53 protein-coding genes, 1 tRNA gene and 1 riboswitch (2 of these 55 running past the window's edge) are annotated in these 56,404 nt (G+C 64.9%); of the genes, 22 read left to right on the top strand and 32 right to left on the bottom strand.

Annotated features, from left to right (window positions below; genetic code table 11):
* Positions 1–594: the 5' portion of a uroporphyrinogen-III C-methyltransferase gene (gene cobA, locus K1X15_RS02785; RefSeq protein ID WP_220305974.1), read on the bottom strand. The gene continues 225 nt to the left of window position 1, outside the view; the window shows 594 of its 819 coding nt (coding positions 1–594); its start codon is at positions 592–594; its stop codon lies off the left edge, out of view.
* Between the two features lie 64 nt (positions 595–658).
* On the opposite strand from cobA, the gene K1X15_RS02780 reads away from it, so the two are divergent.
* Positions 659–1,402 (top strand): cobalt-precorrin-6A reductase, encoded by a 744-nt coding sequence (locus K1X15_RS02780; protein ID WP_220305973.1) that lies wholly within the window; start codon positions 659–661, stop codon positions 1,400–1,402.
* On the opposite strand, the gene K1X15_RS02775 is transcribed toward K1X15_RS02780, so the two are convergent.
* The gene (locus K1X15_RS02775; protein ID WP_220305972.1) at positions 1,321–1,803 is read right to left on the bottom strand and encodes a cobalamin biosynthesis protein; all 483 of its coding nucleotides are present in this window, start codon (positions 1,801–1,803) and stop codon (positions 1,321–1,323) included. The genes K1X15_RS02780 and K1X15_RS02775 overlap by 82 nt on opposite strands.
* Positions 1,804–2,096: 293 nt before the next feature.
* Here K1X15_RS02775 and K1X15_RS02770 point away from each other — a divergent pair, with 293 nt between their 5' ends.
* Both K1X15_RS02770 and K1X15_RS02765 read left to right on the top strand, forming a co-directional pair.
* Complete coding sequence (locus K1X15_RS02770) at positions 2,097–2,993, top strand: cation diffusion facilitator family transporter (protein WP_220305971.1); 897 nt, start codon at positions 2,097–2,099, stop codon at positions 2,991–2,993.
* Positions 2,994–3,033: 40 nt separating this feature from the next.
* Complete coding sequence (locus tag K1X15_RS02765; protein ID WP_220305970.1) at positions 3,034–3,504, top strand: hypothetical protein; 471 nt, start codon at positions 3,034–3,036, stop codon at positions 3,502–3,504.
* Here the strand turns inward: K1X15_RS02765 and cobO are convergent.
* From cobO to K1X15_RS02740, 5 genes are all read right to left on the bottom strand, one after another.
* On the bottom strand, positions 3,501–4,109 hold the full coding sequence (gene cobO, locus K1X15_RS02760; protein WP_220307407.1) for a cob(I)yrinic acid a,c-diamide adenosyltransferase: 609 nt from the start codon (positions 4,107–4,109) through the stop codon (positions 3,501–3,503). The genes K1X15_RS02765 and cobO overlap by 4 nt on opposite strands.
* 38 nt (positions 4,110–4,147) lie before the next feature.
* Positions 4,148–8,707 carry a cobaltochelatase subunit CobN gene (cobN, locus tag K1X15_RS02755; protein WP_220305969.1) on the bottom strand — a complete coding sequence of 1,520 codons (4,560 nt, stop codon included), beginning with the start codon at positions 8,705–8,707 and terminating at the stop codon, positions 4,148–4,150.
* A gap of 130 nt (positions 8,708–8,837) precedes the next feature.
* Positions 8,838–9,887: a cobalamin biosynthesis protein CobW gene (gene cobW, locus K1X15_RS02750; protein ID WP_220305968.1), complete on the bottom strand. Its 1,050-nt coding sequence runs from the start codon at positions 9,885–9,887 to the stop codon at positions 8,838–8,840.
* Positions 9,888–9,960: 73 nt separating this feature from the next.
* Complete coding sequence (locus tag K1X15_RS02745; protein ID WP_220305967.1) at positions 9,961–10,632, bottom strand: energy-coupling factor ABC transporter permease; 672 nt, start codon at positions 10,630–10,632, stop codon at positions 9,961–9,963.
* 145 nt (positions 10,633–10,777) lie between these two features.
* Positions 10,778–10,995, bottom strand: a riboswitch (cobalamin riboswitch).
* A gap of 32 nt (positions 10,996–11,027) precedes the next feature.
* Positions 11,028–11,627, bottom strand: coding sequence for a hypothetical protein (locus K1X15_RS02740; protein ID WP_220305966.1), 600 nt, complete (start codon positions 11,625–11,627; stop codon positions 11,028–11,030).
* 96 nt (positions 11,628–11,723) lie between these two features.
* On the opposite strand from K1X15_RS02740, the gene K1X15_RS02735 reads away from it, so the two are divergent.
* Together K1X15_RS02735 and K1X15_RS02730 are read left to right on the top strand one after the other, a co-directional pair.
* Positions 11,724–11,978 (top strand): DUF2164 domain-containing protein, encoded by a 255-nt coding sequence (locus tag K1X15_RS02735; RefSeq protein ID WP_220305965.1) that lies wholly within the window; start codon positions 11,724–11,726, stop codon positions 11,976–11,978.
* Between the two features lie 87 nt (positions 11,979–12,065).
* Positions 12,066–12,422 (top strand): DMT family protein, encoded by a 357-nt coding sequence (locus tag K1X15_RS02730; RefSeq protein WP_220305964.1) that lies wholly within the window; start codon positions 12,066–12,068, stop codon positions 12,420–12,422.
* 3 nt (positions 12,423–12,425) lie between these two features.
* On the opposite strand, the gene K1X15_RS02725 is transcribed toward K1X15_RS02730, so the two are convergent.
* Complete coding sequence (locus K1X15_RS02725) at positions 12,426–13,370, bottom strand: zinc ABC transporter substrate-binding protein (protein ID WP_220305963.1); 945 nt, start codon at positions 13,368–13,370, stop codon at positions 12,426–12,428.
* A gap of 204 nt (positions 13,371–13,574) precedes the next feature.
* Here K1X15_RS02725 and K1X15_RS02720 point away from each other — a divergent pair, with 204 nt between their 5' ends.
* From K1X15_RS02720 to K1X15_RS02710, 3 genes are all read left to right on the top strand, one after another.
* Complete coding sequence (locus tag K1X15_RS02720; RefSeq protein WP_220305962.1) at positions 13,575–14,390, top strand: ATP-binding cassette domain-containing protein; 816 nt, start codon at positions 13,575–13,577, stop codon at positions 14,388–14,390.
* Positions 14,391–14,629: 239 nt separating this feature from the next.
* Complete coding sequence (locus K1X15_RS02715; RefSeq protein ID WP_220305961.1) at positions 14,630–15,448, top strand: metal ABC transporter permease; 819 nt, start codon at positions 14,630–14,632, stop codon at positions 15,446–15,448.
* The gene (locus tag K1X15_RS02710; RefSeq protein ID WP_220305960.1) at positions 15,438–15,851 is read left to right on the top strand and encodes a Fur family transcriptional regulator; all 414 of its coding nucleotides are present in this window, start codon (positions 15,438–15,440) and stop codon (positions 15,849–15,851) included. The genes K1X15_RS02715 and K1X15_RS02710 overlap by 11 nt, the downstream gene beginning before the upstream one ends.
* A gap of 18 nt (positions 15,852–15,869) precedes the next feature.
* Here the strand turns inward: K1X15_RS02710 and K1X15_RS02705 are convergent, their stop codons facing one another.
* The 8 genes from K1X15_RS02705 to K1X15_RS02670 form a co-directional block, all read right to left on the bottom strand.
* Complete coding sequence (locus K1X15_RS02705; RefSeq protein WP_220305959.1) at positions 15,870–16,247, bottom strand: GFA family protein; 378 nt, start codon at positions 16,245–16,247, stop codon at positions 15,870–15,872.
* A 68-nt stretch (positions 16,248–16,315) separates the two neighbouring features.
* On the bottom strand, positions 16,316–16,876 hold the full coding sequence (gene rsmD, locus K1X15_RS02700) for a 16S rRNA (guanine(966)-N(2))-methyltransferase RsmD (protein WP_220307406.1): 561 nt from the start codon (positions 16,874–16,876) through the stop codon (positions 16,316–16,318).
* A 112-nt stretch (positions 16,877–16,988) separates the two neighbouring features.
* Complete coding sequence (locus K1X15_RS02695; RefSeq protein ID WP_220305958.1) at positions 16,989–18,662, bottom strand: pseudouridine synthase; 1,674 nt, start codon at positions 18,660–18,662, stop codon at positions 16,989–16,991.
* Between the two features lie 127 nt (positions 18,663–18,789).
* Positions 18,790–19,485, bottom strand: coding sequence for a hypothetical protein (locus K1X15_RS02690; RefSeq protein ID WP_220305957.1), 696 nt, complete (start codon positions 19,483–19,485; stop codon positions 18,790–18,792).
* An 85-nt stretch (positions 19,486–19,570) separates the two neighbouring features.
* On the bottom strand, positions 19,571–20,137 hold the full coding sequence (gene lspA / locus K1X15_RS02685) for a signal peptidase II (protein ID WP_240549638.1): 567 nt from the start codon (positions 20,135–20,137) through the stop codon (positions 19,571–19,573).
* Positions 20,138–20,139: 2 nt separating this feature from the next.
* Positions 20,140–23,172 carry an isoleucine--tRNA ligase gene (gene ileS / locus K1X15_RS02680; RefSeq protein WP_220305956.1) on the bottom strand — a complete coding sequence of 1,011 codons (3,033 nt, stop codon included), beginning with the start codon at positions 23,170–23,172 and terminating at the stop codon, positions 20,140–20,142.
* A 79-nt stretch (positions 23,173–23,251) separates the two neighbouring features.
* A complete protein-coding gene (locus K1X15_RS02675) occupies positions 23,252–24,433 on the bottom strand; it encodes a glycosyltransferase (RefSeq protein ID WP_220305955.1) in 1,182 nt (393 codons plus the stop codon).
* A 1-nt stretch (position 24,434) separates the two neighbouring features.
* A complete protein-coding gene (locus tag K1X15_RS02670; protein WP_220305954.1) occupies positions 24,435–24,794 on the bottom strand; it encodes a hypothetical protein in 360 nt (119 codons plus the stop codon).
* Positions 24,795–25,023: 229 nt separating this feature from the next.
* Here K1X15_RS02670 and K1X15_RS02665 point away from each other — a divergent pair, with 229 nt between their 5' ends.
* A complete protein-coding gene (locus K1X15_RS02665; protein WP_220305953.1) occupies positions 25,024–26,097 on the top strand; it encodes a helix-turn-helix transcriptional regulator in 1,074 nt (357 codons plus the stop codon).
* 157 nt (positions 26,098–26,254) lie between these two features.
* Here the strand turns inward: K1X15_RS02665 and K1X15_RS02660 are convergent, their stop codons facing one another.
* Positions 26,255–27,229: a bifunctional riboflavin kinase/FAD synthetase gene (locus K1X15_RS02660; protein WP_220305952.1), complete on the bottom strand. Its 975-nt coding sequence runs from the start codon at positions 27,227–27,229 to the stop codon at positions 26,255–26,257.
* 6 nt (positions 27,230–27,235) lie between these two features.
* The gene (locus K1X15_RS02655) at positions 27,236–28,102 is read right to left on the bottom strand and encodes a TIGR01459 family HAD-type hydrolase (RefSeq protein ID WP_240549637.1); all 867 of its coding nucleotides are present in this window, start codon (positions 28,100–28,102) and stop codon (positions 27,236–27,238) included.
* A gap of 244 nt (positions 28,103–28,346) precedes the next feature.
* Here K1X15_RS02655 and K1X15_RS21200 point away from each other — a divergent pair, with 244 nt between their 5' ends.
* The gene (locus tag K1X15_RS21200) at positions 28,347–30,803 is read left to right on the top strand and encodes a methyl-accepting chemotaxis protein (RefSeq protein WP_240549636.1); all 2,457 of its coding nucleotides are present in this window, start codon (positions 28,347–28,349) and stop codon (positions 30,801–30,803) included.
* Here the strand turns inward: K1X15_RS21200 and K1X15_RS02645 are convergent.
* Positions 30,800–32,056, bottom strand: coding sequence for an EAL domain-containing protein (locus K1X15_RS02645; RefSeq protein ID WP_220305950.1), 1,257 nt, complete (start codon positions 32,054–32,056; stop codon positions 30,800–30,802). The two genes, K1X15_RS21200 and K1X15_RS02645, sit on opposite strands and share 4 nt — an antisense overlap.
* 163 nt (positions 32,057–32,219) lie before the next feature.
* Positions 32,220–33,401, bottom strand: a complete 1,182-nt coding sequence (locus K1X15_RS02640) for an ROK family transcriptional regulator (RefSeq protein ID WP_220305949.1) — start codon at positions 33,399–33,401, stop codon at positions 32,220–32,222.
* A gap of 161 nt (positions 33,402–33,562) precedes the next feature.
* Here K1X15_RS02640 and K1X15_RS02635 point away from each other — a divergent pair, with 161 nt between their 5' ends.
* Positions 33,563–34,990: a sigma-54-dependent transcriptional regulator gene (locus tag K1X15_RS02635; protein WP_240549635.1), complete on the top strand. Its 1,428-nt coding sequence runs from the start codon at positions 33,563–33,565 to the stop codon at positions 34,988–34,990.
* A 119-nt stretch (positions 34,991–35,109) separates the two neighbouring features.
* Here the strand turns inward: K1X15_RS02635 and K1X15_RS02630 are convergent, their stop codons facing one another.
* Positions 35,110–35,490, bottom strand: a complete 381-nt coding sequence (locus K1X15_RS02630; protein WP_220305948.1) for a hypothetical protein — start codon at positions 35,488–35,490, stop codon at positions 35,110–35,112.
* 110 nt (positions 35,491–35,600) lie between these two features.
* Here K1X15_RS02630 and K1X15_RS02625 point away from each other — a divergent pair, with 110 nt between their 5' ends.
* On the top strand, positions 35,601–35,762 hold the full coding sequence (locus tag K1X15_RS02625; protein ID WP_220305947.1) for a hypothetical protein: 162 nt from the start codon (positions 35,601–35,603) through the stop codon (positions 35,760–35,762).
* A 19-nt stretch (positions 35,763–35,781) separates the two neighbouring features.
* Here K1X15_RS02625 and K1X15_RS02620 read toward each other — a convergent pair whose 3' ends face one another.
* The 3 genes from K1X15_RS02620 to K1X15_RS02610 form a co-directional block, all read right to left on the bottom strand.
* Positions 35,782–36,750: a DMT family transporter gene (locus tag K1X15_RS02620; protein ID WP_276315290.1), complete on the bottom strand. Its 969-nt coding sequence runs from the start codon at positions 36,748–36,750 to the stop codon at positions 35,782–35,784.
* Positions 36,751–36,768: 18 nt separating this feature from the next.
* Positions 36,769–36,960: a hypothetical protein gene (locus K1X15_RS02615; protein WP_220305946.1), complete on the bottom strand. Its 192-nt coding sequence runs from the start codon at positions 36,958–36,960 to the stop codon at positions 36,769–36,771.
* Between the two features lie 66 nt (positions 36,961–37,026).
* On the bottom strand, positions 37,027–37,386 hold the full coding sequence (locus K1X15_RS02610) for a DUF427 domain-containing protein (RefSeq protein ID WP_220305945.1): 360 nt from the start codon (positions 37,384–37,386) through the stop codon (positions 37,027–37,029).
* A 183-nt stretch (positions 37,387–37,569) separates the two neighbouring features.
* Between K1X15_RS02610 and K1X15_RS02605 the strand changes: the two genes are divergently transcribed.
* The 3 genes from K1X15_RS02605 to K1X15_RS02595 all read left to right on the top strand — a co-directional run bounded on the left by K1X15_RS02605 (position 37,570) and on the right by K1X15_RS02595 (position 40,030).
* Entirely contained in the window at positions 37,570–37,860 is a 291-nt protein-coding gene (locus K1X15_RS02605; protein ID WP_046103399.1) for a co-chaperone GroES, read from the top strand.
* 58 nt (positions 37,861–37,918) lie between these two features.
* On the top strand, positions 37,919–39,559 hold the full coding sequence (gene groL, locus K1X15_RS02600; protein ID WP_220305944.1) for a chaperonin GroEL: 1,641 nt from the start codon (positions 37,919–37,921) through the stop codon (positions 39,557–39,559).
* A gap of 237 nt (positions 39,560–39,796) precedes the next feature.
* Positions 39,797–40,030 (top strand): BrnA antitoxin family protein, encoded by a 234-nt coding sequence (locus tag K1X15_RS02595; RefSeq protein WP_220305943.1) that lies wholly within the window; start codon positions 39,797–39,799, stop codon positions 40,028–40,030.
* On the opposite strand, the gene K1X15_RS02590 is transcribed toward K1X15_RS02595, so the two are convergent.
* The 7 genes from K1X15_RS02590 to K1X15_RS02560 form a co-directional block, all read right to left on the bottom strand.
* Positions 40,031–40,780 (bottom strand): TSUP family transporter, encoded by a 750-nt coding sequence (locus K1X15_RS02590; protein WP_220305942.1) that lies wholly within the window; start codon positions 40,778–40,780, stop codon positions 40,031–40,033.
* A 39-nt stretch (positions 40,781–40,819) separates the two neighbouring features.
* Positions 40,820–42,037: a glycosyltransferase family 2 protein gene (locus K1X15_RS02585; RefSeq protein ID WP_240549634.1), complete on the bottom strand. Its 1,218-nt coding sequence runs from the start codon at positions 42,035–42,037 to the stop codon at positions 40,820–40,822.
* Positions 42,038–42,100: 63 nt separating this feature from the next.
* Positions 42,101–42,271, bottom strand: coding sequence for a hypothetical protein (locus tag K1X15_RS02580; protein ID WP_220305941.1), 171 nt, complete (start codon positions 42,269–42,271; stop codon positions 42,101–42,103).
* A gap of 3 nt (positions 42,272–42,274) precedes the next feature.
* The gene (hisG, locus tag K1X15_RS02575) at positions 42,275–42,967 is read right to left on the bottom strand and encodes an ATP phosphoribosyltransferase (protein WP_220305940.1); all 693 of its coding nucleotides are present in this window, start codon (positions 42,965–42,967) and stop codon (positions 42,275–42,277) included.
* Between the two features lie 172 nt (positions 42,968–43,139).
* Positions 43,140–44,204, bottom strand: coding sequence for an ATP phosphoribosyltransferase regulatory subunit (locus tag K1X15_RS02570; protein ID WP_220305939.1), 1,065 nt, complete (start codon positions 44,202–44,204; stop codon positions 43,140–43,142).
* Between the two features lie 217 nt (positions 44,205–44,421).
* Positions 44,422–45,921: a histidine--tRNA ligase gene (hisS, locus tag K1X15_RS02565; RefSeq protein WP_220305938.1), complete on the bottom strand. Its 1,500-nt coding sequence runs from the start codon at positions 45,919–45,921 to the stop codon at positions 44,422–44,424.
* A 255-nt stretch (positions 45,922–46,176) separates the two neighbouring features.
* Positions 46,177–46,440: a hypothetical protein gene (locus K1X15_RS02560; RefSeq protein ID WP_220305937.1), complete on the bottom strand. Its 264-nt coding sequence runs from the start codon at positions 46,438–46,440 to the stop codon at positions 46,177–46,179.
* Positions 46,441–46,934: 494 nt separating this feature from the next.
* On the opposite strand from K1X15_RS02560, the gene K1X15_RS02555 reads away from it, so the two are divergent.
* The 3 genes from K1X15_RS02555 (at position 46,935) to K1X15_RS02545 (ending at position 50,015) form a co-directional block, all read left to right on the top strand.
* Positions 46,935–47,354, top strand: a complete 420-nt coding sequence (locus tag K1X15_RS02555) for a response regulator (RefSeq protein WP_220305936.1) — start codon at positions 46,935–46,937, stop codon at positions 47,352–47,354.
* 140 nt (positions 47,355–47,494) lie between these two features.
* Positions 47,495–48,124, top strand: a complete 630-nt coding sequence (locus K1X15_RS02550; protein ID WP_240549633.1) for a L,D-transpeptidase — start codon at positions 47,495–47,497, stop codon at positions 48,122–48,124.
* Between the two features lie 58 nt (positions 48,125–48,182).
* Entirely contained in the window at positions 48,183–50,015 is a 1,833-nt protein-coding gene (locus K1X15_RS02545) for a TadE/TadG family type IV pilus assembly protein (protein WP_220305934.1), read from the top strand.
* 15 nt (positions 50,016–50,030) lie between these two features.
* Here the strand turns inward: K1X15_RS02545 and K1X15_RS02540 are convergent.
* A tRNA-His gene (locus K1X15_RS02540) sits at positions 50,031–50,107 on the bottom strand.
* Positions 50,108–50,385: 278 nt separating this feature from the next.
* Between K1X15_RS02540 and K1X15_RS02535 the strand changes: the two genes are divergently transcribed.
* The 4 genes from K1X15_RS02535 to K1X15_RS02520 all read left to right on the top strand — a co-directional run.
* A complete protein-coding gene (locus K1X15_RS02535; protein WP_220305933.1) occupies positions 50,386–53,064 on the top strand; it encodes a histidine kinase dimerization/phospho-acceptor domain-containing protein in 2,679 nt (892 codons plus the stop codon).
* A 75-nt stretch (positions 53,065–53,139) separates the two neighbouring features.
* A complete protein-coding gene (locus tag K1X15_RS02530) occupies positions 53,140–54,618 on the top strand; it encodes an ABC transporter substrate-binding protein (protein ID WP_220305932.1) in 1,479 nt (492 codons plus the stop codon).
* Positions 54,619–54,777: 159 nt separating this feature from the next.
* Complete coding sequence (locus K1X15_RS02525) at positions 54,778–55,728, top strand: ABC transporter permease (RefSeq protein WP_220305931.1); 951 nt, start codon at positions 54,778–54,780, stop codon at positions 55,726–55,728.
* Positions 55,725–56,404 carry the 5' portion of an ABC transporter permease gene (locus K1X15_RS02520; protein ID WP_220305930.1) on the top strand. Its footprint extends 169 nt past the window's final position, so the window shows 680 of its 849 coding nt (coding positions 1–680); its start codon is at positions 55,725–55,727; the stop codon falls past the right edge of the window. The genes K1X15_RS02525 and K1X15_RS02520 overlap by 4 nt, the downstream gene beginning before the upstream one ends.

The raw sequence follows: 56,404 nt of genomic DNA, 5'->3' as shown, positions 1-56,404 counted from the left end.
AGAAGGCAGGTGCTTGACCGCCATGAACATGACAATGACGGGCGCCGCACGGGCCACTGAAGGCCAGTCGACTGCGCCGGGCACGGCGCCGGTTTCGTCGTGTCCGGTGAGGAATAATACGGCCTGGTTGGTGTCGCGATGGGTGATGGGCAGCCCGGCATAGGCCAGTCCACCCAGGCCGGAAGAGATGCCCGGGACGATGCGGAACGGGATCCTGGCGCGCGCCAGCTCACCGGCTTCCTCTCCGCCGCGCCCAAACATGAACGGGTCACCGCCCTTCAGCCGCAACACGCGCTTGCCCTGACGGGCCAGTTCGATCAAACGGATGGTGATGTCAGCCTGTTTGGGGGAAGGCTTGCCGCCGCGCTTACCGGCGTGAATGCGTTCGACCTGGGGCGGCGCCAGCGACAGGATGTCCGGTGACACCAAAGCATCATGGACGATGACATCGGCGCGCCCGAGCGCGTGACAGGCCAGCAGCGTCAGCAAGCCCGGGCCACCCGGGCCAGCGCCGACCAGCCAGACGCTGCCCGGCAGGAAGGGCGGGAAATCAGCGGCGGCCAGCTGGGCGAAGACAGGGTCAGAGTGCAGCATCGGACGCCTCTTGAGTGCGGTACCGCGGGCGGGCACATTGGACCAAATCAGTGGATAGCAAGAAATGAAGATCCTGATCCTTGGGGGCACGGCCGAGGCGCGCCAATTGGCGAACAGGTTGGTGGCGCTTGGCCACGACGTGATCACATCGCTGGCCGGACGGACGCAGGACCCGATCCTGCCCGAGGGCGGGTTGCGCATGGGGCCATTTGGCGGCATTCCGGGACTGTGCGCCTATTTGCGCGTCGCTGGCATCGAGCGCCTGGTGGATGCCACCCACCCTTATGCGGGGCTGATCTCGATCAATGCCGTTGCGGCAGCGCAAGCCAGCGGCGTCAGGCTGGTGCGGTATATGCGGCCCCCGTGGACGCCCCTGCCGGGGCAGACCTGGATGCTTGTCGAGAGCGCGCAGGAGGCGGCGGACGCGCTGCCCGGGGCGGCCACTGTGCTGCTCACTACCGGACATGCGGGTCTCGAAACCTTCCTCGAGCGCGACGACTGCCGTTTTCAGGTGCGCGTCATCGAAGCGCCCGCCTTCGAAATGCCGCCTCACGCCGAGCTGATCCTCAGCCGCCCGCCCTATGGGCTGGAGGACGAAATGGCATTGTTGCGGCGTCATGGCGTCACCCACCTGGTCAGCAAGAATTCGGGTGGCGGGCAGACGGCGGCCAAGCTCGAGGCCGCACGGCGGATGAATGTGCAGGTGATCATGATCGCACGTCCCCTTTACGGCCCGGCGCTGGAGGCGGCGAGCATCGAGGAAGCCATAGAGGCACTCGACCTGCCGGAGTCTCTGGCGGGACTGTAGCGGGACAGGGCGCAGGTCACACGGGCACTGCGCTGCTTGTCGACCAGCAATGGGCCAAACCGAAGCGCCGCAGCCTCGGCCACGGAGGTCAGCCCGGTCAATTTCTGCACGCGTGCCGAAGGATTGGGAACGGGTATGGTGAGACCCTCAACCGGCAGTGCGAGGAGAGGAACCGCGAGCTGTCGCGCCACTTCGACAAGCGCGGGATGATCCTGCCTGTCCTCCACAGTCGCCAGCGCAACGAGGTCGGCACGGGTCATGTCGGCCATGGCAAGACAGATGTCGAGCAGACCGAGCACATCATCGGGTCCGGCTTGTGTGCGCAAGCCAAGACCGGCCACAAGGCCGGGCCGGTTCAGCGATGAAGAGGCCGATGCGGGACCGGCAGTGTCGTCAATCATGGTCGCCTCGGGACACGAGGCAGGTTCGCTCAAAACCGGAGCAGCCCCGGATTTGGTCCCGCAAATTGGTCGACCGCACCGAGCTCTGTTTCAGTTCCATCCTGGGAACGCTGCATAGCCCCGGTTCTAGGCGGGGCAAAGCACGTGGTCAATCAAAGGCTTGTGCGGGATGGGCCCGCCTTCCCGAAAAGATCGAAATGCTTCTGAAAATCGTTTGCAAATACAAGAGCTTGCACAGGTGTACGGCCTTGTCTATGGCATGAACATTCCTCTCGGTTCGAAAAGGCAGCGCCATGGCCAAGACCAACAAGACGCTGGCCATCGCAATGAGCAGCCTGGCGGTGGGTGTCATCGTTCTGGGGCTGAAATTCCTGGCCTGGTGGCTGACCGGGTCCGTCGCGCTCTATTCGGACGCACTCGAATCGATCGTCAACGTGGTCACCGCTGCGGCGGCGCTGATTGCAGTGCGCCTGGCGCAGCGCCCGGCCGATGCCGCCCTGCCCTATGGTTATCACAAGGCCGAGTATTTCTCGGCGGTGCTGGTGGGCGTGATGATCATTGTGGCGGCCATCCTCATCCTGCGCGAGGCCATTTTGGGGTTCCTCGCCCCACAGATGCCCGAGGCGCCCGTCCAGGGGCTGGCCGTCAGCGTTGTTGCCACCGCCGTCAATCTGGTCTGGGCCCAGGTGCTGGTCCGCCACGGGCGCCGGGCGAAGTCGCCGGCCATTGAGGCCGATGGCCGGCACTTGATGACCGACGTGGTCTCGACGCTGGGTGTGCTGGTCGGCCTCACCCTGGTCTATCTCACCGGACTGGCGCAGTTGGACGCCGTGCTTGCGGCCTTGGTTGCCGTCAACATCCTGTGGTCAGGCTGGGCGGTGATCCGCGACAGCGTGGGCGGGCTGATGGATGTGGCCGTGCCGGCCGATACACAGAGGACCATTCGCGAGGTGATCTCGACCAATGCCGAGGGCGCGCTGGAGGCTCATGACATTCGCACCAGGCAGGCGGGCAAGATGACCTTTATCGACTTTCACCTTGTGGTGCCTGGCGCCATGACAGTGGATGCCGCTCACGCCATTTGCGACGCCATCGAGGCCAAGCTGCGAGAGGCGGTCAAGGATGCGCAGATCACCATCCATGTCGAACCTGAAGAGAAGGCAAAACACGCCGGCATTGTCGTTCTGTAGCCTGCTTGCGGTGCGCTGGGCCTACAGGCAGACTATGGGTATGCGCCTGCTTGTTGCCCTTGTCCTTTGTCTTGTCGCCTCCCCTGCCCTGGCCCAGTTCTGGGGGCATTATGCCAATGCCCGATTTGGCTACGAGATTGACGTGCCGCCCGGATTCGTTGGCCAAGGCGAGAGCGACAATGGCGATGGGCAGCTCTACTACAACCTTGGCTCCCAACAGGGCCTGGCGGTATGGGGCGGTCATCTTCTGGACAGTTTCGAGCAGGAAGTCGCTGACCGGCTTGCCCATGCCAGCGCGGAAAACTGGGGCATCAGCTATCAGGCCAGCACGCCGCACTGGGCGAGTTTTTCGGGCCAGCGCGATCACCGCATCTTTTACCAACGCATGATCGCGCTCTGCGATGACACCAGCTACGCGGCTTTCCGCCTCGAACACAATATTGGCGACCTGGCGCAGATGCAGACGGTCGTCGAGGGGCTGGTGCGGTCGTTCAGGCCATCGGACTGCTAGAATTCGATGCCCTTCTGGGCTTTCACGCCGGCGCGGAAATGATGCTTGATCTCGGTCATCTCGGTCACCAGATCGGCAATCTCGATGAGTTCGTCCTTGGCATTGCGGCCTGTGACGATGACATGCTTGCTGGCGGGCTTGTTGCGCAGCACCTCGACCACTTCCTCAATGGGGAGGTAGTCGTAGCGCAGGCAGATATTGAGCTCGTCGAGCAGCACCATATCATAGGTCGGATCGGCGATTAGCGCCTTGGCCTGCTCCCAGGCCTTGCGGGCGGCGGCGAGGTCCCGCTGACGGTCGGCGACATCCCAGGTGAACCCCTCGCCCATGGCATTGATGGTGACCTGATCGGGAAACTTGTCGAGCACGGTGCGCTCGCCAGTGTTCCACACGCCCTTGACGAACTGGACGACGCCGACGCGCATGCCATTGCCCAGCGCGCGGAAGACCATGCCGAAGGCGGCCGTCGACTTGCCCTTGCCCTTGCCGGTATGGACGATGAGCAGGCCCTTTTCCTCGGTCTTGGTGGAGAGGATCTTGTCGCGCGCTGCCTTCTTTTTCTTCATCTTCTCGGCATGATAGGCATCACGCTCCGCCTCGGTCATGAAGTCGGTTTTCTTGAGGGGCTTTTCGGGCAAGTCGGTCATGGCGTGTCCTCCAGATAGGCAAAGGCGGAATTTGAGCGCGGCGACCACAGGCCTCGTTGCCGTGCCTCAAGGAATTTGGCGATCAGCTCATCATAACCGAAGCGATTCGCTGCTCTGAGCCATTCGCGCACCGCGTCATCCTCGACAAAGGCCTCGAAGGCGAGGTCGAAATGGTGGGACTTCACAGCCCCAGTCGTGGCGGCGAAAGCGAACATGAAATCCACCGTGGCAATGATCTCGAAGGCGCCGCGATAGCCGTGCCGCTGCATGCCGGCAATCCATTTCGGATTGACGACGCGCGACCGCATGACATGGCTAACCTCTTCTTCCAGCGTGCGAATTCTTGGGCTTTCGGGGCGCGAATGGTCGTTGTGATAGGCGGCCGGCTTGTGGCCCGCAAGCGTTTCGGCGGCAGCGGAGAGGCCGCCTTCGAACTGGTAGTAGTTGTCGCTGTCGAGCAGGTCGTGCTCGCGATTGTCCTGGTTGTGGATGACGGCGTCGATCTGGCCGAGACGGGCGCGGAAGCGGTCCTGCAGGGGCAGGCCCGCGGCCTTGGCACCATAGGCATATTGGCCCCAGGCGAGCACCTGGTTGGCGAGGTCGGCCTTGTCCGTCCAGTTTCCATTGTCGATAAGCTGCCCCAGCCCTGCGCCGTAAGTGCCTGGCTTTGAACCGAAAATCCTGGCGCCCGCTTCAAGCGAGGCCTGTGCCTCGGACTTTCCCTGGGCCATGAGGCGAAGCGCTTCGGCGCGCATGCGGGCGGCGATGGGGTTGTCGTCCTCGGGTTCGTCCAGCGCGCCGATGGCGCGCGTCGCCCGGTCGAAAAGGGCGATCTGGGCGGGGAAGGCATCGCGGAAAAAGCCGGAAATTCTTAGGGTTACGTCGACCCGGGGGCGACCGAGCCTGGCGAGAGGAATGATCTCGTAGCCGGAAACCCGGAGCGAACCGGGATCCCAGGTGGGGCGGGCGCCGATCAGGGCCAGGGCCTGGGCGATGTCGTCGCCGCCGGTGCGCATATTGGCGGTGCCCCAGACCGAAAGGGCGGCCGATTTGAGATGGTGACCATGGTCCTGGAGGTGCCGCAGCACCAGGCTCTCGGCCGATTTTCTGCCGAGTTCCCAAGCACTTGGCGTCGGCACGGCGCGGGCATCGACGGAAAAGAAATTGCGGCCGGTGGGCAGGACGTCTAGGCGCCCGCGCGAGGGCGCGCCAGAGGGGCCGGGGGCGATGAATTTGCCGTCGAGCGCGTCGAGGAAGGCCAGCATCTCCGCGGGCCCGGAGGAGGCCAGGCGTGGCTTGATGAACGAGTTGACCGTGTCGAGGACAGCGCGCGTGGCAGGCCAGTCCGGTGGGCAGGCGAACGTGCCGGCGACGAGATCGGCGGCGATGATTTCGAGCTGCTCGACAACGTCGCCAATGCGTCTCGGCGCAGGGCCAGGGGTCGCTTCATGAACGCGTTGTGAATGCCATTCCGCCGGCCCGGACCAAGGCTCGCCCAATTTGGCGGTCAGGGGATCGAATCCGAGCTTCAGGTCATCGGCCAGAGCGCGGATCAGCGAGTTATCCCCGGGGGCCTCGCCGCGCGGTATTCTGGCCAATGCGACGGCAAGGTCTCGCGCCATCCCTCCCTCTGGCGAGTGCCCAAAGACATGCAGGCCGTCGCGTATCTGGGCTTCCTTCAAATCGCAAAGGAAGTTGTCGATCTTGATCAGGGCTTCGGTGTCGCTTTCGGGCAGGCCGATGTCCTGGTCGAGCCGGCTGTCGCGGGTGAAGTCGAGAATGCGGCGCTTGAGGTCGCCGAGGCGACGGCGATCCATGCCGGAGGCCGCGTAATATTCATCGAGCAGGGCCTCGAGGTCCTTGAGGGGCCCATAGGTTTCGGCACGGGTGAGTGGGGGCACCAGATGGTCGATGATGACGGCGCCGGTGCGGCGCTTGGCCTGTGTCCCCTCGCCCGGATCGTTGACGATGAAAGGGTAGAGGTGCGGCAGCTGCCCCCAGAGCGCGTCGGGATAGCAATCTGCATCGAGCGCCGCCGACTTGCCAGGCAGCCATTCGAGCGTGCCATGCTTGCCGTTGTGCACCATGGCGTGGGCGCCAAACTCGTGACGCAGCCAGAGATAGGCGGCGAGATAGGCGTGCGGCGGGACCAGATTGGGGTCGTGGTAGCTCGCGGTCTCGTCGAGCTGCCAGCCACGCGCGGGTTGGAGCAGAAGGACGACATTGCCAAAGCGGTGGGCGGGCAAGTGGAAGGAATCGTCGCGGATGAACGGGTCGGTGGCAGGATCGCCCCAGCGCGCGGCGACGGCCTCGCGGATTTCCTCGGGGAGCGCGGCGAAGAGTTCGGTGTAGCGGGCGAGCGGCAGGACCGCGTCGGAGGCGCCGCGTTCGGGACTGGCGTTGGTGGGGCCGGACTGGAGGAGGGTTATGAGATCGGCGGAGGTATGGGGGAAGGGGGATGTGCCCGAACCCCCACCCCAACCCCTCCCCTCAAGGGGGAGGGGCTCTGGGCCGGTGGCGGATTGATACATCGAGAAAGACGCCGAAAGCTCCCCTCCCCCTTGAGGGGAGGGGTGGGGGGTGGGGGTTCGGGCGGTTGTCACCAGCGGAGAGATCACGTCCCAAAGACCGTCCAGGTTACCGATCTCGTTATTGGCGATTCGCACAACCCGATAGCCAGCATTGAGCAGGAAACTGTCGCGCATCTCATCGTGATGCTGGGCTGTTTTGGTCGCATGCGTGTCACCATCAAGTTCGATGACAAGCTTCGACCGATGCGATGCAAAATCTGCAAAATAGGGGCCGATGGGAACCTGGCGCCGGAAATGCGCATCAGGGAAGGCTTGGCGCAAGAAGCGCCAGAATGCTTGCTCGGGGCTGGGCGGATTGGCCCGCATCTGCCGAGCCCGTTCGATGTTTCTCGGGGCACGGGCAAGACGGGTGTTCCGAAAGCCGACGGAAGGACCAGACCATTGTTCCGAATGCTCCGATGTCCCCGAACCCCCACCCTGCCCAGCCATTCGAGCGTAGCTCTCATGGCCTTCTTGCCTTAGTTCGCTCCGCTGGAGCGAACTGCTCTCTTGAGACGGCGCGAAGCCCCTCAAGGGGGAGGGAGGCGCAGGAGACATGGTTCCCAGGTCATACCCCGCCTTTTCCATCTCCATGAGCATGCGCGCCGTGCTCTCGGGGGCGTCGTAGCCGACGCCGTTGGCCAGGCGCCCGTCGCGGATGGGGTAGTTGGCGAGGATGATGGCGATGCGGCGATCGGCGCGGGGGGTCGCGCGCAGGCGGGCCCAATTGAAGGCAAGGTCAACAGCGCGCTGGATGCCCCCATGATCGGGGGCATAGGCGGAAAGCGGGCACTGGGTGCGTTCGTGCCAGACGGCATCGGCCTTGTGACCGACGAGGATGCCGCCGATACGGCCATCGACTTCGGGCATGACCAGATACATGGCCATGTCCTTGGCGGAGAGCCCTTGCGGGTCGGCGGCCCATTGGGCCTCGGAGCGGCCGGACTGGATGAGCTGGATCACCGGGGCGTCGGTGCCGGCAAAGGGGTTGGATTTGTCGTCAAGATCCGCGATGCCGAGCGCAAAGGCGGTGAGGTTGAAAATGGCCGAGGGCGGGAAGGCGGCGAGCGCATCCTGGACGAAGCGGGTGCAGGCGGCTTCCTTGAGGGAGGAAACGAGTAGCGGCACGGGCGCGAGGCCGCGGGCCTCGAGTGCAGCAATGAGCGCTTCGAGCGTGGCCGTGCCGGCGCCTTCGAGGGCGGCGCGGTAGAAGAGGACAGGGATGTGGGGGCGGTTGGACTTGGCCACCGATGCCGCCTGGTCCTGGGAGACGCTCGACACCCCCACCCCCTCCCCTCCCCTCAAGGGGGAGGGGGGCGATGGAGGCGAGGCATCAGCGTGCAGACGTCGAAGCCCGTTTTCGTCGGTCATGCCGATTTTCGGATGCCAGAGGCCGAAGCGGGGGAAGGGTTGGGGTTCAATATTCCCAGCCAGCAAAGGCTGAGACGCCTGAACCCCCACCCCAACCCCTCCCCTCAGGGGGGAGGGGCTTTGGCCTGGTGATTGCCTGGACATCGTGGAAAAGGCGTCGAGGATCGCATCGGCATTGTCGGGGCCGCCGGCGATGAAGAGGCGGTGGAGCGCGGTCCAGTCGTCGGGGTGGATGGTAGAGCGGGATTGCAGAATCGGGTCGGGATTGGCGTCGCCGGGAAGGAGGACCAGCGGGATGCGCTTGTTGGCGCAAAGGGCGGTCAGCTCGTCGACGCCATATTGGAAATAGGCGGCGCCGCCGATGAGACGGAGAACGACAAGGCGGGCATGGGCTACGGTCTTTTCGAGCCACATGTCGACCGAGAGATTGTTGGAAAGCCGGAGCGTATTGGCGAGGCGCAAGGCGCCCTCCCCGGCCCGGTCGGCGGCACCGGCGAGCATGGCCAGTTCGCTATCGGCGGAGGAGGCGAAAACATAGTCGCCGGGGGACTGGGCGAGGTCGATGGCCTCGCCCTCCTGCTGGATCGCACCGGCCTGGGCGGAGAGGAGGTGCACGGCTACACCCCCCTCAGCGCGAGGAAGCGGCGACACCCCCACCCTAGCTTTGCTAGGGCCTTTCGGCCCAGCGACGCTACCCTCCCCACAAGGGGGAGGGTGGGCAGGAGCCGCAAGTGCAGGTCCAGACTCAAGCCGCCGCCTGCCCGAGGCTGGCGGTGATGGCGGCGCGGTCGAGGGGCTGTTCGCCGATGACGACGAGAGCCGTTTCGCGCTTTTCGCCGGCCTTCCAGGGGCGGTCGAAATAGGCGGTGACGCGGGGGCCTACGGCCTGGATGGCGAGACGGGCCGCGGCGCCGGGGATTGCGGCGAAGCCTTTCAGCCGCAGGACGTCATGGGCCTTGATGGTGTCCTCGATGATCGAGAGCAGGTGATCCTTGCCCTGAATGCTGGGCAAGGTCAGCGAGAAGCTGTCGAAATCATCGTGCTCGTGCGTCTCGCCGCCATGCTCCAGTTCGTGATGGCTGGGACGATTGGCGATGTCGTCTTCGGATGACATGCCCATGCCAAGCAGCGCGGTGATGTCGACATGGCCATTGGCGGCGCGGACAATGCCGACGCCGGGGCGGAGTTCGGCCTTGATATTCTTCTCGACGGTGTCGAGCATGGCGGCATCGACCAGATCGGTCTTGTTGATGATGACCATGTCGGCAGCGGAAAGCTGATCCTCGAAGAGCTCGCCCAAGGGCGTCTCGTGATCGAGCATTTCGTCCTTGCGGCGCTGGGCATCGACGGCGGCTTCGTCCGAGGCGAAGCGGCCTTCGGCCAGGGCGGCGGCGTCGGCCACGGTGACAACGCCATCAATGGTGACCTGGGCCTTGATCTCGGGCCAGTTGAAGGCGCGGATCAGCGGCTGCGGCAGGGCCAGGCCCGAGGTTTCGATGACGATGTGATCGAACTTTTCGTCGCGGGCCAGGAGGGCCTGCATGGTGGGGATGAACTCGTCGGCCACGGTGCAGCAGATGCAGCCATTGGAGAGTTCGACCATATCTTCTTCGCGGCAGGTTTCGTCGCCGCAGCCGGCGAGAATGTCCTTGTCGACGCCGAGGTCACCGAATTCGTTGATGATGAGGGCAATGCGCTTGCCCTTGGGGGCATGGGCCAGCATGTGGCGCACGAGCGTGGTCTTGCCGGCGCCGAGAAAGCCGGTGATGACGGTGGTGGGGATTTTGGTGGTCATGTCGTTTCCGCCTTCAAGTCAAAAGGCGCGCCGCCGTTGCCGGAGGCGCGCGCAAGTTTGATGAGTATGGATGTCAGGCGTAGAGGCGCGAGGTGACCAGACCGGTCTTGCCCAGGCCGCGCACCAGCTTGGCGCCGGCCAGAACGGCCAGATCGATCAGCGGCTCGGCCAGGACGACCAGCATGTAGGCGCCGCCGAAGGTGGCCACCGAGGTGAGGTTGTCAGCACCGACACCCTGACCATAGAGCGCCCAGAAGGCCACCCAGAGAACCACGCCGCCCTGATAGGTCGCCGAGAGTGCCAGGGCCTGGCTGTAGCGCAGGTCGACATAGGCAGTATCGGGACGGACAATGCGATCGGCCAGGAACTTGATGGCCACCAGCGGCGCGACCAGCGTGGTGACATTGGCAAAATATTGCGGCAGATCGAAGGGCGCGAAGAACAGGCCCTGGATCAAGAGGCCCACGGCCAAGCCGATGGCCGCAGGAGCCGCACCGAAGATCAACAGCAGGGTCGAGCCGAGGATGAGATGCACCTCGCTGACGCCCACGGGATAATGCGGGAAGACCTCGAAGAAAGTGAAGACAGCGGCGCTGGCCAGGACGGCGCGGGCGGCCAGGGACACGACGCCGCGTTCGCGGATGCTGTCGAGCGCAAATTTGACCGTCATGGCGCCAGCGGCGGCGGCGGTGGCATAGGCCAGAAGCATCTTTTCAGGGGAGACGAGGCCGGGTTCGATATGCATTTTGATTGTTCCAGTTCGGGAATGAATTTGAGCGGCAAGAACCGCCCGGCGCGCTGGCGACGGAGCGGCCTGGGACCTGGGTCCCGAACGGGGCTAGCCTGACGGCTTGATCATCTTTTCCTCCATCTGTCCCACCGACAGTCGAGTGTTCAAACAGAGGTTGGCAGGTCTCCTGGCTCACGGGTCATCGTGCATCCCGGCCTTCCCAACATCGCATGATGTCAGTGGCTCCAGAGGGGGCACTCGCCGCTTACAGTTGCGGGGGCAGCCACGGATTCGGTCCCTTTTGGGTACGCCTCACCGTGTTCCCTTTTGATCCCCTTGCCGGTATGGGCGCGGGGAACCAACCTGCAATCAGTGTTATGCCCAAGGACCCAGCGGGTCAATGGCGATGACTAGTCGCGGAAATCAGGATGGGGATAGCCGATGGCAACCGAATCAACGCGCGCGCCGACCGTTTCGAGCAGCGGTTCGGTGGAGCGCAATTCGCGGTCGCCATAGATGGCATCGGTATCGACATCGACCGGATCGGGACCGGGCGAGAAACGCAGGGACAGGTTGCAGCCGCCGGGCAGGCCGGATAGCGCGCCGCTTTCGAAGCCGGCATAGCCGCCATAGTCCCAGCCAAAACCGGACAGGGTGAAGGGTTCGCCATTGAGCGCTTCGATCTCAGCCACGCTCATGCCGGCGCGGACCCCAGCAGGACCGGCCATCTTGCCCGGCAGCTCGACATAGCTGGGGTCAGTGCGCGCGTCCTCGTTCCACCAGACGAATTCGAGCATGCGCTTGGGGCTATCGGGGAAGACCCGCGTGGCCAGCATTTCGGTGCCCTCGGGACCGGGGACGATGCCGGTCCAGACATTGTCGGCACCATAGATTTCGATCAGCCGGGCCTCGGAACTGTCGATGGCAAAGGCGCCTTCGCAGGAAAATTCCTGGGCAAGGGCCGGAGAGGCCAGCAGGATGGTGGGGAGCAGGAACAGAGCGGCGCGCATGGCATTGACCTCCTCGGGCAGCGCCAATCTGGCGCAAGCGATATGGCCCGGCAAGCTGCGACTCGGAGTATGAACGGGCGCTGAAAGAGAGGCACCATGAAACCGATTACCTTCAGCCGCGAAGAGACCAAGGCCATCGTCGGCGACATCCAGGACTATTTCCGCGAGGAACTGGACCAGACGATCGGGGCCATCCCGGCGGAAATGCTGATGGCTTTCTTCGCCGAAAAGATGGGCGCCTATTTCTACAATCGCGGCCTTTATGACGCGCAGGCGCTGGTGCGCAAGAAGATCGACGATGTCAGCGACGAGATCTTCTCGCTCGAGCAGATGACCGGGTCTTCGCGCTGATGCCGCTTGCCAGCGCGCAAGGGGCGGAGGAGATATGCATGAAACGGCCCCGGAGCGGGCCGATTCGCTGCTCCTTCAGGTGAATAATTGGGCTTCAACCTTGCCACGCTGGCCCCGATCGGGCTGCTGATTGCCTCGAACCTCTTCATGACCTTTGCCTGGTATGGGCACCTCAAATTCCCCGGCGCGGTGCTGTGGGTGGTGGTGCTGGTGAGCTGGGGCATCGCCTTTTTCGAATATTGGCTGGCAGTGCCCGCCAACCGGATCGGCTATGGCGTCTATTCGGGCGCCGAGCTCAAGACCATCCAGGAGGTGACCTCCCTTTCGGTGTTCGCGCTGTTCGCCGTGCTCTATCTGGGCGAAAAATTCACCTGGAACCACGGGATCGGTTTCGCGCTGATCGGGCTCGGCGCCTTCTTCATCTTCAAGGGGCCGCTGAAATAGGGCCTAGCCGAGGCAGTCGACCAGGCCGCGCGCCAGGCCGCGCAACAGTTCGGGGTAAAGGTTCGGCCCCTCGGTGAGGGCGGCGCCTTCGGGGTCGAGCGTGCCGGCCCGGGCTTCGGTACCCTCGATGATGGTGCTGACGATCGCGGGCTCGAAATTGGGTTCGGCAAAGACGCAGGTGGCGCCCAGTTCCTTGACCTTGGACCGCAGTTCATCGATGCGGGCGGCGCCGGGCATGGCCTCGGGCGAGACGGTGATGGAACCGGCGACGGTGAGGCCGAAGCGCGCCTCGAAATACTGATAGGCGTCGTGGAAGACGATGAAGGGCTTGTCGGCGATGGGTGCCAGGGTCTGGCGCAGGTCCTCCCCGAGCTCGTCCAGGCGCACCAGTTCGGCCTCCGCATTGGCATTGTAGGTGGCCGCGTTTTCGGGATCGGCTTCGGCCAGGACGGTGGCGATCTGGGTGACCATCAGCCTGGCGTTTTGCGGGTCGAGCCAGAAATGCATGTCGCCTTCGCCATGCTCATGATCGTGATCGCGATCGGCTTCTTCGTGATCGTGGTCTTCGCCCTCATGCATGTGGGCTTCGAAGGCGCCGCCTTCGCGGACGGGCAGAAGCGTGATGCCGGGGGATTCGGCCAGTTCCACGACCTGGGCATCGGTAGAGAGGGTATCGAGAGCATCGGCCAGGAACAGCTCCATGCCATGGCCGGTCCAGAAGACGATGTCGGCGCTTTCGAGCGCTGCCGCGTCGGAGGGGCGGAGGGAGTAGGTGTGGGGTGAGTTCGCGCCCTTGACCAGAAGCGTGGGGCTGCCCAGATCGCCCATGACGGCGGCAACCAGGGAATGAATGGGCTTGGTCGAGGCCACCACGGCGGGTGCCGCCCAGGCGGTGCCGGTCAGCAGCATCGTGGCGAGGGCGGCAAGGGTTAGGGGGGTACGGGACATCGTCTGGCCTCTTGGAAAGGGGAAGATCGGAAGCGATATGTTATGTTATTACGCTTGCGGTGGTGTTATGCTATAACGTATTCATTGCCGTCAAGAGTGCTTTTGCGGCCGCTGGATGATGTTTGCCGTTATGGCATCAAAGCCACTGCACCCCACCCTGCCCCTCTCCACAAAGGGGCAGGACCGAAGGAGACGAGCCACCCGATGCTGGAACGAGCCAACAGAGAAACCCTGATCACCCTATCCGGTGCTGGCGTGCGCAGTGGCGGGCGGGTGCTGGTGGAAGGGGTGGACCTGACCATTGCGCGGGGCGAAATCGTCACGCTGATCGGGCCGAACGGCTCGGGCAAGTCGACCACGGCCAAGATGGTCACCGGGGTGCTGAAGCCCAGCATGGGCACGGTCAGCCGCAAGACGGGGCTGACGATCGGCTATGTGCCGCAAAAGCTCAGCATCGACTGGACCCTGCCGCTGACGGTGGAACGGCTGATGACGCTGACCGGGCGGCACGGAGCGGCGGAGATCGCGGCTGCGCTGGATGCCGTGGGCGCGACGCGGCTGCTCAAGGCGGCGGTGCAGGAATTGTCGGGCGGGGAATTCCAGCGCGTGCTGTTCGCGCGGGCGATGATCCGCAAGCCGGACCTGCTGGTGCTGGACGAGCCGGTACAGGGCGTCGATTTCTCCGGCGAAGCGGCGCTTTACGAGTTGATCCGGCAAATCCGCGATACCACCAAGGCCGGCATCTTGATGATCAGCCACGACCTGCATGTGGTGATGGCCGAGACTGACACGGTGATCTGCCTCAACGGCCATGTGTGCTGCCGGGGCACCCCCAATGCGGTCAAGACCAGCCCGGAATATCTGCGGCTGTTCGGGGATCGGGCTGGGGCGACGCTGGCGCTTTACCAACACCATCACGACCATGAACACCATGACGATGGCTGCGTGGTGGGGGCGGAGCCGGGCCACGAGCATGTGCATCACCATCACGAGCATGGGGAGCACAAGCATGCGCATTGAGTTTGCCGGCTCACCCCCACCCGACTGCCATTCGAGCATAGCTGTCATGGCCTTCTCGCCGCAGATCGCGCCACTGGCGCGGTCTGTCCTTCGGATCGGCTCGAAGCCCCTGAAGAGGGGGGAGGAGTACACCCCCACCCTGCTCGATTTGACGGACTTAGCAGAAGCTAAGTCCTATCTCGCTTCCCTCCCCACAAGGGGGAGGGAAGCGACGGAGCCGATGGAGCGGAGGAACAACCATGTTCGGTGATTTCTTCTCGCGGGCGCTTGTTGCCGGTGTTGGCCTGGCCGCGGTGACCGGGCCGCTGGGCTGTTTCGTGGTCTGGCGGCGCATGGCCTATTTCGGCGACACCATGGCGCATTCGGCGCTGCTGGGGGTGGCCTTGTCCATCCTGCTCTCGGTCAACATGACGCTGGGGGTCTTTGCCGTGGCGGCTCTGGTGGCGGGTGCCTTGCTGCTACTGCAAAGACAGAACACGCTTTCGACCGACGCGCTCCTGGGCATTCTCAGCCATTCGAGCCTGGCGGTTGGCCTGGTGATCGTGGGGTTCCTGACGCAGGTGCGGATCGACCTGATGGGGTTCCTGTTCGGCGACATCCTGGCGGTGTCGGTCGAGGATATTGCCATCATCTATGGCGGGGGCGCCGCGATCCTGATCATCCTGGCGCTCAACTGGCGGCCGCTGCTGGCGGCGACGGTGAGCCCCGAACTGGCGGAAGCCGAGGGGCTGAGGCCAGAAGTGAGCCGCATCATCATGATGCTGCTGATGGCCAGCGTGATCGCCATCGCCATGAAGCTGGTGGGCGTGCTGCTGATCACCTCGCTGCTGATCATTCCGGCGGCGACGGCCCGACGCCTCAGCGCCACCCCCGAAATGATGGCCATCGTCGCGGCTTTGCTGGGTGCGGTGGCCGTGGTGGGCGGCTTGTTCGGCTCAAGAACGTGGGATACCGCTTCGGGGCCGTCCATCGTGGTTATGGCGCTGGCGATCTTCCTGATATCGCTGGCCGTGCCGACCGCGAAACTGTTTGGCAGGAGAGAGCACCATGGCGCATGAGCACGCAAAGCCCACGGACCTGACGCGCAACCAGGAACTGGTGATGGGCGCGCTCAACGGCGCCCCTGCCCCGCTATCGGCCTATGACATTCTCGACCTGCTGCGCGCCGAGGGCCTCAGGGCGCCGCTGCAGGTCTATCGGGCGCTGGACAAGCTGGTGGAGCGCGGGCTGGCGCACCGGCTGGAATCGCTCAATGCCTTTGTGGCCTGCGCAGACGAACATTGCCACCGCAAGGGGCTGATTGCCTTTGCCATCTGCGAAAGCTGCGGCAAGGTCGATGAGTTCGCCGATGCGGTGATCGAGCAGCGGCTGGGCGACTGGGCGGGCAAGACTGGTTTCAAGGTCGAGCGCACGACCATGGAAATCCGTGGCCGTTGCGCGGCGTGCCTGAAGGCGGCCTGAACGCCATCGGGCCGGCGTTCATGGGTCGCCCGGATACATGGGCAGGCCCGAAACAACGGGCAGCCAGGGCTCGCGCCGCCTGCACCAGCCTTCCACCTGCGGCTTGATGGCGTTCGGCGCATCGTCGAGCGTACCCAGATAGATTTCGGCACCGGTCGGGCCGAGATTGAAGAGACGCGACCCGCACTGGCGGCAGAAGGAGCGTCCGTCATAGGTCTCGAAATCGCCCTCGACGCTGAATTGATCGGGGCGCCAGTCGGCATAGGCGAGGAAGCTTGATCCTGTGACCTTGCGGCAGTCGGCGCAGTGGCACAATCCCGACTTGAACGGTTCGCCCCGCAATCGATAGCGCACGGCACCGCAGAGGCAGCCGCCCGTTCTCGTCTCTTCGGCCATGATTGGTCTCCGGGTTGTGCAGGAGCAAACCCGGCGGCGCAGGGATGGTTCAGTTCATCAACAGAATGTCATTGGCCGGGCCAGGAGAGGAACCGGACCGCGGCCGCACCGTATTCGCGAGTGTCTTCCAGGGTGAAGCCGGCAGGAATGGTCACCTCGGCACCGGCAGCCTCTTCCCAGACGATCGTGGCATTGGGCGCGATCCAGCCATTGGCCGCCAGTTCGGCGAGAGCTTTTTCGCCCAGACCCTGATTGTATGGCGGATCGAGGAAGATGAGGTCGAACTGGCCGAAGGTGCCAGGCTTGCCAAGGCCGGTCGCATCGCGGCGCAGGAGCTTGGTGACCCCGCCGGCCCCGAAAGCCTCGATGTGATCGCGAATGAGGCCGCGGCCTTCAGCGCCGGTTTCCACGAATGTGACGTGTTCGGCGCCACGCGAAAGGGCTTCGAGACCCAGCGCCCCGGTGCCGGCAAAGAGGTCGAGCACCCGCTTGCCGGCAAGGACCGGACCGAGCCGCGAGCCAAGGATGTTGAACATCGACTCGCGAGCGCGGTCCGAAGTGGGGCGGATGCTGTCGTCACTGGGGGAAGACAGGGTCTTGCCACGGAATTTGCCGCCGATGATGCGCATAAGGGCTCCGTTGGTGTTGTGGGCCATTCGCCCCCACCCTAGCTCTGCTAAGGCCCTTCGGGCCTAGCGCCGCTACCCTCCCCACTCCGGGGGAGGGTGTACTCCGAGTGCGTCAGGGGCGCGGCTTGCGCGGACCGGACGGACGGCCACCCGTGGGGCGATTGCCGGCAGGGCGACCACCCGTGGGGCGGCCAGCGGCAGGACGCCCGCCGGGCTTGCCCGAAAACGGCTTGCCACCGGGGCGGCCAGACTGGGGCCGGTCACCAAAGGACTTGGCATTGGGGCGCCCGCCCTGCGGGCGGTCGTCGCGGCGGGGCGGACGATCACCAAACGGCTTGTCCGGACGCGGGCCCCGGGCTGGCTTGTCGCCAAAGGAGCGCTGGGGCCGATCGCCATAGTCACGCTTGGGACGATCCTCGTAGCGCCCTTCGGGGCGGGGTCCACGCGCGGGCCGATCGCTGAAGGACCGGGCCGGCTTGTCGCCGAAATCGCGCTTGGGACGATCGCCAAAATCCTTCTTCGGACGCTCGGAGAACCCGCCGCGCGCCGGCTTGTCGCCAAAACTGCGCTTGGGGCGATCCTCGAAGCGCCCCTCGGGGCGGGGTCCACGCGCGGGCCGATCGCCGAAGGAACGGGCCGGCTTGTCGCCGAAGTCGCGCTTGGGGCGATCCGAGAAGTCACGCTTGGGGCGGTCGCCAAAGGATTTGCGGCCTTCCGAACGGTCCGGACGGTCGCCGCGTTCAGGGCGGGCGGCGGGCTTGCCGAAGGACCGGGCGGGTTGGTCGTCGCGATCGGGACGCTGGCGGCCGGGGCCCTTGGGCTCATAGGCCTCCGGGGCGCGGCCCTCGTCATCCTCGAAATGCACGCGGCGGGCACGGATCGGACGATCCTCGTCATATCCACGCGGCCCAGCATCACGCCCGGCAGGGCGGGGGCGCAGCGGCGCACGATCACGCGGCGAGCGCACGGGGCGTTCGTCGCGCGGCGCGGGCTGCACCATATCGGGAGCCTCGCTTTCGAAATCGACGCCGGCGGATTCGGCCAGCTTCTTGCCCAGCTGGTCGCGCAGCATGCGGGACTTGACCATTTCGACGCCGCCCTCGGGCAAATCGCCGAGCTGGAAGGGGCCGTAGGAAATGCGGATCAGGCGATTGACCTCAAGGCCGAGCGAGCCGAGGACATTCTTGACCTCGCGGTTCTTGCCCTCGCGCAGACCCAGCACCAGCCAGACATTGCTGCCCTGCTCGCGTTCCAGGGTCGCCGTGATGGGGCCGTATTGCACACCTTCGACGGTGATGCCGTGCTTGAGGCTGTCGAGCTGGGCCTGGGTGACCGAGCCGAAGGCGCGCACGCGATAGCGGCGCAGCCAGCCGGTGGAGGGGAGTTCGAGCACGCGCTTGAGGCCGCCATCATTGGTCAGCAGCAGCAGGCCCTCGGTATTGATATCGAGGCGGCCGACAGTGAGGACGCGCGGCAGACCCTTGCGGTCGAGCTCCTCGAAAATGGTGGGGCGCCCCTCGGGGTCCTTCTCGGTGACAACCAGGCCAGCAGGCTTGTTGTAGAGCCAGACGCGGGTGCCCTGGCGGGCCGCCAGCGGCAGGCCATCGACGGCGATCTTGTCGCGGCTGGTGACGTTGAAGGCCGGGGTCAGCACGGTCTTGCCGTTGACGGCAACCCGGCCATCGGCAATCCAGCCCTCGGCATCGCGACGCGAGCAGAGGCCGGCGCGGGCGATGACCTTGGCCAGACGATCGGCGGTTTCGGGCTGTTTGGGGGTGTCGCTCATTGGAGCACTTTCTGGCATGCGGGACCCATGATGCCACGAGCGGGATCGTCGTGGCGGGCGGCGCGAGGAAAAGGCAAAGCGGCCGGAAAATTCCGGCCGCTGAGAGTCGGTGGGCAATCGTGCCGGATCAGAGACCCGATTCGGTGGCGCTCAGGCGCGCATCCTTGCTCCCCAGGATGGCCGATGTCGGACCCTGGCGCTGCAGGGCCTTGCGTACGTCTTCGGGGCAGCGTTCGTCACGCAGCGAGACCAGTTCACCCGAAGCGGCGCGGCAGACGAGCTGCGCATCGCCGACGCGGGTGAAATATTCGGCCGGAGGCAGATAGAGCGGACGCTCATTATTGGCGGTGACCGCCATGTTGGCCCGCTGCATGCGTGCGGTGAGCTGGCGCGCCTCGGCCTCGGTGAGCGGACGTCCACCCAGGGTGCGCATATCGACGACACGCGCATTGCGCAGCAGGGTAATGTCGTTCTGGCTGAGATTGGTGGTGTCGATCTGCACCGTGTCGCTATTGGCCGGCAATTGTGCCGCGGCGACCTGGGTGGTGGGCGTGGGCAGATCGGTTTCGGACTTGGGCAGCACCAGGGGCGCGCGCGCCATGGTCAGATCTTCCTTGGGCGGATCGCCCGGAATGAGGCCGACGCCGCGCGCGGTGGTGTTCATCACCTCGCGTTCGAAGGTGCCGAAATCCGTCATGGCGTTGGTGCCTTCGACCGTGGTGCAGCCTGCAAGCGCCAGCGTCGCCATCAGCCCCAAAGCGGCAAGACCGGCCTTTGCGACGGTCCGAATGGCAGCTGTCTGCCCGGTCAATGCAATATGCATGCAAATTCCCTTACGATATCGGCGGCGCTTATAGCGCATTCCTACTGCTAAGACCAGATTCTGGCAGCACAGTGATCGGCGCGGCTCACGCGGGGCGCTTTGTCGATCGCCGCCTGGGCCCGAGCAGGTCGACGAAGAGCAGGATCACGCCCAGGGTGATGGCGACATCGGCCAGGTTGAAGATGTAGAACGACCAGCTTCCCCAGTGGAAGTGGAAGAAATCGGCGACCGCGCCATAGACCAGGCGATCCAGCGCATTGGACAGCGCGCCGCCGACGCAGAGCGCCAGTCCGAGGCGCACGAGCAGATCGCTGGCGCGCCACCACCAGACCGAGAGCGCAGCGACCGCGACCAGCATGATCAGGCCCAGGCTCCAGACCGGGAGGCCATCGAGCAGGCCGTAGGAAATGCCGGTATTCCAGACCAGCACATAATCGAAGAAGGGCGTGACGCTGATCATCTCGCCGCCGCGCCAGCCGGTGAGCGACAAGGGCTGGTAGAAATAGGGAAAGCTGACACAGGCGCTCGCGCCGATGGCGTAGCATTCGGCGGCAATGTGAAATGCCTTCTGCCCTCGATCGAGCCCAAAGGCGATGATCGCCGCCATGAGGGAGGCGATCACCGAAATGTTGAGGCGCGCGATGGCTGCCAAGGTCAGAGACCTGCCGCGGCGCGTTCGCGCAGGGCCTGGGCATCGCGCGGGGAGACATCGGGGTATTCCGGGTCGGAGCCGACTTCGGGCAGCACCTTCCAGGAGCGGGCGCAGCGCTTGCCTTCGGCCAGCGCCGGGACCACCGAAACGCCGGGCACATCCTCGAGGCGGAAAGCCTCGGACGGGCCTTCGTTCTGCTTGACCTGGATCGCCGAGGTGATGGCGATTTCTGCCAGGTCCTGGCCTTCGAGCGCCACGATATAGCGCGGATCGGCGACATAAACCTGCGGGGCGGCTTCGAGCGAGGAGCCGATGCGCTTTTCGCGGCGTTCGATCTCGAGCGCGCCGGTCACCACCCGGCGGACCGCGCGGATGAGCTGCCACTTGCTGGCGAGATCAGTGTCGAGCCAGCTTTCCGGGATTTCCGGGAAGAGACGGAGGTGGACCGAGGAGCCTTCTTCGGGGTGCCGCTCAAGCCAGCACTCTTCCATGGTGAAGACCAGGATGGGGGCGAGCCAGGCGGTGAGCGCATTGAACAGGTGATCGAGCACGGTCAGCGCCGAGCGGCGCTTGATGGAGCTGATCGGGTCGCAATAGAGCGTGTCCTTGCGGATATCGAAATAGAAGGCCGAGAGTTCGATGTTCATGAAGTTGGTGAGGAGCGTGACGACCTTGCGGTAGTCATATTCCTTGTAGGCGGCGCGCACGCCGGTATCGAGCTGGGCCAGCCGATGCAGCATGAGCCGCTCGAGCTCGGGCATGTCCCTGGCGTCGACGACATCATCGGCCTTGAAATGAGCGAGGTTGCCCAGGAGCCAGCGCAGGGTGTTGCGGAGCTTGCGATAGCTGTCGACGGTGGTCTGGATGATCTCCTTGCCCAGGCGCAGGTCTTCCGAATAGTCGGAGGAGGCGACCCAGAGGCGAAGGATGTCGGCGCCGAACTGCTTGATGATCTCCTGCGGGGCGACGACATTGCCCAGCGACTTGCTCATCTTGCGGCCCTCGCCATCCATGGTGAAGCCATGGGTGAGGACGCTGTCATAGGGCGCGTAGCCGTTGGTGGCGCAGCTTTCGAGCAGCGAGGAATGGAACCAGCCGCGATGCTGATCCGAGCCTTCGAGATACATCGAGGCCGGGAATTTCAGATGCGGCCATTTCTGCTTGTTGCGCAGCACGAAGGAGTGGGTCGAGCCGGAATCGAACCAGACGTCGAGGACGTCGGTGACCATCTCGTAGTCTTCGCTCCTGTAGTCGGACCCGAGATAGCGCTCGGCGGCACCGGGCTTGTACCAGGCGTCGGCGCCCTCTTCCTCGAAGGACTGGGCGATGCGGTGATTGACCGCTTCGTCGCGCAGGATTTCGTTGGTCTGCTTGTTGACGAAGACGGTGATCGGCACGCCCCAGGCGCGCTGGCGCGAGAGCACCCAGTCGGGGCGATCCGCGATCATGGCGCGCAGGCGGTTCTGCCCGGCGGCGGGGTAGAATTTTGTCGCGTCGATGGATTTGAGGGCGCGGGCGCGCAGGGTGTCGGGAAGAGACCCCTCATCCGCCCTCCGGGCACCTTCTCCCACAAGGGGAGAAGGAGAAGTGGTGCCTGCGGCGACAATTGGCTTGTCCATATAGACGAACCATTGCGGCGTGTTGCGGAAGATGACCGGCTTCTTGGAGCGCCAGGAATGGGGATATTGATGCTTCACCCGGCCGCGGGCAATGATGTTGCCGTGTTCGGCGAGCGCGGTGATGACGCGCTGGTTGGCATCGCCCTTCTTGCCATTGTCATCGATGACGCGGGCGCCATCGAAGCCGGGCGCATCCTTGGTGTAGAAGCCGCCATCGTCGACGCAATAGGGGATTGCGGGGTCGATGCCGCGCTCCTGCAGGAGGCGGGTGGATTCCATCCAGATACCAAAGTCGTCGAGACCATGGCCAGGCGCGGTATGGACGAAGCCCGTACCGGCATCGTCGGTGACGTGCTCGCCATCGAGCAGGGGCACGGCAAACTCGTAGCCGCCGGCGAGACCGCGCAGAGGATGGTGCGCCGAAATGCCGGCAAGCACCGATGCGGGCACGTCCTGCAGACGCACAAAGTTTTCCACCTTGGCCTTGGCGAAGACTTCGGCCGCGAGCTTGTCGGCCAGGATCAGCTTGTCGCCAGTCTTGGCCCAGTTTTCTGCAGGCGCATGGGTGACCTCGTAGAGGCCATATTCGATGCGGTTCGAGAAGCTGATGGCCCGGTTGGCCGGGATGGTCCAGGGGGTGGTGGTCCAGATGACGACGCTGGCGCCGGTCAGGTGCTCGCGATGGGCGATGATTTCATCGGTGTCGTTGCCGTCGACCGACTGGATGCGCGAGACCGGGAACTTCACCCAGATGGTGTCGCTCTCGTAGTCAGCATATTCGATCTCGGCTTCAGCCAAAGCCGTGCGCTCGACCACCGACCACATGACGGGCTTGGAACCACGGTAGAGCTGGCCGGTCATCGAGACCTTCATCAGCTCGCGCGCGATCTGGGCTTCGGCGTCGAAGCTCATGGTGAGATAGGGATTGTCCCATTCGCCCAAAATGCCGAGGCGCTTGAATTCCTCGCGCTGCACATCGACCCATTGTTCGGCAAAGGCGCGGCATTCCTGGCGGAATTCGACCACCGGGACCTCGTTCTTGTCCTTGCCCCTGGCGCGGTACTGCTCCTCGATCTTCCATTCGATGGGCAGGCCGTGACAATCCCAGCCCGGCACATAGGCCGAGTTGAACCCCAGCATCTGCATGGAGCGGGACACCAGGTCCTTCAGCGTCTTGTTGAGCGCGTGGCCGATATGGATATTGCCATTGGCATAGGGCGGGCCGTCATGCAGGGTGAAGAGCGGACGATCCTTGGCCTGCTCGCGCTGCAGCGCATAAATGTCCATGTCTTCCCAACGCTTGAGCCAGTCGGGCTCGCGCTGGGGAAGCCCGGCGCGCATGGGAAAGTCGGTTTCCGGCAGGAAAAGCGTGGCCGAATAGTCTTTTTCGGTCGCGCTGGCAGCGGTGTCGTTCATGGATCGGCAATCGGTTTTGGAAGATTTGCGCGCCTTTTAGCAAGGCAAGGCGGCCGGGGCAAAGGCTGATTTGCCGCGTTCAGGCCAGCAGCGGCTCGACCCGCCCCCGCACCAGCGCCCCGATATTGCCGAAGAGATCGGGATCCAGTGCTTCTGACAGTGCCCGCACGCGGACGGTTCGGTCTCCATCGGCGTGCATATCGTCGATGGCGGCCACAATGCGATCTGCCTCCCAGCTGCGATAGGGCACGATATCGACGGCTCCCAGCTCGGCGGCGCGCCGCGCGTGATATTCGTGTTCCAGATGCTGGGGAAATGCCAGTTGTGGAAGGCCCAGACCCAGGCCCATGCATAATGTGCCGTGCTGGCCGGCATTGAGCATGAGGCGGGTGCGCATGGCGATCAGGTCGGCCGCGACCGGCGCGGTTTCCACCGTCACCCCGGCACGGGCCAGCCGCGCGAGCAAGTCCGCATCCGCCCCCGGCAGGTAAGCGCGAACCGGCAGCTTGACGGCGCAGAGCGCTTCGACAATGGGAGCATAGGCCGTCTCGGCGGTGGAGAAATAGACAAAGATCTCCTCACCCGTGCCGGTGCTGCGCGGCACCGCCTCGTTGAGCGGGGGCAGCAGGCTTTCGGCGCGCATGCCATCATAGGGATCGAGCTGCCTGATGGTGCGCGGCATGGAAACCGAGGCCCGGTACACATCAGAAAGGCAATCCATCGGCGCGGCGCCGGCGCGCTTGAGCAAGGCGTTCACATTGTCGAGCAGGACGGCTTCGTCGTGCACGAGCGTCGAATATTGCGAAAGCAGAATGGGAAAGGCATCCATGCCGGGAGGCGGCGCGGAATAGCCGGTGCCGACGCAAACCGAGGGAATGCCAAGCGCACGCGCCGCAAGCATGGATACCGGCGCAAAATCGGCGACGAGCAGGTCGATCCGCCGGGTGCGCAGCACCTCGACCCACCAGTCGAACTGCAATTGCAGTCGTTCGGGATAGGCGAAGACCAGATCGCCCAGGAAATCGCCCCAGGTCGCCGTGCCAGGAGAGCCCGCGGCCTTGCGGAGTTGACGCTGATTGTAGAGCCCGGCGGAGGGATAGACTGCGTCGCACAGGTGGGAGAGCTCTGCCGCATGGTCCATGCGGCAGAGGGCAGCGTCATAGTCGTACTGGTTGCCCAGTGCTTCGGCCATGACCTTGAGGGTGACGACATGGCCTCGGCCAGCGCCACCCCCCCACGCGAGCAGAACGCGTCGCCTCACATCATGCCTCCGGATAGGCGCAGCCGCAGGGGGTGATGACCTGACCGGCCTCACACTCGTCATCATCGTCGGTGACTTCCGGCGGTGGTGGCGGGGGCGGCGGGGGTGGTGGTGGCGGTGGAGCGGCAGCCCCACCCTGCGTCGCCAGCGTGTTGCCGCTGGTCGGGATCGGGGCGGGCTTACAGACCTCAACATGCTTGTCCGGATCGGTCCAGAGCAGGACGTAACAATTGAGCTGGAACTCTATCTCGTCATGCACCTTGGGATCGAAGCCAAGGGCGGGCACGGCGGTGCCCGCCATGAGAAAGGCGGCGAGGGCGCCGACCAGACGGGGTCTTAGGTATATCCTGGGTTTTTGCATGGGCAGTCACCTCATTACTGACGCTTGGCGAAGCCACGGGGGCTGTTGCGCAACAAGAGGCGGGTGGGTCACGCACGAACGCTTGCCGGTTCGCCTGGGTGCCGGAGCATCGCCCCGTCCTGGCCTCTGTTAACCTTTTGTTGACCATTTCACCCTAGCGGGCGCGAAAATCTGCTACATCGGACAAGTGTTCGACGTGTGAGGTCATGCTTAACGGCGTGGAGCGCGCATGAATTTGCAGGAAAGACTACGCAGCGAGCTCAGCGATACCGCTCTAGACGATGCGGCCTGGCCGGCTTTTCTTATGCGCTTCGCCAGTCATCTGGGCGCAACAGAAGTGGCGATGGGTGGTGCCCAGCCGGGCGGCGTCCACGAAATGATCGCGCCCCATACCGACCCCGGGTTTACGGGGCTCTATCACGAGACCTATCACCAGCAGAACAGCCTGATGCATGCGGTGCTGCGGCAACAGGCGGGCACCGTGACGCAGACCGAGGAACTGCCTGAATTCGCGCAGTTCAGCCGGAGCGACCTCTACAATCTGTGGTGCGTTCCCCAGAGCTTCAACCATGGCGTCGCCCTCAGCCTGGGCAGCTCGACCGGATGGGTGGGCGCCCTCGTGGTCAATACGCGAGCCCCCGCGACCTCGAACCAAATCGAGACATTGCGCGCCTTTGCCCCCGACCTGCAAAAGGCCGTGGAGCAATGGCGCGTGCTGAAGCAGTTGCGGCTGGCCAACCGGCTGACGCTGGACACGCTCGACATCGCGGGACTGGGCGCCCTGTTTCTGGATCGCACGGGACATGTGCTGGACCTCAACGGACAGGCACAGGACATGCTGGCCGATGGCCGCCTGCAGGTGCGCGACGGGCAGCTTCGCGGTCCCGAGCCGCAGAGCGATAGTGCCCTTGCCCAATTGATCACGCGTTGCCTGTTCACCCCCGACCTCGGCGGTGGACGGATGCAGCTGGCAGGGCCGGATGGGCCGCTGAGCGTGCAATGCGCGCCGGTTCCGGGCAATTTTGCGTTCCCAACACCCCAGCGCCCCGGCGCCATCGTGCTGGTGACCGACCCGAAGGGCAAATTGCGGGTGCGGATTTCGGCATTGAGCCGCCTTTATGGGCTGACCCGCGCCGAAGCCGAACTGGCGCTGGCGGTGGTAGAGACCGGCAGCCGCAAGGCCGCCGCGGAACTGCGCGGGGTTTCGGACACCACCGCGCGCTCGCAATTGACCAGCATTTTCGACAAGACCGGCGTCAGGCGGCAGACCGAGCTGGTGCGCCTCTTGCTCGACGACCACTAGGGCAATTCCCGTTCTGATTGAATCAGAACGGGAGCTCTATCTCTTTGTTTTGCCGCGCCTTCGAACCGCAAAAGTGGTGTCCACTTTTGCTGAAAGCGCTCTAAGGCGTTTCCAGCGACGTCCGTCGGAACGGAACGGCCTCTGGTGCTTCATTGGCCTAGACGAGAAAGCCCAGCTGCCGGTCCAGCGGGCTGATCGGGCGGGCGGCAGCGATCATGGCGCGGGCCTTGCGCGAGTCGCGATCCATGGCGGCGATGAGCTCGTCGAGGCCCGAGAACACTTCCTGGCCGCGAATATGTCCGATCAGGGCCACTGCCAGTGTCTGGCCATAGATGTCTTCGTCGAAATCGAACAGATGCGTCTCGAAGGGCGGAAGCTGGTTGTCGAACATGGGCTTGCCATAGGCGGCCACGCCGTCGAACAGCCGCTCGCCCAGCCGGGCCCGCACCGCATAGATACCCTGCGCCAGCTGGAAGCCGGTGGGCGTGACGGTATTGGCGGTGGGAAAGCCCAGCTCGCGGCCGCGCTGGTCGCCCTTGACCACGCAGCCATCGAAGAACCAATGGTAGCCCAGGAGCCGGTTGGCGGCGGTCACCGCGCCTTCGGACAAGGCGGCGCGGATGCGCGAGGAGGAAATGACCTCGTCGCCCTCGTCCATCAGATCGAGGGTTTCGACGGCAAAGCCAAGCCGTTCGCCGGCGGCACGCAGGAAGGCCGGCGTGCCACGGCGCTGGCGGCCGAAATGGAAGTCCGAGCCGACAATCACGCCCCGCACGCCCAATTGCTCGACCAGCATGGTCTCGACGAAGATTTCGGCCTCGTTCTGCGAGAAGGCGCGGTCGAATGGCAGGATGATGATGCCGTCGAGCCCCATGGCCTCGGCCAGGCGCGCCTTGGCATCGCCCTGGGTCAGCCGGAACATGAAGGGGGCCGGCGCGAAGACGTCTCGCGGATGCGGCTCGAAGGTCAGCATCAGCGCCGGGACGCCGGCGGCCGCGGCGCGATCACGCAGCGCCGCGATGATCGACTGATGGCCGCGATGCAGGCCGTCGAAATTGCCGATGGCGACATAAGCGCCGCGCAGCGCTGCGGGCAGATCGGCCAGGCTGGAAAGGCGGGTGAAGCCGGACAAGGAAACCTACCAGCTCAAGCGCGGCAGATAGCCGGAGACATGGGCCCGGCTGGGCTCGAGCAGGTCGGCGATGGCCTGCGGGTCGGGCTTGCCGAAGGCATCGAGTTCGGCGGCGTGGATGGAGCCGGTGATGAACAGCAGGTCGACGCCGAACTGGGCCGCTCCGGCCGCATCGGTGCGCACGCTGTCGCCAATGGCCAGGACGCGGGACTTGTCCAGCGCACGACCGGCGGCCTTTTCGGCCAGGGCGAAAGCCTGCTCGTAGATGGGCGGATAGGGCTTGCCGGCCATGTGCACCATGCCGCCCATAGCCGAATAAAGGTCCCCCAGCGCCCCGCCGCAATAGATGATCTTGTCGCCATGCTCGACGACACGGTCGGGATTGGCGCAGATCATGGGGAGCTTGCGGCTCAGCCAGAGCCGGGCGCGCTCGCGATACATTTCGGGGGTGTCGTCATCCGTATCGAGATCGGTCACGACGACGACCTCGGCCTCTTCGGGACCGGTGCGGCGCACATCGAGACCATCATAAAGAGCATCGTCCTCGGTGGGCGGACCCACATGATGGATGGCGCGGCCGCGATAGCGGGCGATCATGGCGCGGGTGGCATCGCCCGAGGAGACGATGGCGTCATAGGCGTCGCGCGGCACGCCGAGCCGGTCGAGCATGGCGATGATGGGCGCCGAGGGGCGCGGCGCATTGGTGATGAGCACCGCCCTGCCCCCGGCGCGGCGGAAGGCGCGCAGGGCCTCGACGGCCTCGGGAAAGGCCGAGACGCCATTGTGGATGACGCCCCAGACATCGCTCAGCACCGCGTCGTAGCGGCCCGCGAGCTCAGAGAGGCCGGAAATGGTGGGCAGGGGCGACGTCATGACTTGCCTTGGCATGGAATGGCGTTGGGGACGAAACAGCTTGGGGAGCTATGTGGCAGTTTGCGCCCGGGGATCAAGCAAAAAGCTGAGGTGACGCTTCGATGACGGGCGCAGACTCGCTTCGTTAACCACTCGATTCCTATGGTTCGGAAAGCCGTGGGCGCGGGCGGAGGAGCCGCAACCGGGGCAATTCATGTCCGGGCGCAATGCCACAAACAGGTGCAGACCTCCGATGTTCAGCCAAATGAAACTCTCGCTCCGCCTGCCGATCATGGTGGTCGGCATTGCCATGGCAACCGGCGCCAGCCTGGGACTTGCGGCCTATTTCAGCAGCGATGCGATCGTCACCAGCCAGGCCGAGCAGCGGCTCGATGCGGCGGCGGACAATGCCACGGCGGCGCTGGATGCCTATCTCAGCGAAGTGCGGCAGGACCTGACCCTGTTCGCCAATCGCAGCGATGTGGCGGCCGCGCTCTATTCGTTTGCCGGGGCGGTGCATTCGCTCAAGGGCCAGGGGGACCCCGCCACGCTGTTGCAGGACGCCTATGTGGCGAGCAATCCGCATCCGCATGGGGAACGCCTGCTGCTCGACACTTCGGAAAAGCTCTCGGTCTATGACCAGATCCACCGCAAGCAGCATGACGAGTTCCGCAGCCTGCTCGAAACGCGCGGCTATTACGATATTTTCCTGTTCGATCTCGACTTCAACAATGTCTATTCGGTGCAGAAGGAGGCCGATTTCGGCACCAGCTTTGCCGACGGTGGCGGGCCATGGGCCGGGAGCGACCTGGGCAAGGTGGTGCGGGCGGCCATGGCGGGCAATCCGGGCGATGTGTTCCTGACCGATTTCGCGCCCTATGGTCCGAGCGGCGCGCCGGCGAGCTTCATCGCCGCACCGGTCTATGACCAGGGATTGCAGGCGGGCGTGCTCGCCTACCAGATGCCGCTGGGCCGTATCAGCGAAGTGCTGAGCCGCACCAAGGGGCTGGGCGAGAGCGGCGATGTGTTCCTCGTCGGCCAGGACGGGCTGGTGCGCAATGATTCTCCCAAGACCGAGAATGACGACGCGCTTTCGACTTCGCTGGGCGGCGAGATCGTCACCAATGCGCTGGCCGGTACGGCGGGCCTGGGACCGGTGGACCATGATGGCGAACAGATGATCGGCAAGGCGATGCCGATCTCCTTCGGCGGGTCCGACTGGGCCGTGGTGGCCCTGGAAAACGCTTCGGACATCCTGGCGCCTTCGCACATGCTGCGGAACATTATGCTGGTGATCGGGGCGGCGTTGCTGGCCCTTTCGGCGCTGGGCAGCGTGCTGATCGCGCGGACCATCACCCGGCCGGTGGGACGGTTGACCGGGGCGATGACCGGCATCGCGGGCGACCAGCTGGACATGACAGTCCCGGGACTGGGCCGCGCCGACGAACTGGGGGCGATGGCCGAGGCGGTGGAAGTGTTCCGGCAGAACGGCTTGCGCATCGCCGAATTGCGCGCCGCCGAGGACAGCATGAATGCCGAACGCGCCCAGCAGGTGCGCATGGTCGAAGCGCTGCAGCAGGACATCGACCGCGTGGTGGGCGCGGCTATCGACGGCGACTTTTCGCTGCGGGCGGAAACCGATCTTTCCAACCCCGAACTCAAGCGCCTGGCCGAGAATGTCAATGAATTGCTGGCGACGGTGGAGCGCGGCATCGGGGAAACCGGCGAGGTACTCTCGGCGCTGGCCAAGGCCGATCTGTCGCAGCGCGTCAACGGCAGCTACAAGGGCGCCTTTGCGCGTCTCAAATCGGACACCAATGGCGTTGCCGAGCAGCTCGGGCAGGTCATCGTCCAGTTGCGCCAGACCTCCGGGGCGCTGAAGACAGCCACGGGCGAAATCCTGGCCGGGGCAAATGATCTTTCCGAGCGGACCACACGGCAGGCCGCCACGATCGAGGAGACTTCCGCGGCCATGGAACAATTGCGCAATGTGGTCAGCGAAAACGCCAGCCAGGCAGAGGATGCCAGCGGCAAGGCGCGCACCGTCTCGGCAGAAGCGGAAGCCAGCGGCGCGGTGATGAGCAAAGCCACGGAGGCCATGGAGCGCATCACCCAGTCTTCGGCCAAGATTTCCAACATTATCGGGCTGATCGACGACATCGCCTTCCAGACCAATCTGCTGGCGCTCAACGCTTCGGTGGAAGCGGCCCGTGCCGGTGAAGCGGGCAAGGGCTTTGCCGTGGTGGCGGTGGAAGTGCGGCGGCTGGCGCAGAGTGCGGCGCAGGCCTCGGCCGACGTCAAGGCCCTGGTGGAGCAGAGCGCCAGCGAGGTTGGCGGCGGCTCGAAGCTGGTCGCTGAGGCGGCCGAGCGGCTGCTGGCCGTGCAGGCCGGGATCAGCGCCAATGCCACGATGCTGACGGGCATGGCCCGCGCCAGCCGGGAACAGGCGGCCTCGATCGAGGAGGTCAACATGGCGGTGCGCCAGCTCGACGAGATGACCCAGCACAATGCAGCGCTGGTGGAAGAGACCAATGCCGCCATCGAGCAGACCGAAGCGCAGGCGGCCGAGCTGGACCGCGTGATCGGGACTTTCACCCTGACGGCCGCGGAGCCGGGCCAGGAAGCGGAGCAAACGGAGGCCGGCGCGCGCGGCCTGATCAATGGATTGAAAAAGCGGTTGGGTGGCGCTAGCCATCCTGACGCAGCCCGGGTCCAGGCCTAGAGCTCGGCGCGGCGCAATTGCGGGGTGACGGTACGGGTCGAATCCAGCGTCAGGTCGGAGCGCACCGGGCCGGGGGCGGCGATATAGTCGCCCTGCACCAGGAGGATGTCGCTGTCGAGCAGTTCGACGATCTGCCGCTCATTGGCGATGCCGGTGGCCAGAAGGGTCACTTCGAAGCGCGCCAGGTAGTTGGCGATATCCGTCATGTGAAAGTCGGTGAAGGCTTCGGGCGCGGCAATGAAGCGGCCGGCGTCGACGCGCAGCGAGCGGACGCCGAGGGCCGCCATATCCGCCACATCGACGCGGAGCGAGGTCATGCCGGCGATGGAGAAACCGGCGCCCTTGCGCACCATTTGCTCGACCACGGCCCGCTCATGCGTGGTCAGGGACTGCCAGTCGCTCTCGGAGACGAGGAAAGTCAGCGCCCCGGCAATGGCGCGGTTGGCATCGAGCGTCACCAGGAGCTGCTCGGCGGATGCCTCGTCGCCCAATGAGGCACGGGAGAGCGGGATGTGCATCATGGCCGGCTGGCCACCTGTGCGGGACCGCCGGGCGATGGCCACGGCTTCGACAAGGCCCGTCCCTTCGATGATGCGGATCACGTCCTTGCCGCCGCGACGCGGCATGAAATCGCGCGCTTCGGCCAGTTCGCCATCCTCGAGCATTAGCCGCGGCACCATATCATAGCCCACGGCCCGGCGTTGCGGGAGCTTGACGACGGGCTGCACGTGATGGACCAGGCGGCTCTCGTCGAGCGCCTGGCGCAGCATTTCGAGCGGAATGACCGGCTCGGTCTCAGGGACGATGACGGGAGTCGGCTGGGCCGGCGGAGGTGGTGGCGTGATCAGGCGCGCATCGGCCGGCTGCGACGCCGGCCGGGACGAGCCGGCCTTGGCCACCTTGTCCTCGACTTCGGCAACCGCTTCGGCGACCTGCCGGATGACCGTGCCCAAGACCGAAATATCGGCCTCGACGGTTTCGAGGCGCTGGCCAGGGTTGAGGTCGGCAATGGCGTTGATGCGCTGGCCCAGCACCGCGCCGGCCTGGGCGTCGGTGGCCAGGAGTCGGGAGAGATCCTCGATGGCACGCTCAAGCCGGTTTTCGGCGCGCTGGCGCAGCACGCGCTCCATGAGCACAACACAGGCACAGGCGAAGACCACGGCAACCAGAATCGCATTGGCCGGTGTGAAGGTCAGGCCAAAATAGGCCAATGCCCCCAGCCCGGCTGCGGAAAACGCGATCAACGAATACACAAGAGCCTGCACGGCGGACCTGAAACCCCTGTATTTGTGGCGCATGACTTGCCGGAACACCGGTGCCAGTGTTCCGGACCATGCGCCGGCGCCGGGATTCGACACATTTTTACTTAGCACCCCACCAGCAGCGGAAAAAGCGCCGCCGGGGCTCTGTCCCGCCCTATTTGGCGGGATCGGGCTCGAAGAGCTCCCAGGCGCGCGAAAAGTGCTGGCGGAACAGCAATAATTGCGCGGCGCCGAACACCACCGCAGAAGGCCCGGCGCGGCCGCGCGCCAGCCGGGGGCGATGCGCGAGCATGAGCGGCAGGCCTGCCAGATGGGCCTGGGTGCCATCGAGCAGTCGCTGCAGAATCGATTCGGGAAGATCGCCGTTGATGATGGCCAGGTCGATCTCGATCATTGCCGTGGTGGTGAGAATGGCCTGCGCCAGGGCGTGCCCGGCATCATCAAGCCAGCGCGACACATGCGGCTCGATCTGGTCCCAATCCCATTTGCGCGGCGAACCCTGCAGTGCCGGCCCACCGCCATCGAGCACGCGCAGTTTCAACGCATGGAGCGAGGCCATCAGGTGCAGATAGGCCGGCCGACCGCTCCGGTCGTGAACGATGATGGCCCCCAGATCGGCCGCATTGCCATAGGGCCCCTCGAGCAGGCTGCCGCCGGTGACGACGCCGCCGCTGACGAATGTGCCCACGAAGAAGCCCGCAATGCCACTCGGTCGCGGCGTGGGGTGGACGGTAATTTCCCGCCAGGCCGCCGCACTGCCATCGTTGACCCAAACGACCGGCAGGCCGGTGGTTTCAGCCATGCGGACACCGACGTCGATTTCGGCCCATTGCTCGCGAAGGCCAGCGGGCGTACCGAGCAGATCGAGCAGTGGCCCGAAATTGCCCGGGGAAGTGACGGCGATCCCCGAAAGGCGCTCGTGCTGGCCGTCGTTGAGGCCGGAGAGCAGAATTTCCACGTCCGACGCCACTTCGGCGAAGACGGTGCGCGGATCGGGATAGGGGTAGCTGCGCCTGACCGCAGCCACTGCCTGACCGGCAATATTCTGCAGGAGAACCTCGTAGTGCTGCCAGCCGATCTCGACGCCCAGTGAATACCCGCCCTGTGGATTGAGTCGATAGGGAGTCGCCGGCTGGCCGCGCCGGCCCCGCAGCACCTCACCCCGGATGATCAGGTCACGCGCCTCGAGATCGGCCAGGATGCGCGCGGTGGTCTGCGGCCCGAGGCCGGAGCGGCGCGCAATATCGGCATTGGAGACCCCGGGAATGCCGGCAATCAGAGACAGAACCGCGCGCTCATTGGCCAGGCGGACACCCGTCTGGGTGATGCCGCGCACAATTGGTTCAAAAACATCCTGACTGGATTCGTTTCGCATGGGCCAGAGATAAACGTTGTTTGGATGACGGGCGCAAGAACGGAATATTTACCCTAATTCGCAACAATTCGGAAAACGACAAGAACGTTCCGACTACGGACCAGACCAGGGTTTACTGCGCAATGATGATGACGAGCGGAAGCGACAACGCGCTCTGCGGCCGGCTCTTGCTGATCGACGCCGATGTTGCCTGTGCCCGCCAGACCGGCGAAGGCTTGGCAGGGGCACTGCTTGTGGCGCCCCGAGTGACCCAGGTCGCGACCGGCCGATCCGCCGTGGACATGCTGCGCAAGACGCGCTTCGACGTGATCATCGCCGACCTGGAAAGCCTGACGGACCTCGGACCGAGCATCGAGGACGCAATGAACCGGCTGGTGCGACTGGCCGAAGGCGCCCTTATCCTGGCCGTGGCCGGGAGCGGTTCGGTCAGCGCGGCGCTGGGCGCGATGCGTGCCGGCGCCCACGACTATGTCGCCAAGCCGGTCAGCGGCGCGACCCTGGCCGGACGGCTGGCGGAACTGGCGCAACGCCACGGGCGACCCCGCTCGCTGGGCGTCGAGGCCGGGCCCGAGCCGGTGGTTGCCGATTTTGCCGGATTTGTGGGCGCCTCGAGCGCCATGCAATTCCTCTATGAACAGATCGGGCGCGTTGCCGCTTCCTCGGCGCCGGTGTTCATCACCGGCGAGAGCGGTACGGGCAAGGACGTCTGCGCCGAGGCCTTGCACGCCAAGGGCCAACGCGCCGGAAACCGGTTTGTCGCCATCAATTGCGCCGCCATTCCCCGCGACCTGATGGAAAGCGAGCTGTTCGGCGTGGTGCGCGGCGCCTTTACGGGTGCCCATGAGGATCGCAAGGGCGCGGCGGAACTGGCCGATGGCGGCACGCTGTTTCTCGACGAAGTGGGCGAGATGGATCTCTCGCTGCAGTCGAAGCTGTTGCGGTTCCTGCAGACGGGTACGATCAGCCGGGTGGGCGAAACCGCCGCGCGCAAGGTGGATGTGCGCGTGATCTGCGCCACCAATCGCAACCCGATGCAGATGATCGCCGACCGGCAGTTCCGTGAGGACCTATTCTATCGCCTGCACGTGCTGCCCATCCACCTGCCGCCCCTGCGCCAGCGCCCCAGCGACATCATGGTGCTGACCCGCCACTTCCTCAGCCGCTATGCCCGCGAGGAGCACAAGAGCTTCACCGGCATTACCCAGGAGGCCGCGCAATTGCTGACGGCCGCTGATTGGCCCGGCAATGTGCGGCAATTGCAGAACCTGGTGCGGCGGCTGGTGGTGATGTTCGACGGTGGCGAGATCACTGCCGCCATGATCGGCGCCGCCGACATTGAATCCAAGGTCTCCGCCCCTGCCCCGGTCGAGGCGCCGCGTGCCGAGCGCCGCAGCATCCTGCCGATGTGGCAGCAGGAACAGCGCATCATCGAGGACGCGATCGCCACGTTTGGCGGCAATATCTCGATGGCCGCGGCGGCGCTGGAGATCAGTCCCTCGACGATCTATCGCAAGCGCCAGAGCTGGTCGGACATGGCCGCTACCGGCTAGGGCAATTCCCGTTCTGACTGAATCCGAACGGGAGCTCTATCTTTTTGTTTTGTCACGCTTTCGATTCTCGGGTCGGCGCCCGAGAAGCGAAAGTGGTGTCCACTTTTGCTGAAAGCGCTCTAGGACAGGGCCACGATCAGCGCCAGAGCACAGAGCACCGCAACAAGCGGCGTCATGGTGAGGCGTTCCGGCAGGCTGCGGGAGATGGCGTTCATCACGATACCCAGGGCCAGATAGGCGACGAGAGCCCAGGTGGCCGGACCGATCCAACCCGCATCCGGCCAGGGCGCAAGAAGCGCCGACCGCATCATCACGATGGCCGAGAACAGCCCATAGAGGACTATCGACAGCAGGCTGCCGATGCGCAGGCCGCGCGGCAGGACCTTGTGCTGTCCACCCCAGGCGAAATGGCCCAGCGGCGCACCCAGCGCCAAAGCAAGCTGGAACACGGCCAGGCCGGCCATGAGGACAGTGAAGATGATTGCGGCCGTGCCGGCCATGGCGCTCCTCCCCGGGACACAGGCCTCCACGGTGTCAGGACTTGCCCCAGCAGTGCAACCCGTGGCCGGGCCCGAGCATTGCGTTCTTTGCAAACAGGAGGTGATTTCAGATGCTTACGATGGCCCAAAGGCGCAGAAGAGCAAAACTGCTCAAGACAGGCGCCGCAGTGGCTCTGCTCGCGATTGTCCTGACCCCCAGACTGGACGATATCGATTTTCCGCAGCTCGGGTTCCCGTTGATCACCACGGCGGTGGCAGCGCCACTGGAGTAGCGCGTGGCGTATCGCGACACTAGGGCGTGTTGGCCTGGCGCGCCTTGGACCTGTCCAGCCCCAGCCAGTGCTCACGCAGGATGACGGCAATGCCGGATGCGACGATGATCAGCGCGCCGACCAGCATGGTTATGGTGGGCACATCGGCAAAGATCACGAAGCCGATGATGATGGTCAGGAGCAGCGAGGTGTATTCGAACGGGGCAATGACCGACATGTCGGCATGGCGGTAGCACGAAGTCAGCAGCAATTGCCCGAGACCGCCAAAAACGCCGGCACCGACCAGCAGCACCGCCTGCTCCGGTGTCGGCCAGACCCAGCCCAGGGGAATGGTGCAGAGGCTGATGACGCTGGCACTGATGAAGAAATAGGTGACGATGGTTTCGGTCCGCTCGGTCTGCACCAGGGTGCGGACCTGCAGCATGGCAAAGGCGGACAGGATGGCGCCGCCAAAGGCAGCCAGCGCGCCCACGGCCTCCGCATCCCCCAGCACGGCACCGCCCGAGAGCACCGTCAGGCGCGGCCAGAGAATGACCATGACGCCCACCAGACCCACCAGGACGGTGGTCCAGCGGAACACATGCACCCGCTCATGCAGCAGCACGGCTGAGAGAATGACGATGATCAGCGGGGAGGCATAGCCGATGGCCGTTGCTTCGGGCAGCGGCAGGCGGGTCAGCGCGAAAAAGCCCAGGCTCATCGAGGTGACACCGATCAGGCCGCGCAGCACGTGCCCGAGCGGACGCGTGGTCTGGAAGGCGCTGGCAAGATTGCCCTTCCAGGCGAGGAAGCCCAGCACGGGCAGCATGGCGAAAAATGAGCGGAAGAACACCATCTGCCCGGAGGGCACGGTGTGGGTGGCCTTGAGCATGGTGGCCATGACCACAAAGCAGCAGACCGAGGCGACCTTGAGGGCAATGCCGCGCAGCGGGTCACCCGTCGCAGCCTTGGCGGAAGCGCGGGCAGGCTCTGCGGGGGACGCGGTCACGACAGTCCTGTCCGGGGCCTATTTGCCCGCAGCTTCCAGCTTTTCCTTGGCGATGCGGGCCGTGGCGAAGGCCTTGTGCTCGGGGCCGACGGCACTGCCGGACTTGACGACCTTGCCCGAGGCGTCCTGCACCTCCCAATGCCAGTTGGTATTGGCGCCGACGCCGCCGGCGCGGCGCAGTTTGATCTGAAAAGAAGACTGTTCGCTCATAAGGCTGCTTATGGCCCAGTCTTGGAGCGGGGGGAAGAGGGAAACAGCGCCGCCGGGCGGGCGCGCCTAGACTTCTGACACCCGCACCGAAACCCGGTCACCCCCAAAGGTGAGCATGTCGCGGATCGGCGCATAGGCGCCGTCGGCATAGGGGTAGTACCAGGCTTCGTCCACACCGTCGGCAGTGAGGGTCTTGATGGTGTAGAAATGGGCGTCGCCGGGCCCATCCTCGTGCCGCTGGGTTTCGGAGGCTTCGAGAATCCCGGGATGGACGTCGTCCAGGGGCACGAAGACCAAGGGCGACCGGCCCTGGCGCTCAAGGCTGAGGGCATGGAGGGTGCTGGCGATCTCGGCATCATCGAAAATGATGTGGACGCGCCCCTCGACCGGCGTCACCCGCGCTTCCGCTTCCCTGCGCTCGTCCATTTCAATTTCTCCATGCGTTCGAAAACCGTCCCGTAGTAACGCACGAACAAAAACTTCGGTTCACGCGCCTTGACTCTTTGGAAGCCCGATCCCTATATCCCCAACAGCTTGTTAGCACTCACCCAAAGCGAGTGCTAACAAGCACAGAATCGCATTCAGAAATGATGCCAAGAGGAACAAATCATGGGCTTCCGTCCCCTGCATGACCGCGTGGTCGTCCGTCGCGTCGACAGTGAAGAAAAGACCAAAGGCGGGATCATCATCCCAGACACCGCCAAGGAAAAGCCCTCCGAGGGTGTGATCGTCTCCGTGGGCCCCGGCGCCCGCGACGAAAACGGCAAGATCAATGCGCTGGACGTCAAGGCCGGCGATCGCGTGCTCTTCGGCAAGTGGAGCGGCACCGAGGTCAAGCTCAATGGCGAAGACCTGATCATCATGAAGGAAAGCGACATCATGGGCGTGATCGAAGCGTAATCCGCTTCTCGCGCCTTTTTTGTCGTCCCCCCAACCAGATATTCTCAAGGAGCCATAAATGGCCGCCAAGGAAGTCAAATTCTCCACCGATGCCCGCGAAAAGATGCTGCGCGGCGTCAACATCCTCGCCAATGCGGTGAAGGTCACCCTCGGCCCCAAGGGCCGCAACGTCGTGATCGAAAAGTCGTTCGGTGCCCCGCGCATCACCAAGGACGGCGTGTCGGTCGCCAAGGAAATCGAGCTCGAAGACAAGTTCGAGAACCTGGGCGCGCAGCTGCTGCGTTCGGTCGCTTCCAAGACCAACGACATTGCCGGTGACGGCACCACCACCGCGACCGTTCTGGGTCAGGCCATTGTCGTCGAAGGCGTCAAGGCCGTCGCCGCCGGCTTCAACCCGATGGACCTCAAGCGCGGCATCGACCTGGCCGTTGCCGACGTGATCGAGAGCCTCAAGGGCTCGTCCAAGAAGATCACCTCGTCGTCCGAAGTTGCCCAGGTCGGCACCATTTCGGCCAATGGCGAATCGTCCATCGGCGACATGATCGCCGAGGCCATGCAGAAGGTCGGCAACGAGGGTGTCATCACCGTCGAGGAAGCCAAGACCGCCGAGACTGAACTCGATGTCGTCGAAGGCATGCAGTTCGACCGCGGCTATCTCTCGCCCTATTTCGTGACCAATGCTGAAAAGATGACGGCGACCCTCGAGGACCCGTACATCCTGCTGCACGAAAAGAAGCTTTCCAACCTGCAGGCGATCCTGCCGATCCTGGAAGCTGTCGTTCAGTCCCAGCGTCCGCTGCTGATCATTGCCGAAGACGTCGATGGCGAGGCCCTGCCGACCCTGGTCGTCAACCGCCTGCGCGCCGGCCTCAAGGTCGCTGCCGTCAAGGCCCCGGGCTTTGGTGACCGCCGCAAGGCCATGCTGGAAGACATCGCTGTCCTCACCGGCGGCCAGGTGATCTCCGAAGATCTCGGTATCAAGCTCGAGAACGTGACCCTGGACATGCTCGGCACTGCCAAGCGCGTCGAGATCACCAAGGAAAACACCACGATCGTCGATGGCGCCGGCACCCAGGACGAGATCCAGGCCCGCGTCGGCCAGATCAAGGCCCAGATCGAAGAGACCTCTTCGGACTATGACCGCGAAAAGCTGCAGGAACGCCTGGCCAAGCTCGCCGGTGGTGTTGCCGTGATCCGCGTCGGTGGTTCGACTGAAGTGGAAGTCAAGGAACGCAAGGACCGCGTCGATGACGCGCTCAACGCGACCCGCGCTGCCGTTGAAGAAGGCATCGTGCCGGGTGGTGGCGTTGCCCTGCTCCGCGCTGCCTCCAACATCAAGGCCAAGGGCGCCAATGCCGACCAGGAAGCCGGTATCTCGATCGTCCGCCGCGCCCTGCAGGAGCCGCTGCGCTGCATCGCCAACAATGCTGGCGCTGAAGGCTCGGTCGTCGTGGGCAAGGTCCTCGAGAACTCCGCCATCTCGTTCGGCTACAATGCCGCGACCGGCGAATATGGCGATCTGGTTTCCCTGGGCGTCATCGACCCGGTGAAGGTGGTTCGTACCGCTCTCGAAGACGCCGCTTCGGTTGCTTCGCTGCTGATCACCACCGAGGCCACGATCGTCGAAGCCCCGAAGGCTGAGGCACCGGCAATGCCGGGCGGCGGCGGCATGGGCGGCATGGGCGGCATGGATTTCTAGTTCGCGAAAGCGAACCAGATCCTCCTTCGCTCACGGGCCATACGTGGTCGGCGAAAGGCCGACCACTCGCCCTCCGCGTGGGCGGCCGACGGCCGGGCGACCTTGTCGCCTGGAAGAAAGAGCTTCCAGGATCGTTTCTTCCCAGTCACGATCTTGGTGGAAAGCCCCGGTGGAAACACCGGGGCTTTTTCTTGCCCAGGGCGGTATGGTGCGCCCAGCAATCAGCGAGGACATGAGATGCGAACACCCCGACGCGGCAGTGCCCTGGATCAGGCGGAAGCTGCCTTCAAATCCGTAACAAGCAAGACCGAGGACAAACCGGCACGGACCACAACCCCGCCCGAGGGCAAGGAAATGGTGTCGCTGCGGCTCGACCGTGCCGTGCTGGAGCATTTCCAGGAAGACGGGCCCGGCTGGCAGGATCGGATCAATGCGGCGCTGCGCGTGGCCGCAGGACTGGACCCGGCCTGATCAGGGGAAGGCCAGGAGCTTGATCGCCAGGGCGATCGAGACGACGACCACAAGGGGGCGAATGACCCTGGCGCCATAGCGGATGCCGGTATGGGCTCCGACATAACCGCCAATGAGCTGGCCCAGCGCCATGACAATGGCGACCGGCCAGACAACGTGCCCCTGCGGGATGAAAATGGCCAGCGCCGCCAGGTTGGACGTGAAATTGAGCGCCTTGGTGCTGCCGGTGGCGCGCGTCAATCCGAGCCCGAACAACAGCACAAAGCCGATGGTGAAGAACGAGCCGGTGCCTGGCCCGAAGACCCCGTCGTAAAAGCCGATGGCAAAGCCCATGACCGGCACGAGGGGCCCGAAGGGCAGGCGGGCGGCCTTGTCGGCATCGGAGAGTTTGGGGGCGAAGAGGAAATAGAGCGCGATGGCGATCAGCGCCACGGGCACGGCGATATCGAGCAGGCTGGTATCGAGCTGGCTGACCGTGAGTGCCCCGAGAAAGCTGCCGGCAAAGGTCAAGGCAATCGCCGGGATGAGGCTGGGCAGGTTGACAAAACCGCGCCGCCAATAGGTCCAGACAGCCATGCCCGTGCCCACGACACTCTGCATCTTGTTGGTGGCGAGCGCTGCCACCGGTGGCAGGCCCGCCGAGAGCAGGGCCGGCACGGTGATCATGCCGCCCCCGCCGGCGATGGCATCGACAAAGCCAGCCAGCATGCCAACGCCCAGCAGGGCGAGAAGGAGGAGAGGGTCGAGCATTGTCGCGGAAGCCTTTGTGTGGCGCGCCGCCGGCCGGGGCTAAGCCCGGTCGGAGCGGCGGCGGAACTGGTCGTCGGGCGCGGGCTGATCGGCCAGGCGACGCTCATAGATGGGAATGTTGATCATGGAGGACATGAAGGCGCTCATCATCAGCTGGAAGCCGGTGACCAGGGCAGTCATGGCCAGGATCACCATGCGCAATGTTGCGCTCGAGGTGAGCGGGCCGAAATCGCGTCGCGCCCATTCCCAGAGCCCCCAGCCCATGGCGCCCATGCCGCCCAGCATGAGCAGGACCGCAAACAGAAGCAGGCGTTCGAGCGTCAGGCCTTCGAGCAGCCGGTCATAGACGCCAGAGCGCGGAATGAAGCCATAACGCGAGGCGAAGCGGCGGCCGATGATGGCGAAGGCGATGGACTGGGTGCCCATGATGACGCAGAGCGCCGCCACCAGCAGTGTGTGAACACCGAAGGTGACGCCACCGATCACCACCGGACCGCGCAGCAATTGCGCGCCGACGACAAGGCCGATCCAGAGCAGCGCAACGCCCGGATAGAGAAACAGCCAGCGCGGGGAAAACAGCAGCAGGAAGCGCAGATGCCGCCAGCCATCGCGGAAGGAACGCAGATGCGGCCGGCGCGAGCGGCCATCGGGCTTGAGCGTGGTGGGGACCTCGCGCACGTCTAGCTGGCTCAGGGTGGCCTTGACCACCATTTCCGAGGCGAACTCCATGCCGGTGGTCCGCAGGTTGAGATTGCTGATGGCGTCGCGCGAAAAACCGCGCAACCCGCAATGGAAATCGCGAATGGGCGTCCGGAAGAACAGGCGGCCCAGGAAACTCAGAACCGGGTTGCCGATATAGCGATGATGCCAGGGCATTGCGCCCGGTGCGATGCCGCCGGCAAAGCGGTTGCCCATGACCAGATCGGCACCATCGCGCAACTGGGCCATATAGGCATCGAGATTGGCAAAGTCGTAGCTGTCATCGGCATCGCCCATGATGACGAAGCGCCCGCGCGCCTGTGCAATGCCTGTGCCAAGGGCGGCGCCATAGCCGCGCTGGTCGGCACTGACCACCCTGGCCCCCAGGGATTCGGCGATGGCCTGGGACCCATCGGTCGAGCCATTGTCGGAAATCAGCACTTCGCCGGCAATGCCGCTGCGCTTGAGAAAGCTCTGGGCCTTCTCGACGCAGGTCGCCAGCGTCTCTGCCTCGTTGAGGCAGGGCATGAGAATGGTCAGTTCAAGGTCTTCGGCCACGACGCCCCTCGCCGGACAATTTGGTCCTTGTGCCGTGATTTGGGCAGGCGAGGCAATGGCCCGTCAGGGCGCACCGGCCTTGCCATCGCCCTCACCTTCATCGCCACCGGGAGCAGCATCTCCCTGGGGAGCCTTTTCATCCTCCGCGGGGCGCGCAGGTGGCTGGCGCAGGCCGGCATAGACGATGGCGCCGGTGCCCAGAAGCACGAAGAGCAGCACGAAAGCCAGTTCCATGGTCTAGCGCCCCAGCAGGGCCAGGAGATCGTCCAGCACGGCCTGGCGCGGGGCAGTCCAATCGGCGGTTTTCGAAACGATCAGATTGGCTTCGCTCCGGAGCATGACGCCATCCTCGAGCACGCGCAGGCCATTGGCTGCAAGGGTCGAGCCGGTCGAGGTGATGTCGACCACGATATCGGCGACGCCGGAGGCCGGCGCGGCTTCGGTGGCGCCAAGGCTCTCCACGATCCGGTATTCGGCAATGCCCGCCTGAGCGAAATGCTGGCGGGTGATGGTGATGTATTTGGTGGCGATGCGCAGCCAGCGGCCATGGCGGGAGCGGAAGTCGGAGGCGACATCGGCCAGGTCGTGCATATGGGTGACGTCGATCCAGGCCTCGGGCACGGCGATGACCACATCGGCATGACCGAAGCCGAGATCGCGAGCGAACTCGACCGCTTGCGGGCCGGTTTCGCTGGTCTCGTGGATCAGGTCACGCCCGGTGACGCCGAGATCGATGGTGCCGCGGATCAGTTCGCGGGCAATTTCCGAGGCCGGGAAGAAGCGCACCGTCACGTCGGGCAGGCCTTCGATGGCCCCGAGATAGGAACGCGCGCCGCCCGGACGGGTGATGGTCAGACCGCGATGGGCAAACCAGTCGCGGGTGAGTTCTTCAAGGCGGCCCTTGGAGGGTACGGCGAGGGTGATGGTCATGGTGCTGGCCTCTGAAGAGACACCGCCGAGCGTACCGAACCCCCACCCTTGATCCCTCCCCACAGGGGGGAGGGAGACGATGAACACAGCCATCTCGGTCTTGCGCCTCCCTCCCCTTGATGGGGAGGGAATGAGGGTGGGGTGCCCCATGCGGACTGGGCAGAGTGAATCATCATTTCGGCCACTCGGCTTCGAGGCGCTCGACCCAGAGGGCGCAGCCGGAGGCGGCGATGGGGGCGGTGGCGCCGAGGCGTTCGAGCAGGCGATCATATTGCCCGCCGGATACAAGGACCGTGCCGCCCTGCCCGCGCATCTCGAAGACGATGCCGGTATAATAGTCGAGCCGCGGGGAGAAACCGGCGTCGAAGGTCACGCGGGCCTCACCAAGGCCATCGAGATGGCGGCGGATGGCTCGCAGCGGCGGGCCGAGGAAGAGCCTGTGTCGTTCGGCCAGGGCCTCGAGCTGCCGCAAGGCGGCAAGCGCGTCGCCCTTGATGGCGAGATAATCGCGCAGGAGCTTGAGGGTCGCCGCGGGCACCTGAGCGGCGTCGAGGGCCTGCTGTTCGAGGTAGCGGTCAGCAATCTCGTCCGGCGAGCGGCCTTCCGACAGACTCAGGCCTGCCGAGACCATGCGGGCGGTCACGTCCTCGATCAGATCGGCGCGGGCAGGCTGTTCGCTGCGCAGGCCCTCCGGCGCCCGTTCGAGGCGGGTCAGCAGGCGATCCATGGCCTCGGGATGGCCGAAGCGGTGGCGGATGCGCGGGCGCCAGGCATCGGGCATGTCGGCCTGGGCCAACAAGGCCTCGAACAGGCCGACGCCGCCGAGCTTGACCTGCGGGGTGATGCCATAGAGCGAAAGTGCAGCGCGGGCGAAGGTCAGCACCTGATCGAGCGCGATATCGCCATCGGGCTGGGCCAGGAGTTCGATACCGGCCTGATCGAATTCGGCCGGGCCAGAGCTGCGCTGGCGGAAGATGGGGCCGAGATAGGAAAAGGCCGCCGGCTCCCCTGCGCCTTGGGCGATGTAATCGGCGACGATGGGCAGGGTGAAATCGGGCCTGAGGCAGTATTCCGCGCCGGTGAGATCGGTGGTGAGCAGGAGGCGTCGGCCGAATTCTTCGCCGGCGAGGTCGAAATAGGGATCGGCCTTGAGGAGCAGCGGCGGCGTGGCACGGCAGCCGCCCTGGGCCTCGACGAGGGATTCAAGCTGGGCGCGGCGATAGGCGGCGTTGGTCATGGGAGGGTCTCACTCGCGCTCGCGTATGCACAGACGCCGACACCCCCACCCTGCTTCGCGACGGACTTGGCAAACGCCAAGCCCTGCTCAGCGTCCCTCCCCACAAGGGGGAGGGAGCCGAAGGAACCGAAAGGCCGCAACCTGCGCCTCCCTCCCCCGTGTGGGGAGGGATTGAGGGTGGGGGTCCTTCTCATTGAAACCTTCGCCCCCAGCATCATCAACCCTGCTCGCTCAGCAGTTTCTGGACGGCCGAGACCAGATCTTCGCGCCTGATTTCGAACTGGCCGGGGCGGGCGGCTTTCCATTCGGCATTGTCGGTGATGGCCTGGGCCGCCTGTTTGCCGGCGATCAGGTCCTTGACCTGCAAGATGCCCTGCTCGCGCTCCTGGCTGCCCTCGATGATGACGATGGGCGAATTGCGCTTGTCGGCATAGGCGACCTGCTTGCCGAAATTCTTGGTGGAGCCGAGGAACATCTCGGCGCGAATGCCGGCCTGCCGGAGTTCGGCGACCATGGCCTGGTAACGGGCGGTCTGGTCCTTGTCCATGACGAGGACGACCACGGGGCCCGCCGGCTCGGTGGCGCCGAGATTGCCGGTGAGCTTCAAGGCATTGGCGAGGCGCGAGACGCCGATGGAAAAGCCGGTGGCGGGCACGGGCTCGCGGCGGAAACGGGAGACGAGGCCATCATAGCGGCCGCCGCCGCCGACAGAGCCGAAGACCACGTCCTGGCCCTTTTCGTTCTGCACCTTGAAGGTCAGTTCGATCTCGAAGACCGGGCCGGTGTAATATTCGAGGCCGCGGACGACGGAGGGGTCGAGGATGACGCGGCCGCCAAAGCCGGCAGCGCTGACAAGGCCGAAGATGGAGGCCAGCTCCTGCACCCCGGCAAGCCCGGTTTCGGAGCCGCCAATGAGGCCTGCGAGCGTGTTGATGGTGGCAATGACATGTTCATTGCTGCCCTTTTCGACACCCTCGGCCGGGATGCCGCTATCGACATAGGCCAGGATGGGTTCGATCTGGGCATCGGTGAGGCCGGCGCCCTTGGTGAAGTCACCGCTTTCATCCTTGCGGCCGGCGCCGAGCAGCAGGCGCACGCCTTCGGGGCCGAATTTGTCGAGCTTGTCGATGGCGCGGAGGACGGTGAGCTTCTGCTCGTCGGTGACGACGCCCGCCGTGGCGAGCACGCCGTCGAGCACCTTGCGGTTGTTGACGCGCACGACATATTGGCCGGCCAGGCCCAGCGCATCCATGACGTCGGCCATCATCATGCACATTTCCGCGTCGGCCTCGGGGCCGGGGGCGCCGACGGTGTCGGCGTCGAACTGCATGAACTGGCGGAAGCGGCCGGGGCCGGGCTTTTCATTGCGGAACACATAGCCCTGCCGATAGGAGCGGTAGGGCTTGGGCAAGGTCTCGAAATTCTCGGCGAAGAAGCGGGCCAGCGGCGCGGTGAGATCGTAGCGCAGGCTCATCCACTGCTCGTCATCGTCCTGCAGGGAGAAGACGCCGGCATTGGGCCGGTCGGTATCGGGCAGGAATTTGCCCAGGGTCTCGGTATATTCGAACAGCGGGGTTTCGACCGGGTCGAAGCCATAGCGCTCATACACGGCCTTGATCTTCTCGATCATGGCACCGACAGCGGCAATCTCGCCCGGCGTGCGATCTTCGAACCCGCGCGGCAGGCGGGGCGTGATGAGCTTGGTCTTTTCGGTCATTTTCGAGCCCTGGAAAGTCGGCCCGTTGTTAGACGATCAAGGCCGGGGAGACAATGGCGGGTTGGGCAGTGCCGCCCCGCCCTCTGTGGGGATCGTCCCCGGGCAAACCCGAGGACGATCTTGAATGCGACAGCCGGGGCGTCACGCCATTCGAGCATAGCTCTCATGGCCTTCTGGCTTGAACGGCTCCACTGGAGCCCTTCATCCGCTATGCGGATCGCCTTCGAAGGGGCGGACCCCGGCTGCCTTTCTCAGTCACGGGCCGCCCCGGTCCGGCGGGTGCAGCCGATAGGCATGCAGATCGATGCCGGTCCATTGGAAGGCGTCGTCTGCAGGGGGCAGGCCGACATCTTCCCGCAGATAATCGGGGACGGCCGAATAGCGCACGGGCCGCAGGGCCCACCAGGCGCGGATGGCGCTGGCGATGACCGGCACCAAGCCGCGATGGCGCACGGCATCGGCGATGGAGAATTCAAGACGCAGCACGATGCTGCGCCCATCAAGCACGTTGGAAGACATGAGCATATCCGGCAGACGGGTCTGCCGGCCTCTTGAGGTTGAGAGGGGGAGAAAGGCGGATTCCGGACGCAAGACGACCCGGTTTCAGCGTTTCAGTTCAGTTGGGGTGGGGTGTCCGCGGACCGCGAGGCGGTCGAGGAGCCATCAGGACGACGAGGTCAGGCTCGTGCGCAATGATGGAGAGTGGGCCCCGAGTGGCGGGTGGTCATGAATTTCATAGAACGCCTCCCTCGGTTGGCTTTGCGGACCCAGGCTCGATAACTCACGGATTCGTGAGCCGCAAGCCCAAGATGTGGCAGCATGTCGCAGTGCAGGTCGTGTGTGGCAATTGCGCCACGGTTTGCGCAAGGCTCGCCGCATGCATGCAGTAAATGTCCGGATTGACAGGCGGGCATTGGCTGCTATCCACGGCGCGTATTCACTTTCCTGACCAGTCTATCGCTGCCTGACGCCCTTGACCGGCGCGCCGGTGCAGAGCTTGGAGACCGTGCGGCATGATCATTCCGGGGCAGCTCAGGGCACTCGTCGTGGATGACAATACCTATGCCCGGGCCATCTGCATGATGGGGCTCAAGAAGCTGGGAATCGGCGCGGTCGAGGAGGCCGATGGCGGCGGCGAGGCCATCCTCAAGCTGATGAGTTCGCCCTTCCACCTGGTGCTGATGGACTGGTACATGCCCGATATCAACGGCGCCGGCATCATGCAGGTGCTGCGCGACCCCCGCTTCGGCGGACCGGCCAAAACACCGGTGATCATGATGACGGCCTATCCCTCCCAGGACAATCTGGAGCGGGCGCGGCAATTGGGCGTCAATGAAATCCTGCCCAAGCCCTTTACCACCGAACAGCTCGGCATGGCGCTGGGGCGCGTGCTGGCGACCACTGCGCCGGTCGACGACGCAGTGTTTCTCTAGGGCCTGTCTCTCGCGCCCCCGAAGGCGGCCGGCAATGGCCCGTTAACCTTGCCCGTGGGGCCGCCATTAACCACGCGGCTTGACCTCTCTTTTGTGCTTCTGCCGGACAATGGGGCAAAGGCATTTTGGGGATGCAGGCCATGAAACTTCGATTTTCGCGCATGCTGGCGGCGGTGCTGACGGTGGCGTCGCTGGTTCCGGCGACCCTGCCGGTGCAAGCTGAAAGCTTCCGCCCGGGCTGGCGTTTCGCGCCGCCACCGGGGGTCACGATCACCGAGAGCCGGCCGCGCCATGCGCTGGCGCTGCAAGCCAATCCCTATGTGTCACCGACCTATCTCAGGCAGGTGGTGCCCTATGCCACGAGCGAGCACAGCGGCACGATCGTGGTCGATACGAGACAGCACTTCCTCTATTTCGTGCTCGGTGGCGGACGCGCCCTGCGCTACGGCATCGGGGTGGCGCGCGACGGCTTTGAATGGAGCGGCACGCATCGCATAAAGCGCAAGGCGGAATGGCCGAGCTGGACCCCGCCCGCCGAGATGCGCAAGCGCCAGCCCGGGCTGCCGCTGCGCATGGAGGGTGGGCCGGACAATCCGCTTGGCGCACGGGCTCTCTATATCGGCTCGACGCTCTATCGCATTCACGGCACGACCGAACCCTGGACCATCGGGCAGAACGTCTCGTCGGGCTGCATCCGCATGACCAATGCGGACGTGATCGACCTGTATGAAAGGGTTCAACTCAATTCGAAAGTGGTTGTGCTTTCCTAACCAGTTTGGGCGACAGTCCCCGCGCCCGGACGGGCTCAGCACAGGCCAGGTTCCACAGATGACCCAGTTCGCCTCGCTCCTGCGGCGGTTCAGCAAAGATGAAAGCGGCGTTTTCGCAGTGCTGTTCGGACTCATGGCGATCGTGCTGATCGCCTTGGGCGGGGCCACGGTCGACTATGTGTCGCTCGAACAGACGCGGCAAAGGGCACAGGTGGCGCTCGATGCCGCCGTGCTGGCCCTGCAGCCGGACATCTACACGCCGGGCATGACCGCCGAATCGATCCGCTCCCGTGCCGAGGAGATCGTGCTCGAGCGGATCGGCAGTACCAATGTCCTGGACGCGCGGGTCGATCAGGTCAGCATGGACACCGAGGCCGGCAGGCTGTTCCTGGGCGGCCAGATCACCTTACCGACAATGTTCGTCAGCCTGGTCGGGGTCACCCAGCTGCAGGGCAGTTTCAGTGCCGAGGCCGTGCGCGGCGCTGTGGACATCGAGGTCTCCGTGGCGCTCGACATCACCGGGTCGATGGGTGGGCAGCGGATCGTCGACCTCAGAGCCGCGCTCAACAACCTGATCGACACCATCGTGCAGGACACGCAGACACCCCGCTATTCCAAGATGGCGCTGGTGCCCTATTCGCAGGCCGTGAACGCGGGGACCTATGCAGACGCGCTGCGCGGGCCGATCCGCCAGCCCAAGGACATCAGCAATATTGCCTGGGCCACGGGCAGCACCAAATCGATTACCGGGGCGACCAGGGAAAACCCGGTCAAGATTACCACCTCGAACAATCATGGATTTTCCAATGGCGACTGGGTCTATATCTGGAACGTCAACGGCATGGGGCAGATCAACAACCGCGCCTTCCAGGTCACCGGCAAGACCAGCAACACGTTCAAGCTTTCGGGCGTAAACGGCTACTGGTACGACAATTACTGGAACGGTGGCTATGTGGTGAAATGCCTGGCAGCCAATTGCGGCGCGGTCGTCACGTCCAATAATCACGGATATTCGAACGGCGACACGATCTACCTGACCGATGTTTCCGGGCTGTGGGGCGTGAACAACAATGCCTATGAGGTATCCAGCGTCACGACCAATACCCTGGTACTGGCCGACATGAATGTGATCGGCAACGGCACCTATTCGAGCAATACCGGAAAGCTGCACTGCACCTGGCAGAATGCGACCGAAGGCTGCACCTATTACCGGTACCAGAACCCATGGGGCAGCTGGCGGACGTTCCCGATTACCAATTGCGTCACCGAGCGGAGCCCTCCGGTCGATGACCGGGCGCCCAGCACGACCTATCTGGGCCGCAACTATCCGCCTTCTGGCAATGGTTGCCCCAACCAGACGATCGTGCCCCTGACGGCGAACAAGACCGCGCTGCACGCCACGGCCAATGCGCTGAGCGCCGGCGGCTCCACATCGGGCAGCCTGGGGACGCTGATGTCGTGGTATATGCTGTCGCCCAACTTTGGCTATGTCTGGCCCGCAGGCAGCCAGCCGGCACCCTATGGGCAGGCCAATCTGCTCAAGGCCGCCATCATCATGACCGACGGTGACTATAATACGGTCCACTGCAATGGCGCGCTGGCTCAGAACTCCGGCTGGGGGTCGGGCAGCTCGAACGACTATATCAATTGCGATGCGCATAACGGCAATGCGGACACGCAGGCGCGCGCCTATTGCGACGCGATGAAGGCGACGGGCATTACGGTCTATACGGTGGGGTTCGGCATCACCCAGGGCAGCGCACAGGCCAACCTGCTGACCTATTGCGCGAGCAGTGCCAACAATGCCTTCCTGGCGGACAATGGCACGGCGCTGATCGCGGCCTTCGACCAGATCGCGCGCAACATCTCGTCGCTGCGCCTGACACAATAGGGAAGCCGGGGTGGGTGGTACCGCCTCTCCGGATTGAACGGAGGACCTCTAGATCCACAATCTAGCGCTCTAACCAACTGAGCTAAGGCGGCAGGACCCGCAACGGAGCATCGCCCAGGGGCGGCATCCGAAAGCGGGCGGAACATAGGTCGAGATGGGCGCCATGACAAGCACCGATTTTGTGCTGTGGACAGAGGGCGGTTTTGTCGCTGCAGCGGGCGGTTTTCAGGCCCGGGCGTGACCAATCCTTAGGAAAGGGCACTTAACCATTGGGCACAAAGCAGCCCTCTGCAGCGCTGCGCCGGGCTGGATTCGCCCGCCCCGGCACTATATTGAAGAATACTTAAGGAACCCCGCACATTGTGCCGATATGGCACAACCCAACGGGGTCGAGACCAGACAAAGGCAGTCCATGGATGACCGCTGGAACATTTTGCCCGATGCGCGCCGCGTGCTGCAGCATGACGATGACTCGCGCCCGGCATGGCTCTGGTCACAGGACGGGCAGGTTCTGATCTGGTCCAATCCGGCCGCCGCCCTGTTCGGCGCCAAGCTGAAGAAGAACGGCCTGAAGCGCGCGGCCCCGGCCGTGCCGATCAAAGGCCGGGTGGCCCGCATTATCCGGCTCGGTTCGCATGGGCGCAGCAGCCTGGCGCGCATCCAGTTCCTGGCCGGCGAAAAGCCGATTTCCGCCACTTGCGCGACGACGCCGCTTGTCTGGGAAGACGATGCGCCGGTGCTGCTGATCGTGGGCGTGGATGCCATCGACAGCGACATACTGGCGGCAGCGGCACCGGCCATGGAGACGGCGCCGGAGGCTATCGAAGCGCCCGACCTGGATCTGGACGCCGCGGAACCACCGCCGCCGGCAGGTGAAGCGCTGGTGGACAGCGCGATGGAGGAGCAGCCTGCGCCCCAGAGCGAGGCTGAACCGGAACCCGCAGCGATCGAGCCGATCGGGGCCGATGACGCCTATGCCCACGAATTGCAGAGCTGGCGCGATACGGACGCAGAGACGGCCTATACGCCTGCAGCAGAGCATGTGATCGATCCGTCGACCGATTCCCTCGATAGCTGGTCCGAGGCCCTCGGGGATGAGCCGGTGTCCCCGGAAGAAGCGGAAACAGAGGCCGCAACCGAGACCTCCCCTGCCCTGGACGCAACCGGCCCTGATGTCGGCGAAACGCCCGACGCGCCTTCGCAGGTTGGCGCGGACCAGCCGGACGTGTCGCGCCGGCTGAGCGATCTGGTGGAGCGGCTGGCAGCCGATGATGCGCTCTATGCGCCTTTGACCGAGGCCGATGATGTGCCGCCCGCCATGCCGGAGAGCGTCGAGCCACCGGTGGAGGACGACGAGACTGTCCAGGGGTTCACGGCGCAGTTCTTCAAGGTCACCGGCCGCGGCTTCGTGGCCCGGACCGCGGAGCCTGCCGAGGACCAGAGTGCGGAGACCGAGGCGGCCGCCGAACCGCAACCCGACCCGGACATGGTGGAGCGGGTGTCGCGCTACAATTTCGACGAGCTGTCGCGCATCCTGAACGACCGGGTGGGTGAGCGCGGACAGCAAGTGGTGCCGCAGCCGCAGGAGCCTGCTCCGCCCGCGCCCTCAACCGCGTCCGGTTCGGGAGCACTGATCAATCTGGGCGGGGAAACGCTGGTTTTGAACCGGCTGCCGCTCGGCATATTGGTGTTCCGCGACCAGCAGGTGCTGTTTGCCAATCGCGCCATTACCGAGATGGTGGGCTATGATTCGGTAGAGAGCCTGCGGCAGGCAGGGCTGGCGGCGATCTTTCCGGTGATGGGGCCGGATGGGCAGGAAGCGGGACCGGTCAACCACCTGGTGCAGCGCGACGGCACGCTGGTACCGGTCACGGCGCGGTTGCAGTCGATTTCCTGGCACGGCCGGCCGGCACTGATGCTGTCGGCGAGCACCACGGAGGTGCGCACCGGCCATGAGGACGCCGTCAAGGCGTTTGCCCAGACCTTTGCCGATGTGCGCGGCGACGGCTTCGTGGAAGCCAGTCGCAATGGCGTGGTGAGCGCTGCCAACGCGCCGGCAATCTCGTTGCTCTCGGGCGGCAAGCCGATGACCGGGCGCACGCTGGTGTCGCTGGTCGGCGAGGACGACGCCCTGGCCCTCAAGGCCTTTCTGGAACGACCCGCCCGCTTTGCCGAAACCGCCCGGCCCTGCCTGACGCTGCGCTCGGGCGACGGCAAGGCCGACCTGCTGCTGTTTGCGCTTGGGCAGGCCGGCATCGTGTCGGGCTATTTCGGGCTGGTCACGGCGCGGGAAACGACGCCGGCGCGGCTCAGCGCCCCCGTCGACATCGATCCGGCGCTGCTGGCGCGGATCAGCCGTGGCGTGCGGCGGCCGCTCAACACGGTGATCGGCTTTTCCGACCTCATTCGCTCCAAGGCCTTCGGCGCGCTGGATAACGAACGCTATGCCAGCTATGCGGACGACATTGCCCAGGCGGGCCAGGAAATCGCGGCGCTGGTGGATGAGCTCGACGATTACGCGCGTCTGCGCGATGGCCGCTACCTGCCGCAACGGGCGAGCCTGGATCTGACCGACCTGCTCGAGCAATGCGTGGTGCGCATTCGCGCCCAGGCCAATGGCGCCCGCGTGATCGTGCGCAACGCCATTTCCGAATTGCTGCCGCGGGTGACGGCCGACCGCGCCTCGCTGGCCCAGGCGGTACTGAACCTTCTGGCCAGCGCCATCGACCAGACGCCCATGGGCGGCGCGGTGGTGATTTCGGCGCAACGGCATGACGACGGATCAATCGCCATCCATGTACGCGACAGCTCCGCCCATGCGGTGGACATGGCCGAACGCTTCGTGGTGTTCCGTGATGGCGTCGGCCGCAATGGCCAGATGCTGGCGCCGGTGCGCTCGAGCGTGGGGCTGGCGCTGACGCGCTCGCTGCTGGCCGTCAACGCGGTGTCGCTGTCCGTCGATCCGGCAGGGGCCGAGGGCATGCTGTTCACGCTGCGCATTCCGGCCGACCTGGTCGATGACCAGCCCGCCGCCCAGGAAGCCGAATAGGCCGGTGCTGCAAGGGTGCAGCGACTCCTGTTAGACTGTGCGAGGCGCATTGGCGCCGATGGAGGAACCCCGAAGATGAGTCCACGCAAATCCATGGCCCTGGCCCTGGCCGCCCTGATGCTGTCCGCCGGCGCCGCCCTGGCCCAGCCCACGGAAATCCGCATCGGCGTGGCGCTGGAGCCACCGGCCCTGGACCCGACTGCCGGGGCCGCCGAGGCCATTGACGTGGTGGTCTACCAGAATGTGTTCGAGGGGTTGGTGCGCATTGACCAGACTGGCGCCGTGCAGCCCGGGCTGGCGGAGAGCTGGACCATTTCGGATGATGGGCTGACCTATACTTTCTCGCTGCATGACGGCGTGACCTTCCACGATGGCACGAGCTTTGATGCCGAGGACGTCAAGTTCACCTTCGAGCGCCTGCTGGCCGCGGACAGCGTCAACGCGCAGAAGGCGCTCTATGCGCCAATTTCCGAGGTATCGGCCATCGACCCGCTGACAGTGGCGTTTACCCTCTCGCGGCCGGACGGGCTGTTCCTGTTCAACCTCGGACGCGGCGATGCGGTGATCGTGGCGCCGGAGAGTGCGGCCAATAATGGCGCCGAGCCGATCGGCACGGGCCCATTTGCCTTTGTGCAGTGGGATCGCGGCAGCCGCGTGGTGCTAGAGCAGTACGGCCCCTATTGGGGCGACAAGCCGGCGCTGACCAAAGCCACCTATCTCTTCATTTCCGACACATCGACCATGACCAATGCGCTGCTGGCCGGCGATGTGGACGGCACCAACAATTTCGCCCCCGAGGCCCTGGCGGTGTTCGAGGGCAATCCGCAGTTCAAGGTGCTGGTGGGCTCGACCGAGGGCGAGACGATCCTGGCCACCAATAACAGGAAGGCTCCCTTCGACGATCTCAAGGTGCGCCAGGCCATGGCCCATGCGCTGGACCGGCAGGAGATCATCGATGGCGCGACCTATGGCTATGGCGTGCCGATCGGCACTCATTTTGCACCGCACCATCCCTATTACCTGGACCTGACGGGCACCTATCCGCATGACCCCCACAAGGCCAGGGTATTGCTGAAGGAAGCGGGATATCCCGACGGGTTTTCGGCGACGCTGAAGCTGCCGCCGGTGGCCTATGCACGCCTTTCGGGCCAAATCATTGCCAGCGAGTTCGCCAAGGTCGGCATCAAGCTCGAGCTCATCAACATGGAATGGGCGCAATGGCTGGAAGATGTGTTTGCCAACAAGGACTTCGACCTGACCATCATCAGCCATGTCGAGCCGTTCGATATTGGCATCTATGCCAACCCCGACTACTACTTCGGCTATGACAATCCCCAGGTCCAGTCGCTCAACGAGACGCTCAATGCCACCACGGACGAAGCGGAACGCAAGCGGCTGGCCCAGGAAATCCAGACCATCATCGCCCGGGACGCGGTCAACGGCTACCTGTTCGAACTGGCCCAGACCGGCGTGTGGAACGCCAAGCTCGAAGGGATGTGGCAGAACGCGCCAGTGGAAGGCGTGGTGCTGCGGGATATCCACTGGGTGGAGTGAGGACTCGTCCGTACTCGTCGGACCGTGGGCACATTCTTCGTTGCCCCACCCCACCCTCAATCCCTCCCCATCAAGGGGAGGGAGGCGAAAGGCCGAGAGGCCGGAGTTCATCGTCTCCCTCCCCCTTGTGGGGAGGGACCAAGGGTGGGGGTATTTCCCGTGACCCTCCTCTTCCTTCGCCGTTTCGCCGGGTTTGCGGCGACGCTGTTTGTGGCGGCGCTGATCATCTTCCTGTTGCTCGACCTGCTGCCCGGGGACCCGGCGCGGTTCATCCTGGGCATCAATGCCACGCCGGAGGCGGTTGCGGCGCTGCGGGTGCAGATGGGGCTCGATGCGCCCGCCCATGAGCGGTTCCTGCGCTGGGTGTTCGGCATGCTGGGCGGGGATTTCGGCCTTTCCGCCACCCAGCGCCTGCCCGTGGCGGAACTGATTGCCGATCGCATGGCGGTGACATTGCCCCTGACGCTGGTCGCCATGGTGGTGTCGGTGGTGGTCGGGCTGCCGGTGGGTATCCTGGCGGCGATGCGGCGCGGCAGAGCCGCCGACACGGTGCTGATGGTGCTGGCGCAGACCGGCGTCGCCATTCCCAATTTCTGGTTCGGCATGCTGCTGACGCTGGTGTTCGCCGTGGGCCTGCGCTGGCTGCCGACAGGTGGCTTCGTGCCCTGGGCAGAGGACCCGGGGGCGGCGCTGCGGGGGTTGGTGCTGCCCGGACTGGCGCTGGCCCTGCCACAGGCCTCGATCCTGGCGCGGGTGATGCGCACCGCGCTGGTCGACGTGACGGGGCAGGACTTCATCCGCACCGCGCGCGCCAAGGGGCTAACCAGGGGTGAGGCGATCTGGCGCCATGGGGTGCGCAATGCCCTGTTGCCGGTCCTGACGATCCTGGGGCTGCAGTTCGCCTTTCTGGTGGCGGGCACCATCATCGTCGAGAACGTGTTCTACCTGCCGGGGCTCGGCCGGCTGATCTTCACCGCCATTTCCGAGCGCGACCTGGTGTTGGTGCGTGGCGCGACGATGGTGCTGGTGCTGATCACCACCGCCACAATGCTGGTGGTGGACCTTTGCTATGCGCTGGTCGATCCGCGCCTCAGGGGGCGAGGCGCATGAGCTGGCAGAGCCTTCGGCAGCATCCAAACCTCGCCATCGGCCTCGCCGCGGCCACGGTATTTGCCTTGATGGGCCTGGTCTCACTGTGGTGGACGCCCTACCCCATCGCCGACATCGCTATCGCCCGGCGCTTTCTTGGGCCCGGCCCGGAGCACTGGCTGGGAACCGACCATCTGGGTCGGGACATGCTGTCGCTGGTGATGAGCGGCACGCTGACCAGCTTCGTGGTGGCGGCGCTCGGTGTGCTGATCGGGGTGGGGATCGGCGTGCCGATGGGGCTGGCCGCTGTCGCCTGGGGTGGCGCAGTGGAGTGGCTGGTGCTGCGCATCTCGGACCTCACCTTTGCCTTTCCGGCCGTGATCGTGGCCATTCTGATTGCCGCCCTGGCGGGGCCGGGCGAAACCAATGCGATCATCGCCATCGGCGTCTTCAACGTGCCGGTATTTGCGCGGGTGGCGCGGGGTGGCGCGCTCTCCATCGCCACGCAGGACTTCGTCGCGGCGGCCCGGCTGGCAGGCCTGGGCAATGGCGCGATCGCCTTCAGGCACCTGCTGCCCAATATCATGAGCCTGCTCATCGTTCAGGGCACTATCCAGCTTTCATTGGGCATTCTGGCCGAGGCAGGCCTGAGCTATATCGGGCTCGGCACGCAACCGCCGGCGACCAGCCTGGGGCT

This window comes from Devosia salina (assembly GCF_019504385.1).
GTDB lineage: Bacteria > Pseudomonadota > Alphaproteobacteria > Rhizobiales > Devosiaceae > Devosia > Devosia salina.
This window is presented reverse-complemented; position numbering and strand designations above follow the sequence as displayed.

What these genes read in the sequence shown, in the direction of transcription:
- K1X15_RS02780 (WP_220305973.1), top strand. Translation starts at nt 659, where the DNA reads ATGAAGATCCTGATCCTTGGGGGCACGGCCGAGGCGCGCCAATTGGCG.
- K1X15_RS02775 (WP_220305972.1), bottom strand. Translation starts at nt 1,803, where the DNA reads ATGATTGACGACACTGCCGGTCCCGCATCGGCCTCTTCATCGCTGAAC.
- K1X15_RS02770 (WP_220305971.1), top strand. Translation starts at nt 2,097, where the DNA reads ATGGCCAAGACCAACAAGACGCTGGCCATCGCAATGAGCAGCCTGGCG.
- K1X15_RS02765 (WP_220305970.1), top strand. Translation starts at nt 3,034, where the DNA reads ATGCGCCTGCTTGTTGCCCTTGTCCTTTGTCTTGTCGCCTCCCCTGCC.
- cobO (WP_220307407.1), bottom strand. Translation starts at nt 4,109, where the DNA reads ATGACCGAGGCGGAGCGTGATGCCTATCATGCCGAGAAGATGAAGAAA.
- cobW (WP_220305968.1), bottom strand. Translation starts at nt 9,887, where the DNA reads ATGACCACCAAAATCCCCACCACCGTCATCACCGGCTTTCTCGGCGCC.
- K1X15_RS02745 (WP_220305967.1), bottom strand. Translation starts at nt 10,632, where the DNA reads ATGCATATCGAACCCGGCCTCGTCTCCCCTGAAAAGATGCTTCTGGCC.
- K1X15_RS02740 (WP_220305966.1), bottom strand. Translation starts at nt 11,627, where the DNA reads ATGCGCGCCGCTCTGTTCCTGCTCCCCACCATCCTGCTGGCCTCTCCG.
- K1X15_RS02735 (WP_220305965.1), top strand. Translation starts at nt 11,724, where the DNA reads ATGAAACCGATTACCTTCAGCCGCGAAGAGACCAAGGCCATCGTCGGC.
- K1X15_RS02725 (WP_220305963.1), bottom strand. Translation starts at nt 13,370, where the DNA reads ATGTCCCGTACCCCCCTAACCCTTGCCGCCCTCGCCACGATGCTGCTG.
- K1X15_RS02720 (WP_220305962.1), top strand. Translation starts at nt 13,575, where the DNA reads ATGCTGGAACGAGCCAACAGAGAAACCCTGATCACCCTATCCGGTGCT.
- K1X15_RS02715 (WP_220305961.1), top strand. Translation starts at nt 14,630, where the DNA reads ATGTTCGGTGATTTCTTCTCGCGGGCGCTTGTTGCCGGTGTTGGCCTG.
- K1X15_RS02710 (WP_220305960.1), top strand. Translation starts at nt 15,438, where the DNA reads ATGGCGCATGAGCACGCAAAGCCCACGGACCTGACGCGCAACCAGGAA.
- K1X15_RS02705 (WP_220305959.1), bottom strand. Translation starts at nt 16,247, where the DNA reads ATGGCCGAAGAGACGAGAACGGGCGGCTGCCTCTGCGGTGCCGTGCGC.
- rsmD (WP_220307406.1), bottom strand. Translation starts at nt 16,876, where the DNA reads ATGCGCATCATCGGCGGCAAATTCCGTGGCAAGACCCTGTCTTCCCCC.
- K1X15_RS02695 (WP_220305958.1), bottom strand. Translation starts at nt 18,662, where the DNA reads ATGAGCGACACCCCCAAACAGCCCGAAACCGCCGATCGTCTGGCCAAG.
- K1X15_RS02690 (WP_220305957.1), bottom strand. Translation starts at nt 19,485, where the DNA reads ATGCATATTGCATTGACCGGGCAGACAGCTGCCATTCGGACCGTCGCA.
- ileS (WP_220305956.1), bottom strand. Translation starts at nt 23,172, where the DNA reads ATGAACGACACCGCTGCCAGCGCGACCGAAAAAGACTATTCGGCCACG.
- K1X15_RS02670 (WP_220305954.1), bottom strand. Translation starts at nt 24,794, where the DNA reads ATGCAAAAACCCAGGATATACCTAAGACCCCGTCTGGTCGGCGCCCTC.
- K1X15_RS02665 (WP_220305953.1), top strand. Translation starts at nt 25,024, where the DNA reads ATGAATTTGCAGGAAAGACTACGCAGCGAGCTCAGCGATACCGCTCTA.
- K1X15_RS02655 (WP_240549637.1), bottom strand. Translation starts at nt 28,102, where the DNA reads ATGACGTCGCCCCTGCCCACCATTTCCGGCCTCTCTGAGCTCGCGGGC.
- K1X15_RS21200 (WP_240549636.1), top strand. Translation starts at nt 28,347, where the DNA reads ATGAAACTCTCGCTCCGCCTGCCGATCATGGTGGTCGGCATTGCCATG.
- K1X15_RS02635 (WP_240549635.1), top strand. Translation starts at nt 33,563, where the DNA reads ATGATGATGACGAGCGGAAGCGACAACGCGCTCTGCGGCCGGCTCTTG.
- K1X15_RS02630 (WP_220305948.1), bottom strand. Translation starts at nt 35,490, where the DNA reads ATGGCCGGCACGGCCGCAATCATCTTCACTGTCCTCATGGCCGGCCTG.
- K1X15_RS02625 (WP_220305947.1), top strand. Translation starts at nt 35,601, where the DNA reads ATGCTTACGATGGCCCAAAGGCGCAGAAGAGCAAAACTGCTCAAGACA.
- K1X15_RS02615 (WP_220305946.1), bottom strand. Translation starts at nt 36,960, where the DNA reads ATGAGCGAACAGTCTTCTTTTCAGATCAAACTGCGCCGCGCCGGCGGC.
- K1X15_RS02610 (WP_220305945.1), bottom strand. Translation starts at nt 37,386, where the DNA reads ATGGACGAGCGCAGGGAAGCGGAAGCGCGGGTGACGCCGGTCGAGGGG.
- K1X15_RS02605 (WP_046103399.1), top strand. Translation starts at nt 37,570, where the DNA reads ATGGGCTTCCGTCCCCTGCATGACCGCGTGGTCGTCCGTCGCGTCGAC.
- groL (WP_220305944.1), top strand. Translation starts at nt 37,919, where the DNA reads ATGGCCGCCAAGGAAGTCAAATTCTCCACCGATGCCCGCGAAAAGATG.
- K1X15_RS02595 (WP_220305943.1), top strand. Translation starts at nt 39,797, where the DNA reads ATGCGAACACCCCGACGCGGCAGTGCCCTGGATCAGGCGGAAGCTGCC.
- K1X15_RS02590 (WP_220305942.1), bottom strand. Translation starts at nt 40,780, where the DNA reads ATGCTCGACCCTCTCCTCCTTCTCGCCCTGCTGGGCGTTGGCATGCTG.
- K1X15_RS02580 (WP_220305941.1), bottom strand. Translation starts at nt 42,271, where the DNA reads ATGGAACTGGCTTTCGTGCTGCTCTTCGTGCTTCTGGGCACCGGCGCC.
- hisG (WP_220305940.1), bottom strand. Translation starts at nt 42,967, where the DNA reads ATGACCATCACCCTCGCCGTACCCTCCAAGGGCCGCCTTGAAGAACTC.
- K1X15_RS02570 (WP_220305939.1), bottom strand. Translation starts at nt 44,204, where the DNA reads ATGACCAACGCCGCCTATCGCCGCGCCCAGCTTGAATCCCTCGTCGAG.
- hisS (WP_220305938.1), bottom strand. Translation starts at nt 45,921, where the DNA reads ATGACCGAAAAGACCAAGCTCATCACGCCCCGCCTGCCGCGCGGGTTC.
- K1X15_RS02560 (WP_220305937.1), bottom strand. Translation starts at nt 46,440, where the DNA reads ATGTCTTCCAACGTGCTTGATGGGCGCAGCATCGTGCTGCGTCTTGAA.
- K1X15_RS02555 (WP_220305936.1), top strand. Translation starts at nt 46,935, where the DNA reads ATGATCATTCCGGGGCAGCTCAGGGCACTCGTCGTGGATGACAATACC.
- K1X15_RS02550 (WP_240549633.1), top strand. Translation starts at nt 47,495, where the DNA reads ATGAAACTTCGATTTTCGCGCATGCTGGCGGCGGTGCTGACGGTGGCG.
- K1X15_RS02545 (WP_220305934.1), top strand. Translation starts at nt 48,183, where the DNA reads ATGACCCAGTTCGCCTCGCTCCTGCGGCGGTTCAGCAAAGATGAAAGC.
- K1X15_RS02535 (WP_220305933.1), top strand. Translation starts at nt 50,386, where the DNA reads ATGGCACAACCCAACGGGGTCGAGACCAGACAAAGGCAGTCCATGGAT.
- K1X15_RS02530 (WP_220305932.1), top strand. Translation starts at nt 53,140, where the DNA reads ATGAGTCCACGCAAATCCATGGCCCTGGCCCTGGCCGCCCTGATGCTG.